The following is a 57,671-nucleotide window of genomic DNA, read 5'->3' on the forward strand; positions in this document are numbered from 1 at the left end:
TCGGCGTAGGAGTCGAACTCCATGGAGTACGACGCCTGCCCCGACGTCTTCGACCGGAGGTCTCCGACGTATCCGAACATCTCAGAGAGCGGAACGAGTGCCTCGACGACCCGGTCACCGGACCGTTCCGTCATCTGCTGGATCTGTCCACGGCGAGAGTTGATGTCGCCGATGACGTCGCCCAGATAGGACTCAGGGGTGGTGACCTCGACCTTGAACATCGGCTCGAGGAGCACCGGGTCTGCCTTGCGTGCCGCCTCCTTGAACGCCATCGAACCGGCGATCTTGAAGGCGAGCTCGGACGAGTCGACGTCGTGGTACTGACCGTCGGTCAGCGACACCTTGACGTCGACCATGGGATATCCGGCGAGAACGCCGAACTCCATGGCTTCCTGCGCGCCCTCGTCGACGGCGGGAATGTACTCCCGCGGGACGCGTCCACCGGTGATCTCGTTGACGAACTCGTAGCCGCCCTCGCCACCAACGACCGGGCCCGTGGGCTCGATGCTGATGAGGACCTTGGCGAACTGGCCCGAACCACCGGTCTGCTTCTTGTGGGTGTACGAGACCTTGTCGACCTTGCGCTTGATGGTCTCGCGGTACGCGACCTGCGGCTTGCCGACGTTGGCCTCGACGCGGAACTCGCGCTTCATGCGGTCCACGAGGATGTCCAGGTGCAGCTCGCCCATACCGGCGATGATGGTCTGCCCGGTCTCCTCGTCGGTGTGGACCGTGAACGTCGGGTCCTCCTCGGCGAGACGCTGGATCGCGATGCCGAGCTTCTCCTGGTCGCTCTTGGTCTTGGGCTCAATGGCGACCTGGATCACCGGAGCCGGGAAGGTCATCGACTCGAGCACCACCGGGTTGCTCGGATCGGCCAGCGTCTCACCCGTGGTGGTGTCCTTGAGACCCATCACGGCGACGATCTGGCCGGCGCCGACCGACGCGATCTCCTCACGCTTGTTGGCGTGCATCTGGTAGATCTTGCCGATCCGCTCCTTGCGGCCCTTGACGGAGTTCAGGACCTGGGTCCCGGCCTCCAGGCGGCCCGAGTAGAGACGGACGTAGGTCAGCTTGCCGAGGTGCGGGTCGGCCGCGATCTTGAACGCCAGGGCGGAGAAGGGCTCCTCCTCGCTGGGCTCACGCATGATCTCGGTGTCCTCGTCGCCGACCTTGTGACCGGCGACCGAGCCGACGTCCATCGGCGAGGGGAGGTAGTCGACGACCGCGTCAAGCAGGGGCTGGACGCCCTTGTTCTTGAACGCGGTGCCGCACAGGACCGGGACGATCTTGTCGGCCAGCGTGGCGCGACGGATCGCGGCCTTCAGCGTGTCGACATCGATGTCCTCGCCCTCGAGGTAGAGCTCCATGAGGTCGTCGTCAGCGGTCGCGACGGTCTCGATGAGCTTCTCGCGGTACTCGGCGGCCTGGTCGGCGAGCTCGGCCGGGATCTCCTCGACCGTGTAGTCCTCACCGATCTCGGTCTCGCCGCGCCACGTGAGCGCGCGCATGCCGACGAGGTCGACGACACCGAGGAAGTCCGACTCCGCACCGATCGGGATCTGCAGGACCGCCGGGTTGGCGTTCAGGCGCTCGACGATCGTGTCGACGCAGTAGAAGAAGTCGGCACCGGTGCGGTCGAGCTTGTTGACGAAGCACATCCGCGGCACGCGGTACTTGTTGGCCTGGCGCCAGACGGTCTGCGACTGCGGCTCGACACCGGCGACGCCGTCGAACACGGCGACCGCGCCGTCGAGCACGCGCAGCGAGCGCTCCACCTCGACGGTGAAGTCGACGTGACCAGGCGTGTCGATGATGTTGATCTGGTGGTTCTTCCACCAGCAGGTCGTCGCGGCGGACGTGATCGTGATGCCGCGCTCCTGCTCCTGCTCCATCCAGTCCATCGTGGCTGCGCCCTCGTGGACTTCACCGATTTTGTAGGTGATGCCGGTGTAGAACAGGATGCGCTCGGTCGTCGTCGTCTTGCCCGCATCGATGTGCGCCATGATGCCGATGTTGCGCACCGTGGCGAGGTTGGTGGTGATGTCTACGGCCACCTTGGCTGACTTCCCTTGCTGTCGTGAGTCGAATCAGGCGATGAGTGCCGCAGGCCCGCGGACGGGCCGGCGGCACCTCGTCACCAGCGGTAGTGGGCGAAGGCCTTGTTGGCCTCGGCCATCTTGTGCGTGTCCTCACGCTTCTTGACGGCGCCGCCGAGGCCGTTGCTGGCATCGAGCAGCTCGTTCATCAGGCGCTCCGCCATGGTCTTCTCGCGACGCTCGCTGGAGAACCGGACGAGCCAGCGAAGGGCGAGGGTGTTCGCGCGGACGGCGCGGACCTCGATCGGAACCTGGTAGGTCGCACCGCCGACGCGGCGGGACTTGACCTCGAGGGTCGGCTTGACGTTGTCGAGTGCACGCTTGAGCGTGATGACCGGGTCGGTGCCGGTCTTCTCGCGGGTGCCCTCGAGCGCGGAGTAGACGATGCGCTGCGCGACCTGCTTCTTGCCGTCCTCAAGCACCTTGTTGATCAGCTGCGTGACCAGAGGGCTCGAGTAGACGGGGTCGGCCTCGATCGGGCGCTTCGGCGCGGGTCCCTTGCGCGGCATCAGCTCTTCTCCTTCTTCGTCCCGTAGCGGCTGCGAGCCTGCTTGCGGCTCTTGACACCCTGGGTGTCCAGCGCGCCGCGGATGATCTTGTAGCGGACACCCGGGAGGTCCTTCACACGACCGCCGCGCACGAGCACGATGGAGTGCTCCTGCAGGTTGTGGCCCTCACCGGGGATGTAGGCCGTGACCTCGATCCCGCTGCTCAGACGAACACGAGCAACCTTCCGCAGCGCGGAGTTCGGCTTCTTCGGCGTCGTCGTGTACACGCGGGTGCACACTCCACGGCGCTGCGGCGAACCCTTCAGGGCGGGCGTCTTGGTCTTCGCCACCTTGTCCTGACGGCCCTTTCGGACCAACTGCTGGATCGTTGGCACTACATGCTTCTTTCTGCTGTCCGGCTCTTGAGTCGTGCGGTTTTCGTGCGGCCTCCCCCGCAGGCGTCGCCCTGGGCGTCGCGCCTCAGGCGCGACGCCACCGCGACGTGCGATGGTAGGTGGTGCTTCTCGTGGCCCTGCACCCGTCCGTACCCCGGCTCCGGAGAACCAGTCGTACGAATCGACCGACGGTGTGGTGACACACGAATCGGTGCACGCGGACAGTGAGTCCACGGCACAATGTCCAAGACTACCGGGTGGCCGGTGAGGGGTCAAAACGGGTCCGACCTGCCCTGTGTACAGCCGAGCATCAGCCTCACCACAGGGTGAGGGAACGCTCGAAGATGCCCGTCACGTCTTCGGGCCCGACGGGCTTGGGCGCGGTCGCGAGGAGCCTCTGCTGCTTCATCGTTCCTTCGACGAGCGCACCGATATCGGCCTTGTCGAAGCCGACGGCGCCGACGCCCGCCGGGATGCCGATGTCGCGCATCAGGCGCACGAGGACGCTCGGCAGGAAGTCGGCGAGGTCAGCGGGCCGCTCGGCCGCCGGGTCGAGCAGCTCGGCGGCGCGGACGTGACGTTCGGGCGCTGCGTCGAAGGTGAAGCGGAAGGCCTCGGGGGCCGTCAGCGAGACCGCCATCCCGTGGGGCACCATCGCCTCGTCCTGCGGGTATCCCTCCGGACGGAAGTCGCGCACCTGTCCGGCGATCGGATAGGCGTTCGCGTGCGGGATGTGGACGCCGGCGTTGCCGAACCCCATCCCCGCGAACGTCGCCGCCAACGCCATCTCCTCTCGCGCCGGGACGTTGCTGCCCTCGCGGACCGCCGTACGGAACGACGATGCGAGGAGGCTCAGCGACTTCTCGGCCCACATGTCAGAGATCGGGTTGGCGCCGCAGTACGGGACCCGCTGCTCGGGACGCTTGCGCTCGTACGAGCTGAACGGTCGCGCGGTAAAGCTCTCGAGCGCGTGGCACAGGATGTCCATGCCGCTGGCCGCGGTGACGCCCGCCGGCTGGCTCAGCGTGAGCTCGGGGTCGATGATCGCCAGCTCGGGTCGCAGCCTCGGGTGGCTGATGCCGGTCTTGACGTGCTGGGCGAGGACGTCGAGCACACAGATGGTGGTGCTCTCGCTGCCCGTCCCTGTCGTGGTCGGGAGCGCGATCAGCGGCAGCAGCGCCTTGGCCGGGGCGCGGCCGGCACCGACCGGGACGTTGAGGTAGTCCATGAGGTCGCCGTCGTTGGTCGTGAGCAGGTTCACCGCCTTCGCGGTGTCGATGCTGGATCCACCGCCAAGGGCCACCACGGCGTCGAACGGGCCGTGGGCGCGGGCGAAGTCGATCGCGTCGTTGAGGCTGGCGTCGGTCGGCTCCACGTGCGTGTCGGCGTACACGACGAGCTCGACGGACTCGGCCGCCACCTGCTCCGCCACGCGTGCGGGGATGCCCGTCGCGTCCAGGCCGCGGTCGGTGACGAGAAGGGCCCGCCGCACGCCCAGCGACGCGAGCTCGTAGCCCAGCTCGGCGCTCGCACCGGCACCGAATTTCAGCCGTGGCGATCCGTACGTGAAGATGCTCTCGGGTGTCGTGGGGGCAGAGAACGACATCGGCGCTCCTCAGGAGTGTGCGGACACGGCAGCGGCGGCGGTGTTGCGTACCTGACAATACGGCGCCACGGGCACTTGTTCGACACACGACGTCGTTGCCCTAGGGTGATCGGGGTTCTGACTCGGAGGTGAACGGGATGTATCGGTCGGTCGTTGTCGCGGCTCTCGCGACGGCCGTGGCTGTTGGTCTGTCGGGGTGCAGTCCCCTCACACCCTCACCACCGGACCCCACCGAGAGCACCCACGCCGGCTTGAAGGTCGACGTCGGCCAGCACGAGACCTTCGCAGGCACTCCCATCGCGTTCTCGCTCACCGTCCCGGAGGGCACGACCCAGCTGGGACCTCTCGTACGCCGCCGCAGCACGACGCTGCTCGCCGCCTACGCGCCGGTGCTCGTCGAGGCGCAGCGTCGGGCGGCGATCGAGGCCGCCGCCGAGGCCGCCGAGCATCCCGAGGAGACGACGCCGACCCCGACCGAGCCTCCGAACCCGCTTCCGACGGACGACACCTTCTCGCTTCTCGAGGAGGCGCCCGAGCCTGACACGACGACGTCGCTGCTGCGCGTCGACGGCGACCCCGGCGAGGCCTTCTCGGAGGTGATCGGCCAGGTCGCCACCCTCGTCCCGGAGCTTCAGCTGGACCCGGAGGAGTGGTCACGCTTCTGCACGGTCACGAACGACCTCTACAGCGGTTGCGACCTCGACGTGACTGGTCGTACGACCGAGGACCTGGGCGTCCGCGTGATCGCGACGGTCGACCCAGGCAACATGCGGACCAAGCAGTCCCCCGCCGGCTCGCAGGGCAAGCCTGTGATGACGGTGACCGTCATCCAGACCGACCCGCCCGACATGCGTCCGGTGTGGGAGGCCCTCGACGAGAGCACCGACACGCCGGGCGAGGGCGAGCGCCCGGAGGTCCCCGAGCCCACCCCGGTCCCCGCCACCACGACTCCCCTGCCCGCCGCTCCCGCGGTCGAGGCGAAGTGGCCGGAGTTCCCGGTGTCGCGTCCGGTCACGACCGGCGGCACCCTGGGGACGGATCGCTGGACGCTGCGCGAGGACTCGGCGCTCCTGCTCTCCGGCGACCACCCGTTGTTCGACAGCCTGCTGGTCGAGCGAGGCGTCAACGCCGACGCGGTCGCCCGAAGCTACGTGCTCGCCTACAGCACGGCCGGCGCCCCCACCCAGGATGTCATCGAGGACCGCACCGAGATCAGCACCACCTACCGGGCCGTGACGCCCAAGGGTGGTCCGACCGTCTCGGCGACGTTCACGCAGGCAGGGCGCGGCAACTACATCGCGCTGTTCTTCACGCCGCCCGCGCGCTGATCCCTGAACGCCCATCGCAGTTGAGGGGTCACCACGGGGCTGACCAACCGCGCGACCGGCGCTGACATCAGCGCCGTGCCGAGGAGCACCGAGCCCACGAGGACGACGGGCACGGACAGCGCGCCCCAGGTGGCCAGCGCGCTGAACACGCCCAGGTGGGCCAGCAGGATCAGCACGAACCCGTGCAGGACGTACGCATTCATCGTGTGGCGTCCGAGGTCGCTGGTACGGTCGCGCCGAGCCGGCACGACAGAGAGCACCGCCGCGCTCAGCGCGAACCCGGTCACCAGCAGGCCTGCGCGCGTCGCCAGCCCGCCGAAGGCGTCCGCATCCAGCGGCGCGTCCGCGTAGGCGTCGCGCCAGTACAGCCACGAGACGTACCAACCCTCGTGGCGCAGCAGGCACCAGCCGAGCGTCCCGGCGATGGCGACCACCGACGCGACCCGCACCGCGGGACGGCGCAGCAGCGCGAAGTGCTCGGGGCGCAGGTACATCCCCGCGACGTAGAACGGCAGCAGGCCGAGGATGCGGTGGATCGACAGCACGTCACCGACCTCCCACAGCCCGGCGACCAGGCTCACCACGACGGAGACGAGCACCGGAGCGCGGACGACGCGCCACACCGGCGAGGACAACCGCCACACGAACAGCGCGATCAGGAACCACGTCGACCATGCCGGATCAAGCAGGTTGACCGCCAGCGGCTCATCGTCGAGCAGGGCGCGGAACCCGTCGAGCGCCACGTTGAGTCCCACGTACGGCAGCACGAGGCTCGTGAGCATCGCGCGTACCTGCTTGGGAGACCCTTCGTACCGGCGGGCGACGTAGCCGGAGATCAGCACGAAGGCCGGCATGTGGAACGCGTAGATCCACGTGTAGGTGCCGCGGGCGTCCGGAACGTCGAGCAGGTACTGGAGGCCGTGGCCGGCCACCACGAGGAGCATCACCCAGTAGCGGGCGTTGTCGAGGAGAGGGTCGCGGGCCTTGCGGCGCTCCACCGGGGTGCTCGAGTCGGCGGTCGCCGCAGCGGGGGGCTGGATCAGCGTCGTAGACATCGCCCCGACGTAACCAGCCGATCCTGAGCATGCCCTGAGAGCACCTGAGAAGTGTCCTGTGGGAACGCACGAGGGCCCCGGGAGCGGAAAGATCCGCTCCCGGGGCCCTCGTCAGACCTCGTACGTCAGCCCGAGAAGCTGCCGAAGTCGAAGTCGTCGAGCGCGACCGACTGGCCTCCGGTGTTGCCGAAGTCGTAGTCGTACGTCTCGTAGCCGGTGACCGCGTACGCGGCCTGGCGTGCCTCTTCGGTGGGCTCCACCCGGACGTTGCGGTACCGCTCGAGGCCGGTGCCCGCCGGGATCAGCTTGCCGATGATGATGTTCTCCTTGAGGCCACGGAGCTGGTCCGACTTGCCCTGGATCGCCGCCTCCGTGAGGACGCGGGTCGTCTCCTGGAAGGACGCCGCACTCAGCCACGACTCGACCGCGAGCGAGGCCTTGGTGATGCCCATCAGCACCGGACGGCCGGAAGCCGGTTGCCCGCCCTCGGCGACGACGCGGCGGTTCGCCTCCTCGAACGTCGCACGATCGTGCAGGTCGCCCGGCAGCAGCGTGGTCTCGCCCTGGTCGATGACCGTGACGCGACGCAGCATCTGCCGCACGATGATCTCGATGTGCTTGTCGTGGATCGCCACGCCCTGGCTGCGGTAGACCTCCTGGACCTCGTCCACGAGGTGCTCCTGCGCCCGACGGACGCCGAGGATGCGCAGGACCTCCTGCGGATCGGGCGTACCGTGCGTGAGCTGCTGTCCGACCTCGACCTCCTCGCCGTCCGCGATCAGCAGACGCGAACGCTTGGAGACTGGGTACTCGTGCGGCTCGGACCCGTCGTGCGGCACGACGACGATCTTGCGCGCCTTGTCGCTGTCGTCGATCTGGACCCGACCGGCGGCATCCGAGATCGGCGCGCGGCCCTTGGGCTGGCGGGCCTCGAAGAGCTCGACGACACGCGGCAGACCGTGCGTGATGTCGTCACCGGCCACACCACCGGTGTGGAAGGTACGCATCGTCAGCTGGGTGCCGGGCTCACCGATCGACTGGGCCGCGATGGTGCCGACGGCCTCACCGATGTCGACGAGCTTGCCGGTCGCCAGCGAACGGCCGTAGCACTTCGCGCAGGTGCCGGTCTTGGCGTCGCAGGTCAGGACCGTACGGACCTTGATCTCGTCGATGCCCGCCTCGACGAGCGCCGCGATCTCGGGGTCACCGAGGTCGCCGCCGGCCTCGACGAGCACCTCACCCGTCTTGGGGTGGGTGATCTCCGTGGCGGCGTTGCGCGCGTAGGCGGAGGTCTCGACGTTCTCGGCGAGGATCAGGCGTCCGTCGTCGAGGCGCTCGGCGATCCGCTTGGGCAGACCACGCTCGGTGCCGCAGTCCTCCTCACGGATGATGACGTCCTGGCTGACGTCGACCAGGCGACGCGTCAGGTAGCCCGAGTCGGCCGTACGCAGAGCGGTGTCGGCCAGGCCCTTACGAGCGCCGTGGGTCGCGATGAAGTACTCGACGACCGACAGGCCCTCACGGTAGTTGGCCTTGATCGGGCGCGGGATGATCTCGCCCTTCGGGTTGGCCACCAGGCCTCGCATCGCGGCGATCTGACGCATCTGCATCATGTTGCCGCGGGCACCGGACTGGATCATCATCCAGATCGGGTTGTCCTCGGTGAAGGTCTTCTCCATCTCGGCGGAGACCTCGTTGGTCGCCTGAGTCCAGATCTCGATGAGCTCGCTACGACGCTCGTCATCGGTGATCAGTCCGCGCTCGAACTGCTTCTGGACCTTGGCTGCCTGGTCCTCGTACGTGGCGAGGATCTCCTGCTTGCGCTCCGGGGTGACGACGTCCTCGATCGAGATCGTGACGCCGGACCGGGTCGCCCAGTGGAAGCCTGTGTCCTTCAGCGCGTCGAGGGACGCAGCGACCTCGACCTTGCTGTAGCGCTCGGCGAGGTCGTTGACGATCACGCCGAGCTGCTTCTTGCCGACCTGGTAGTTCACGTACGCGTAGTCGACCGGGAGCGCCTCGTTGAAGAGCACGCGACCCAGCGTCGTGTCGAGCGTGAGCGGCTGGCCGACGCTCCACCCCTCGGGGACCTCGACGTCCTCGGGCGGGACGACCTCCGGGAAGCGGATCTTGACCTTGCTCTGCAGCGTGATGTCGCCGCGGTCGAACGCCATCCGTGCCTCGGCGGCCGACGAGAAGGCACGCCCCTCGCCCGGATGTCCGTCACGCTCGAGCGTGAGGAAGTACAGCCCGATGACCATGTCCTGCGTGGGCATGGTGACCGGACGGCCGTCAGCCGGCTTGAGGATGTTGTTGGTCGACAGCATGAGGATGCGGGCCTCGGCCTGCGCCTCGGCCGACAGCGGCAGGTGCACGGCCATCTGGTCACCGTCGAAATCGGCGTTGAACGCCGAGCACACGAGCGGGTGGATCTGGATGGCCTTGCCCTCGATCAGCTGCGGCTCGAACGCCTGGATGCCCAGTCGGTGCAGGGTGGGCGCACGGTTGAGCAGCACCGGGTGCTCGGCGATGACCTCTTCGAGGACGTCCCACACCTCGGCGCGCGCACCGCGCTCCACCATGCGCTTGGCCGACTTGATGTTCTGGGCGTGGTTGAGGTCGACCAGACGCTTCATGACGAACGGCTTGAACAGCTCGATCGCCATCTGCTTCGGTAGGCCGCACTGGTGCAGCTTGAGCTGCGGGCCTACGACGATGACCGAACGGCCCGAGTAGTCGACGCGCTTGCCGAGGAGGTTCTGGCGGAATCGACCCTGCTTGCCCTTGAGCATGTCGGAGATCGACTTCAGCGGGCGGTTGCCCGGTCCGGTGACCGGGCGACCACGACGGCCGTTGTCGAACAGCGAGTCGACGGCCTCCTGGAGCATCCGCTTCTCGTTGTTGACGATGATCTCCGGCGCACCGAGGTCGAGCAGTCGCTTGAGCCGGTTGTTGCGGTTGATCACGCGGCGGTAGAGGTCGTTCAGGTCGCTGGTCGCGAAACGTCCACCGTCGAGCTGGACCATCGGGCGCAGCTCCGGCGGGATCACCGGGACCGCGTCGAGCACCATGCCGGCGGGGTTGTTGTCGCCGGTCATGAACGCCGAGACGACCTTGAGCCGCTTGAGGGCACGCGTCTTGCGCTGGCCCTTGCCGGTCGCGATCGTCACCTTGAGGCTCTCGGCCTCTGCCGGGAGGTCGAAGTCCTGGAGGCGCTTCTGGATCGCTGCCGCGCCCATGTAGCCCTCGAAGTACTTGCCGAAGCGGTACGTCATCTCGCGGTAGAGCAGCTCGTCGCCCTCGAGGTCCTGGACCTTGAGGTTCTTGAAGCGGCTCCAGACCTCGTCGAGACGGTCGATCTCACGCTGCGCGCGGTCGCGGATCTGCTTGACCTCGCGCTCGGCAGCGTCCTTGACCTTGCGCTTGGCGTCGGCCTTGGCGCCCTCTGCCTCCAGCGCGCCGAGGTCCTCCTCGAACTTCTTCATGCGCTGCTCGATGTTGTTGTCGCGACGCGACTCGAGGTTCTTGCGCTCGACGTCGATCTTGGCCTCGAGCGAGGGCAGGTCGCGGTGGCGAGCATCCTCGTCGACGCGCGTGATCATGTACGCAGCGAAGTAGATGACCTTCTCGAGGTCCTTCGGGGCGAGGTCGAGCAGGTAGCCGAGGCGGCTGGGCACACCCTTGAAGTACCAGATGTGGGTGACCGGAGCGGCGAGCTCGATGTGGCCCATGCGCTCACGACGCACCTTGGAGCGGGTCACCTCGACGCCGCAGCGCTCGCAGATAATGCCCTTGAAGCGGACACGCTTGTACTTGCCGCAGTAGCACTCCCAGTCCCGGGTGGGACCGAAGATCTTCTCGCAGAACAGACCGTCGCGCTCGGGCTTGAGCGTGCGGTAGTTGATCGTCTCGGGCTTCTTCACCTCACCGTGCGACCACGCACGGATCTGGTCGGCGGTGGCAAGGCCGATCTTGAGCTGATCGAAGAAGTTCACGTCGAGCACGTTGTCTTCTTTCCTTCGTGATGAAAAATCTGTAGACGAGGTCGGAGGCGGGGCGCGGACTCAAGAGAGTGCCGCGCCCCCGCGGCTCAGACCTCCTCGACGCTGGCGGGCTCGCGACGGGAGAGATCGATCCCGAGCTCTTCAGCGGCCCTGAACACGTCTTCCTCGGCGTCGCGCATCTCCACCGCGGTGCCGTCGCTCGACAGCACCTCGACGTTCAGGCAGAGCGACTGCATCTCCTTGACGAGAACCTTGAACGACTCCGGGATACCCGGCTCGGGGACGTTCTCGCCCTTGACGATGGCCTCGTAGACCTTGACGCGTCCGAGGATGTCGTCGGACTTGATGGTGAGGAGCTCCTGCAGTGCGTACGCGGCACCGTACGCCTCGAGGGCCCACACCTCCATCTCACCGAATCGCTGTCCACCGAACTGCGCCTTACCACCCAGCGGCTGCTGCGTGATCATCGAGTACGGACCGGTCGAACGGGCGTGGATCTTGTCGTCGACCAGGTGGTGCAGCTTCAGGATGTACATGTAGCCGACCGAGACCGGGTCCGGGAACGGCTCGCCCGTACGTCCGTCGAACAGACGCGCCTTGCCGTCGCGACCGACCATGCGCTCGCCGTCACGGTTGGGGAGCGTCCACTCCAGGAGGCCCTGGATCTCGTCCTCGCGCGCACCGTCGAAGACCGGGGTGGCGACGTTGGAGTCCATCGGGGAACGGTCGGCGCCGATCCCGCGCAGGCGCTCGGCCCACTCGTCCTTGGCGTCGCCGATGTCCCAGCCGGCCTTCGCGACCCACCCGAGGTGGGTCTCGAGGACCTGACCGACGTTCATACGGCCCGGCACGCCGAGCGGGTTCAGGATGATGTCGACCGCGGTGCCGTCGGACATGAACGGCATGTCCTCGACCGGCAGGATCTTGGAGATGACGCCCTTGTTGCCGTGACGGCCGGCAAGCTTGTCACCATCGGAGATCTTGCGCTTCTGCGCGACGTACACGCGCACCAGCTGGTTGACGCCCGGCGGCAGCTCGTCGCCCTCCTCGCGGTCGAAGACCCGGACACCGATGACCGTGCCGGACTCGCCGTGGGGAACCTTGAGCGAGGTGTCGCGGACCTCGCGCGCCTTCTCGCCGAAGATCGCGCGGAGCAGACGCTCCTCGGGGGTCAGCTCGGTCTCGCCCTTCGGCGTGACCTTGCCGACGAGGATGTCGCCGTTGGAGACCTCGGCGCCGATGCGGATGATGCCGCGCTCGTCGAGGTCAGCGAGCATCTCGTCGCTGACGTTCGGGATGTCGCGGGTGATCTCTTCTGGGCCCAGCTTGGTGTCGCGGGCGTCGACCTCGTGCTCCTCGATGTGGATCGAGGTCAGCAGGTCGTCCTGGACGACACGCTGGGAGAGGATGATCGCGTCCTCGTAGTTGTGGCCCTGCCACGGCATGAACGCGACCAGGAGGTTGGACCCGAGAGCCATCTCGCCCTCGTCGGTGCAGGGACCGTCGGCGATCGGCGACCCCTTCACGAGACGGTCGCCCTCACGCACCAGCGGACGCTGGTTGATGCACGTGCCCTGGTTGGAGCGCGTGAACTTCGACATGCGGTAGGTCTTGTAGGTGCCGTCGTCCTGCATGACCTCGACGTAGTCGGCGCAGACCTCGGTCACGACGCCCGGGGCCTTGGCCACGGTGACGTCACCGGCGTCGACGGCGGCACGGAACTCCATGCCGGTGCCGACCAGCGGCGCGTCGTTGCGGATCAGCGGGACGGACTGACGCTGCATGTTGGAGCCCATGAGCGCGCGGTTGGCGTCGTCGTGCTCCAGGAACGGGATCAGCGCGGTCGCGACCGACACCATCTGGCGCGGCGAGACGTCCATGTAGTCGACCTCGGCGGCCGGGACCAGCTCGGCCTCGCCGCCGCGCTGGCGGACCAGGACGCGGTCCTCCGCGAAGGTGCCGTCCTCCTCGAGGCGCGAGTTGGCCTGCGCGATGACGTAACGGTCCTCGTCACTCGCGGTCAGGTAGTCGATCTGCTCGGTGACCCGGATGCCGTCGACCCTGCGGTAGGGAGTCTCGACGAAGCCGAACGGGTTGATGCGACCGTACGACGCCAGCGAGCCGATCAGACCGATGTTGGGACCCTCGGGGGTCTCGATCGGGCACATGCGGCCGTAGTGCGACGGGTGGACGTCACGGACCTCGTAGCCGGCGCGCTCGCGCGAGAGACCACCCGGGCCGAGGGCCGAGAGACGACGCTTGTGCGTCAGGCCCGCGAGCGGGTTGTTCTGGTCCATGAACTGCGACAGCTGCGAGGTGCCGAAGAACTCCTTCAGCGCCGCCACGACGGGGCGGATGTTGATCAGGGTCTGCGGCGTGATCGCCTCGACGTCCTGGGTCGTCATCCGCTCGCGGACGACCCGCTCCATGCGGGCCAGACCCGTACGGAGCTGGTTCTGGATGAGCTCGCCGACGCTGCGCAGGCGACGGTTGCCGAAGTGGTCGATGTCGTCGGCCTCGACGAAGGCCGTCCCGGCCGGCATCTCGAGCTCGGTCTCGCCAGCGTGCAGCGCGACGATGTACTTGATCGTCGAGACGATGTCCTCGATGGTCAGCGTCTGCTGGTCGAAGGCCTCGTCCGTGCCGAGCTTCTTGTTGATCTTGTAGCGGCCGACCTTGGCGAGGTCGTAACGCTTGGGGTTGAAGTAGTAGTTGTCGAGGAGCTGCTGGGCGGCCTCGGTCGTCGGCGGCTCACCCGGACGCAGCTTGCGGTAGATATCGAGCAGCGCCTCGTCCTGGCCGGACGTGTGGTCCTTCTCCAGGGTCGCGCGGATCGAGTCGTACTGGCCGAACTCCTCGAGGATCTGCGCCTCGGTCCAGCCGAGCGCCTTGAGGAGCACCGTGACGCTCTGCTTGCGCTTGCGGTCGAGCCGGACGCCGACCTGGTCACGCTTGTCGATCTCGAACTCGAGCCAGGCGCCGCGCGAAGGGATGACCTTCGCGGTGTAGATGTCCTTGTCGCTCGTCTTGTCCGGCGTGCGCTCGAAGTAGACGCCCGGCGAACGGACGAGCTGCGAGACGACGACACGCTCGGTCCCGTTGATGATGAAGGTGCCCTTGTCCGTCATCAGGGGGAAGTCCCCCATGAAGACGGTCTGGCTCTTGATCTCACCGGTCTCGTTGTTCATGAACTCGGCGGTGACGAACAGGGGCGCGGCGTAGGTGACGTCGCGGTCCTTGCAGTCTTCGACCGAGTTCTTGGGCGGCTCGAAACGGTGGTCGCGGAACGACAGCGACATGGTCTCGGAGAAGTCCTCGATCGGAGAGATCTCTTCGAAGATCTCCTCCAGACCGGACTTCGTCGAAACGTCCGTACGCCCGGCGGCCAGCTGCTGCTCGACGGACGCCTTCCAGATCTCGTCCCCGATCAGCCACGAGAAGCTGTCTGTCTGGAGCGACAGAAGCTCGGGCACCTCGAGGGGCTCAGAGATCTTGGCGAAGGAGACACGACGGGGGTTGATGGTGGCAGAGGCGGCGGCAGTGCGCGAGGAAGCCAAGAGGGGTCCTTCCAGAAGGCTCGCAGTTCCCGGGTTGCGGCACCGACCGAACCCATGCCAAATCACCCAGGTCAAGGGGTGAGTGGGCAGAGTGCAGGCAGCGCAAAGAATGAGTCTAGACGTCAACCCGGGCAGATTTCAACCCAGGGAGTCAAGCCTTCGCCGTCGATGATGAACGCATCTGGGGCTCAGGTCAAGCAGCCGGGCGGTTCGGACGGGGGTGTCGTGCCGGAACCTCCCGGGAACACAGGGCGGGGAACGGGCGTTGCGGCGCCCGTGTCACCCTGGATGTGACATTCGTTACCCCGCGCCGACGGGGCGTGGCTACCGAGGAGGGATCGTGCCGACGCAGACCACTCCACCGCGCCGCGACCGCCCCGACCTCAAGCCCACACCCCACCTGCGGCCGACCCGGATGCTCGCCACGCTGCTGACGCTGGTCCTCGTCGTGGGTGCCGGCTGGTTCGCCTGGAAGTACATCGGCACCAACATCGTCGCGAAGCAGCGTCAGGGCGAGATGGCCGTCGCCCTCGCGGACGGCTGGCGCGACAACCGTCAGGGCGACGCGACCGAGGACGACCTGGAGATCGGCGAGGCGATGGCCGTCCTCCGGATCCCACGGTTCGGCAAGGACTTCGAGGTGCCGGTGGTCGAGGGCGTCGACGACTCCGCACTCACCTCCGGCGTCGGCCACTTCCCGGACACCCAGCGCCCTGGCCAGCTCGGCAACTTCGCCGTGGCGGGGCACCGCATCACCAACGGACAGCCGTTCAAGGACTTCCCTGACCTACGGGCCGGCGACACGGTCCATGTGGAGACCCGTACGCATGTCTACACGTACGAGCTGCGCGGCTCCGGGACGGACACGATCGTCGACTTCTCCGACATCTGGGTGATCGCCCCGGTCCCCGAGAAGGCCAAGGACAGGCCCGGAGGGCGCTCCAAGGCCAAGCCCCGCGAAGCCCTCCTCACCCTGACGACGTGCTCGGAGATCTTCCACACCGACAACCGCTCGGTCGTCTTCGGGGAGCTCGTCTCCGCCGAGCACGTCTGACGTCAGGTCGTCGTCAGCTCCGCGACCAGCCAGCGGCCGTCGACCTTCTCCATCCGCACGATCGCCGAGAGCGCGGCCGGCGAGCCTGCCTTGCCGGCGACCGTACGGTGCTGGTCGACGAAGGCGAGGAGACGCACGCTCGACGTCGAGCACTCCTGTCCGCACCCGAGCGGCGCCACGGCGCGTACGGAGGCCGTGACGTCGATCTTGCGCTGCTCGGCCGCCGAGGCGACCTGGGGCGCGAGCTGCTCGTACTCCGCCGCGAAGTCGTCGGTCATCAGCTCTGTCGCCGCGGCGAGGTCGTCGGCGACGCTCGCATACCCATAGCTGAGCATCGTGACGAGGGCGGTCGACGCCTGCTCTGTCCCCGCGTCCTCCGCGTCGATCTGCCGCTGGGCGTCGCCCTCCACCTGCCGGACGGAGACCACGGCGATGACGGCGAACGCCACTGCAGCCACGGCCGCCAGACCGAGCCCGCTGAGGACGAGACGCGCGCGGCCCGACAACGTCGGTCGAGGCTCCTTGGAGGGCTTGGTCGGCCGAGGAGGCCTGGCGCTCTCGGCCTGGGGGCCGGGCTCGGCGGGCGGCGGAGCCGTGCTCTCGGCCGCATCTGTCGCCTCTGCCGCCTCGGCCGTCTCGGACGATCGCCGCTTCTCTCCCGCGATCCGGGGTCGTCGGTTGCTCACGAGCCGTCCTCCTCGCCCTGCTCCGGAGCCTCGGACTCCACCGGGATGTTGGCGAAGCTGTCGACGAGCCATTCGTCGCCGTCACGGACGAGCGCGATGCGCCAGCGCAGCCGGGGCTGGCCGACCTGCACGTCGGCGGGCTCGGTCGCGACGTCGATCGCCGCGAGCACCTCAGCACTGTCGTCGTCGAGGCTGTCGACGGCGACCTGCTTGACCGTGCCCTTGGAGACAATGCCCGCCTCCTCGAACTTCGAGAGGAGGTCCTTGGTCGAGGCCTCGAACTGCGTCGCGAGGTCGTCGGTGAGCAGCGGACGCACGCGCGCGATGTACGGGTCGAGGTCCTTGACGTCGTAGGTGTTCACGCTGGTCGCGAACTTCTCCGCGGCCGCGCGCACGTCCGCCTGCGTGGCGGTGTCGGCGTACGCCGGGATCTGAGGCCCTCGTACGAGCGCGAGCACGCCGACCGCCACACCGGCCACAGCAACGAGGGCAAGGGCGAGAGCGAGCAGGCGCGTGCGGCTCAGCGCGCGACCGCCGGTCCGAGCAGCATCCACTTCCACGTCTCCTTCCCGAGATCAGGCGCGTCCGGGATCGTCGCGCCCGTCGCTGACACCTGCTTCGTCGCCACATCGTACGTTCCGAGCGTGACGCCCCCGTCCGTCCCGGCGTCGGAGGCCGGTGCGACGGTCGAGCCACCGGCGGCCGAGGCACTCCGTGGCTGCGCCTCGAGGCATCGGCGTGCCCTGTCCCACTTCTCCGGCGTACGGTCGAACGGTGTCCGCTGCTTGGCGCCTGACGCGTATCCCTTGAGGCACGGCGCGTTGTCGGGCTGCAGCGTCAGGCTGAGTCGCGCCGCGTACTGGCCGGTGCGCGAGTCCTGGGCGATGATCGAGAATGCGCTCTCGACGCCGTACGGGGCGATCACGAGCACGCCGCGCACCCCGTCGAGGTGCGAGACGACCACCTTGTTGAGCGTGATGGCGTGGTCGAGCAGCGAGGCGAAGTCGTCGGCGTTCTCGGCGATGACGGACCGCAGCGTCGCCGCGGTCGGGGCTCCGACGTCGAGGACCGTGCGCAGGTCGGCGTCGGACGTCCGCATCGCGGTGCTGAGGTCGCGGAGGTTCGTGGCGAACTCCGCGATGTCGTCCTGGGAGTCGACCTGAGTCTGCAGGACCTTGCGCGAGTCACGGATCAGCGCGGCCGTCACCTCGTACTTCTGGTCGGCGGTCGTGATGAACGAGCTGGTCGTGTCGATCAGCGTACGAAGATCGCCGGCCGAGCCCTCGAAGGCGTCACCCAGCTCAGTGATGACGGTGCTGAGGTCGTCGGCGTCGACCGAGGTGAGGAACGCGTTGACGTCGGTGAGCAGCGTGCGGGTGTCGATCGGCACCTGCGTGCGGTCGCGGGCGATGACGTCGTCGGCCTCGAGGAACGGGGCGGCGTCGGAGTCCGGCTGGAAGTCGAGATACTGCTCGCCCACGGCCGACTTGTTGGCGACGACGACCTTCGTGTCGGCCGGGATGTCGGGCGAGGAGTGGTCGATGAGCACCTCGACGTCGACGCCGTCGCGGGTCAGCCACATGTCCTTGACCCGTCCCACGCTGACGCCCCGGTAGGTGACGTCGGCCCCGGTGAAGATGCCTCCGGACTCGGCCATCTCGACGACCACCGAGTAGCCGCCCCCTCCGAACAGGCGGTCGACGCGGGCGTACTTCGCCCCGACGAACGAGACACCGACGAGGGTCAGCACGAGGAACATGACCAGCTGGATGCGCATCCGACGGGTGATCACGGAGTCACCACGCTCTCTGCCATGACCGCGCCGACACCGTCTCCGCGCAGCGCCTCCTTGAGGGACTTCAGCTCAGCCTCGGACATCAGCCCGATCGTCTTGGTGAAGTCGGTCCTGAAGTCGAGCGACACGTTGGTGTAGTCCCCCATCTGGTAGGCCGCTGCCTCACCCGGGCCGTCCCCGAGCAGGGAGTCGGGGAAGGGGAACGTCGGGAGCACCTCGAGCGACGAGATCAGCGCGTCACCGGCGGAGGCGAGGTTGTCGAGCACCGGCTCGAGCGCGTCGAGGTCGGCGGCGACCGCGTCCTTGGCGCGGACGATCACGTCGGTGCCGACGCTGCCGAGGTCGGTGAGCGCCTCGAGCATGCGGACGAGGTTGGCGCGCTGAGCGTTCACGGTGCGCAGTGCCTCGGGCATATCGTCGAGGGCGCCTTCGATCGCCTTGCGCTGCGACCTCGTCGCCTTCGCGAGCTGGTCGACCTGCTCGATCGCCGTCACGATCTCGGCCCTGGACTCCTCGGCCGTCCCGACGAACTCGTCGAGGCGCCGCACCAGCGTGCGCATGTTGGCCTCACGGCCCGACATCGCGTTGTTGAGCTCGCGCGCGATGACCTGCACCTTGTCGACCGCTCCCCCGTTGAGCACGAGGGAGAGCGCGCCGAGCACCTGCTCGACCTCGGGCGTGTGGCCGGTACGGGCGAGGGGGATCCGGTCGCCGTCCGACAGCTGCCCGGTCGACCCGGTCGCCGGCGGCGCCAGCGAGACGAACTTCTCGCCGAGGATGCTGGTCTGCCGGATGGACGCCAAAGCGTTGTCGGGCAGCTCCACCGAGTCGTTGACCTCGAGCTCCACCTTGGCCTGCCAGCCGTCGAGCTCCACTCGGGTGACGCGTCCGACGGAGACGTCGTTGACCTTGACGGCGCTCTGCGGCACCAGGTCCATCACGTCGTCGAACTCGACGACGACCGTGAACGGGGCGTCGCCGAGGTCGGCACCGCCAGGGAGCGGGAGGTCACCGACGTTGCCGCTCCCGCACCCGGTCACGAGCGCGAGACCGGTGAGAGCGGCCGCCGCCGCGGTCCAGCGGTTCCTGGCTCGCGTCATGACGCCACTCCCATCAGTGCGGCGAGCCCGTCGGTCGACGCCGTCGAGGAACCCTTGGCCTGCTTCTCCATCCACGAGACGACCTCGCCGAGCGCATAGCAGGCCTCGCGGTACTTCGGGTTCTGGTTGGCCGCGAGACCGCAGTACGCCGAGACGTACGCCGCATCGGTGAGCGTACGGAACCGGCCGTCGCGCTTGCCCTTGATGGTGGCGCGGGTGTCGATGGCTCCCGTCGTGGGGTTGTACGCGGTGGCGAGGTTGGCGAGCGCATGCGGGCCCTTGTCAAGGATCCGCGCGAGGTTCTTGCGCTCCTTCGCCAGCGACTCCGTCACGTCGGCGAGCCCGTCGACGTTCTTGCGCAGGCTCGTCCGGTTCTCGGCGACATAGCTCTGCACCGAACCCAGGGCACCCGCGAGCTCGCGCAGCGCGGCCTGAAGGTCGTCGCTCTCTCCGGCGAGCACGTCCGAGACGGCCGCCAGACTGCTGTTGAACGTACGGACGGAGGCGTCGTTCTGCTCCAGCGCCTCGACGAAGGTCGCGATCTTCTCCATCGACGAGAACAGCTCGTCCTTTGACCCGTCGACGGTCGTCGTCAGCTTCGCGAGGGCGTCGATGCTGCGCCTGATCTCGACGCCCTTGCCGTCGAGGTTCTCCGCGCTCGTCGCCAGCAGGTCACCGAGCGCGCCGTTCGCGTTGGCGCCGTCCGGGCCGAGCGCGGTCGCGACCCGATCGAGGGCCTCGAACGTCTCGTCGAGCTCGGTGGGGGTCGCCGAGCGCGTCTGGTCGAGGTGCGTGCCGTCGGCGAGCTTCGCGCCACCGGAGTAGGCGGGCGTGAGCTGCACGAAGCGGTCGCCGACCACCGAGGGCGACACGATCACGGCAGACACGTCGGCGGGCACGGCGTACTCGGCGTCCCAGGAGAGCCGGACACGGACCTTCGTACCGCGCGGGGTGATCGTGTCGACGGTGCCGACGTCGACCCCGAGGATGCGGACCTTCGAGCCTTCGTAGAGCGACACCGTACGGTCGAAGTCGACGGTCAGCGTGTGCTTCTGCGAGCGCGGGATCAGCACCACGACCAGCGCGGCGACGAGGCCGAGGACGAGGAGGCCGACCACGACCTCGACCGCGCGGCGCGAGGCCCTCGGGCCACGCTCGACAGTGGCCGTCACAGTCCCTCCTCCAGTCCGAGGATGCTCAGCAGGTTGTAGACGAAGCCCTCGAGCCACGGACCGTTGCCGCTGTTGCTGGCGACCATCGCGTAGTAGGCGGGGAGCTGCTCCATCGCCGCGCTGATGTTCTTCTCGTTGCGCTGCAGCACCTTGACGACGCCGGCCAGCCGGTCGAGCGCGGGCTTGAGGTCGTCGCGCGTGTCGGCGACGAGCTTCTCGATCTCGTCGGACATGCGGGTGACGCCCACGAGGACATCGTGGATCGCTTCGCGCCGGGCCGTGAGCGCGTCGAAGAGCACACCGCCGTCCTCGAACAGGGACACGACCTCGGTGTTGCGGTCGGCGAGCACGCCGGAGATGCCGTCGATATTCTTGAGGAGCGTCTTGATCTCCGCGTCGCGGGCCGCGAGGTTCTCGGAGAGCTCGGTGACCCCCTTGACCGCCTTCTGGAACTCCTCGGGCGTCTTGGCAGTGACCTCGCCGAAGGTCTTCATCGCGTGCGCGAGCTGGTCGGTGTCGATCTCCTGCGTCGTCTCGCTGAGCCCGGAGAACGCCTGCACGATGTCGTACGGCGGTGTCGTCCGCGAGGCGGGGATCAGCGCCCCTTCCTCCAGCGTGCCGGACCCAGCGGGCTCGAGGCTGACGTACATCGCCCCGAGCAGGGTCTTGATGCGCACCGACGCGCCCGTCTCCTTGCCGAGGCGCTCGCGCTCGTCCTTCACACGGAAGACAACGCGCACCTTGTCGCCCCGGAGCTCGAGGTCGTCGACCTTGCCGACGAGGACGCCGGACATCCGGACGTCGTCGCCCTTCTTGAGCCCGCCGACCTCGGTGAACTCAGCGGCGTACGTCGGGCCGCTGCCGACCAGCGGCAGCGAGCCGGCCTGGCTGGCCAGGACGAGGACGAGGGCGATGAGCAGCACGCCGACCGCGCCGACGGCGACGGGGTTGCGCTCGCGGAACGGCTTCATCCTGCGCATCGGCTCACTCCTGACCCTGTGACGGTGACGCGCTTCGTCGTCTTGAACGGTCGGGCCTTCTCCCACCCGGGCACGCCGCTGAGCGACGGCAGCCTGCCGTCGATGCCGACGTCGCACACATAGAAGTTGAAGAACGAGCCGTACTCCGTCGTACGCCCGATCCGGTCGATCTTGATCGGCAGGATCTTGAGGGTGCTGTCGAGCGCCTTGCGTGCCTTCTTGGTGCCGATCGCGTCGGTGAGATCGCGCAGGTGCGCGATGTCGGACGTCAGGTCGGGCCGGATCTCGGTGAGCAGACCGGCGGTCTCGGTGCTCAGCGCGGCGATGTCGTCGAGCGACCCGGTGAGCACGCCGCGGTCGTCCTTGAGACCCGACACGAGCTGCTGCAGCGTCGAGATCGTCGACGACAGCTCGGTGTCGCGCGCGTTGAACGAGGTGAGGACCGCGGTGAGGTTGGAGATGACCGAGCCGATCAGGTCGTCGCGGTCCGCGAGCGTCTGCGTGAGCGAGGCGGTGTGCCCGAGCAGCGACTCGACCGTGCCGCTCTCCCCCTGGAAGACCTGGATCAGCTCGTACGCGAGCTGGTTGGTGTCGTCCGGCGACAGCGCCTGGAAGAGCGGCTTGAACCCCGCGAACAGGACGGTCAGGTCGAGGGCGGGCTGGGTCCGCGCGAGCGGGATGGTCGAGCCCGGCTCGAGGCGCGCTGACGAACCCTCCGGTCCCTCGGACAACGAGAGGTAGCGCTGCCCGATCATGTTGCGGTAGCGCAGCGACGCCAGCGTGCTGTGGGTCAGCGTCACCCCCTCGTCGACGGTGAACGTCACCTCGGCGGTGGAGTCGGAGTCGACCCGCACCTCCGAGACGTTGCCGACCCGGACGCCGGCGATGCGGACGTCGTCGCCCTTGACGAGGCTCGTCACGTCGGCGAAGACCGCCTTGTAGGTCTTCGTCGACAGGAACGAGACGTTGCCGATGATCACCGCGAGCATCGCCGTGAGGATGCCGGTCACCACCAGGAAGAGGAGCAGTCGCCCGAGCGCGCCCGCCGTACGGCGGTCGAGCCTGGGGTCGCGCCTGCGTCGACGCTTGGTCATCCGATCGTCACCTCCGCTCCGCGAAGCACGGGGCCGGCCAGGGCCTGCGCCACCGACGGCACCTCGTCGGGCTCGACACCGAGGGCCCCGGCCATCAGCGCCTCGATCTGTGCACGCTCGGACGGCGAGCCGGCCGGGGTCGACCCGCTGGGCGCGACCAGCGGCCGGTCCTTGCCGAGCGGGCCCCCGATGCCGAGCTGGCGCAGAAGCGCGTTGCTCATGCCGGGCGCGGGAGTCGTCGCGTCGTACGACGTCTTAGGGAGGGTCGCGCAGGTCGGGTCGAGCGCACTGCTGCCCCCGCTGGCCGGCGGGAGGCTCGCAGCATCACCCTTGTCGTACGCCCGCGGCGAGCGCGCCGCGAACTCCACCATGACGTGGGCACGGTTGTCCCGGAACGCCGAGTCGATGCGCGGCATGAGCCGGTCGACGCCCTTGAGAACGCAGCCGATCGTCGGCGCGTAGTCGGCGAGCAGCTCCAGCGTCGGCCGCGACTGCTTGGACAAGGTGATGAAGTCCTCGCCGGTCTTGTCGAAGAACGCGTCCGCAGTCGTCGCGAACGCGGCCGTCTCGGTGAAGAGCGCCTGCAGCTGGGCCTTGCGGCCGGTCAGCGTGTTGCCGGTGACCACGGCGTTGCGCAGCGTCTCGCCGATCTCCGGCATCACGTCGGCGTACGTCTGCGCGGTCTCGCCGAGCAGCGTGATGTCCTCGACGATGCGGGGCGCCAGCGGGGTGATCTTCTGGAGGTAGCCCTCGAGCGTCTCGAGGCTCTCGCCCAGCGCCTCGCCCTGTCCGTCGAGCGCCTCGGACAGCGCCGTGAGGGTGTATGAGAGGTCGACAGGGTTCAGCGCGGTGAGGATCGGGTCGAGATCAATGAGGAGGTTCTCGACGTCGGTCGGCAGGTCGGCCTGTGTGAGGACGTCGCCGGCCTCGATCGGCGTCCCCGCAGATCCGGCGACCGGCTGCAGGTCGACGAACTTCTCGCCGAAGAGCGTCTTGGGCACGATCAGGGCTTCCACGTCCGAGGGGATGAGCCTCTGGTAGTCGGGGTCGATCCGCAGGTGGATCGTCGCGCGGCCCGCGTCGGAGGTGATCTCCTGGACCCGGCCGACGATCACGCCGCGCAGCTTCACGTCGGAGTTGCGGTTGAGCTGGAGACCGGCGCTCTCGCTGCGGATCGTGACCGGGAGGTCTCCGGAGAACTTCTTGGTGAACACCGCGTAGGTCAGGTAGACCGCGGAGAGCATCAGCACGAGCATCAGCACGCCGAGCGTGCGGACGGTGCCCGTCTTGTCGAGGGTGGACGTGCGTGCCATCAGCCGGCCAACCTCACCGTCGTCGTCGTGCCCCAGATCGCCATCGACATCAGCAGGTCGACCACGTTGATCATGACGATCGACGTCCGCACCGCACGGCCGACGGCGACGCCGACGCCGACGGGGCCGCCCGAGGCGAAGTAGCCGTAGTAGCAGTGGATGAGGATGACGACGACGGCGAAGACCATCACCTTCACGAACGACCACAGCACGTCCTCCGGCGGGAGGAACAGCGTGAAGTAGTGGTCGTACGTGCCGGTGCTCTGGCCGAAGACCCAGGTGACCGTCAGCCGCGTCGCGAAGTACGAGGCCAGCAGGCCGACGACGTACAGGGGGATGATCGCGGCGAGTCCGGCGATCACACGGGTCGTCACGAGGTATGGCAGCGACGGGATCGCCATCACCTCGAGGGCGTCGACCTCCTCGGAGATGCGCATCGCGCCCAGCTGCGCGGTGAAGCCGCAGCCGACCGTCGCCGCGAGGGCGATGCCTGCGACGAGCGGCGCGATCTCGCGGGTGTTGAAGTACGCCGAGAAGAAGCCGGCGAACGCGCTGGTGTCCAGCTGCTCGAGCGCGGTGAAGCCCTGCAGGCCGACCTCGGTGCCGGTGAAGAACGACATCGCCGTGATCACGCCGACGGTGCCGCCGATGACGGCGAGCGCCCCTTGACCGAAGGTCACTTCCGCGAGCAGGCGCAAGACCTCACGCGGATAGTGGACAAGCGTGCGCGGGACCCAGGCCAGGACCCGCAGGTAGAACGCGAGGTGGCGTCCGAGCGCGTCGATCCCGCCGAGCGGACGGCGAGAGAGCTCCCTCACGTCGGCCACGTCACAACGCCTTCGCCGGGACGAGCTGGATGTAGAGCGCGCTCATCACGAAGTTGGCCAGGAACAGCAGCAGGAAAGTGATGACGACCGACTCGTTGACCGCCTGACCGACGCCGCGCGGACCACCGTCGGCGTGCATGCCCTTGTACGAGGCCACGATCGCGGCGATGAAGCCGAACACCAGCGCCTTGGCCATGCCCTGCCAGAGGTCCGGCAGCTGGGCCAGGGCGGTGAAAGAGGCCAGGTAGGCGCCCGGCGTGCCGCCCTGGAGGATGACGTTGAAGAAGTAGCCGCCGAGCACGCCGACGACGCTGACCAGGCCGTTGAGGAAGACCGCGACGAGCATGCACGCCAGCACCCGCGGGACGACGAGGCGCTGGATCGGGTCGATGCCCAGCACCATCATGGCGTCGAGCTCCTCGCGGATCTTGCGCGCGCCGAGGTCAGCGGCGATCGCCGAGCCGCCGGCCCCGGCGACCAGCAGCGCCGTCGCGATCGGACCCGCCTCACGGACGACCGCGAGCACAGCCGCCGAACCCGTGAAGGACTGCGCGCCGAACTGCTGGATCAGGCTGCCCGCCTGCAGGGCGATGACCGCTCCGAACGGGATCGCGACCAGCGCGGTCGGGATGATCGTCACCGACGCGATGAACCACGCCTGCTGGATGAACTCGCGCAGCTGGAAGGGTCGCCGGAACACGCCCACGACGACGTCCGCGCCGAAGGCGAACAGCTTGCCGAAGATCGCGAGAGGCGTCGTGAGGACGGTGACCGCACTCACGCAGCACCCCCGGACGAGACCGGGTCGTGGACGCGCAGCGGGTGGGGCGACAGCGGATCGTCCAGGAAGGAGCCGGGAGGAGGGGTCACACCGTTGGCGGCACACCACGCGCCCGGCGGCGCCTGCGTCGGGCGCGGGCGCCCGTCGGTCGGCAGCAGCTGGAGCGGGATCGGCGGCAGCGCGGGCAGGGTGCTGTGGTCCTCCAGCGCCAGCTCGTCGGCGTCCTTCTCTTCGCTCATGCCGATCGGGCCGACCGTCTGCGCGTTGAGGAACTGCCGGACGGCAGGCTCCTCGCTCGACAGCAGCATCTCGCGGGGCCCGAACATCGCCAGGTGGCGGTGGAAGAGCAACCCGATGTTGTCCGGGACCGTCCGCGCGGTGTTGATGTCGTGCGTGACGATGAGGAAGGTCGCCTCGATCTGGGCGTTGAGGTCGACGATCAGTTGGTTGATGAAAGCCGTACGCACCGGGTCGAGGCCGGAGTCGGGCTCGTCGAAGAGCACGATCTCCGGCTCCAGCACGAGGGCGCGGGCAAGTCCTGCGCGCTTGCGCATGCCGCCGGAGATCTCTGCGGGCAGCTTGCCCTCGGCACCGACGAGACCGACCATCGTCATCTTCTCCATGACGATCTCGCGGATCTCGGTCTCGGACTTGCGGGTGTGCTCGCGCAGCGGGAAGGCGACGTTGTCGAACAGCGTCATGGAGCCGAACATCGCGCCGTCCTGGAAGAGGACCCCGAACAGCTTGCGGATCTCGTACAGATCACGCTCGCTGCACGTCGCGATGTCGGTGCCCTCGATGAAGACGTGCCCCTCGTCGGGCTTCAGCAGGCCGATGAGGGCCTTGAGGAACACGGACTTTCCGGTGCCGGACGGTCCGAGCATGACGCTGATCTCCCCTGCGGGCAGGGTGAGCGACACGTCACGCCAGATCGTCTGCTTGCCGAAGGACTTCGTCAGACCTTCGACGCGTACCTCGACTCCCATGTGCGGGACTCCTTCGGGGGGACGAGCACCTCGGCCAGCGGGGTGCCACGGAAGGGCGTGGTGACCGCGTCAGGCGGTCTTGGCCCGGCGACGTGTCCGGACGGCGAGCGCGATGCGTGCGGCGGCTACGAGGCCGAGCAGCCCCACGAGCCCGACGCCGACCGGAGAACCGGTCGCCGGCAGCGAGGTCGTCGTGTACGGCGCGACGCCCCCGTCGTCGTCATCGTCGTCGTCATCATCGGAACCACCGTTGCCCCCCGGCGAGGTGGAGTCGGTGTTCTTGGGCGGGTCGATCACCGGCGGATCCTCACCGCCGCCGCCGCCACCCCCGTTGCCGTCGCCGTCCCCTCCGCCGGGGGAACCTCCGACGGTGGGCAGCGGGCACTCCGACTCCTCGCACCCGTCGCCGACAGGGATGGTGCCGATCACGCGCGCGGCGCGGGTGTCGAGGTTGCGGACGCAGTTGAGCTCGGTCTCGGCGATGGCACCCAGCACCGGCGGGTCGAGCTTTGCCTGGATCTTGAACGTCTTCGGCATCTGGACGTAGATCAGGCCACCGGTGACACCGTCGGGCAGCTCAGGGACGGTGACCGCGTCGACAGTGCCCTTGGCAGGGATGAGGAGCGAGCCCGAAGCAGGCACCGGGACCATAGGAGAGCTGAGGCCGCGGACCTGCGGCTCGAGGGTGGCGGCGACATCGCCACCGGGCACCACGCCCTGCAGGAGCACGGTGGAGGTCGCACCGCCGCCGACCTTGGTCACCAGCATGATGTCGCGAATCCGTGTGACCAACTTCGCCGGCAGGATGAGGTCGAGCTCGGCCGGAGTCTCAGCGATCGCGTCGCCCGCCACCACAGTGTCGGGCAGCGAGGTCCGCGCGTTCACGAGGAACTGCTGCGGACCGCCCAGCGAGGTGTTGATGATCTCGTTGTCCGACTCGCAGGTGTAGCCGACCTGGTTGAGCGAGACAGACTGCGCGGCACCGGCGACAGGCGCTAGCCCGACCTGCATGCCTCCCACGACCAGTCCCGCGGCGGCCATCAGACCTGCACCTCGATGCCATCCGACCTGACGACGTGCGACAGCGCTCACGCGCATGCGGTTCTCCCTCCCAAGCGAACCTCAGCGTCCGGAAGCGCAGCAGCGTGCTACTCCCAGGTAACAAACGTGACTGTAACCCACATTTTCACTGTGACACAACCCACAGAAGGTCCCAAACGGGTCACAGCCGCCTCGATGCCAGGTGACCCTCATCACAGCGCATTCGCGGCGCCGTCACTGTACAGCCAGGCCCAGGAGAAAAGACAGACGGGCACCCCTCCCGAAGGAGGGGTGCCCGTCTGTGCAGTGCGTCAGAGCGCGGAGTGCATCACTTGAGGGTGATGGTGGCGCCGGCGGCCTCGAGGGCCTCCTTGGCCTTGTCCGCGGCCTCCTTGTTGACGCCCTCGAGGATCGCCTTGGGGGCGCCCTCGACGAGGTCCTTGGCCTCCTTCAGGCCGAGGCTCGTCAGAGCGCGCACCTCCTTGATGACCTGGATCTTCTTGTCGCCGGCCGACTCGAGGACGACGTCGAACTCGTCCTTCTCCTCGACAGCGGCGTCAGCCGCGCCGCCACCAGCGGCGGGAGCGGCGGCAACCGCGACCGGAGCGGCGGCGGTGACGTCGAAGGTGTCCTCGAACTGCTTGACGAACTCGCTGAGCTCCAGGAGGGTCATCTCCTTGAAAGCGTCGAGCAGGTCCTCGGTGCTGAGCTTCGCCATGTTGGCGTCCTTCCTATCTGGGGACCCCGAGGGGGGGTCGGATACGTGATCGGGCCCTAGCCCTCGGAGCCCTCGGCCGCAGCCGGGGCTTCTTCGGTCTCGGCGGGAGCCGAGGTTGCGGGAGTCTCCTGCTCGACCTTGGCCTGCAGGGCACCCACGGCACGTGCTGCCTGAGCAAGCGGTGCCTGGAACAGAGCGGCGGCCTTCGAGAGGTTCGCCTTCATGCCGCCCGCGAGCTTGGCGAGGAGGACCTCGCGCGACTCGAGGTCAGCAAGCTTCGTGATCTCGGCAGCATCGAGCGCCTTCCCCTCGAGGAAGCCACCCTTGATGACGAGCTTGTCGTTCGCCTTGGCGAAGTCACGCAGACCCTTGGCGACCTCGACCGGATCGCCCTTGATGAAGGCGATGGCGGTCGGGCCGTTGAGGAGGTCGTCGACGCCGTCGACGCCGGCCTCGCGGGCCGCGATCTTGGTCAGCGTGTTCTTGGCCACGGCGTAGTTGACGTTCTCACCGAGCGAGCGGCGCAGGTCCTGCAGCTGCTTCACGGTGAGACCGCGGTACTCGGTCAGCACAGCGCCGTTGGAGCTGCGGAACTCGTCCGTCAGCTCGGCAACCGCTGCGGCCTTGTCCGGTCGCGCCATGGTTCTCCTTCGTGTCGTACCCGCCGCACGGCGAGCACCTGGTACGTACGAAGGCCACCGGCGCAACAGGCCCGGGAACGACGAACGCCCCGGCGCAGGAGCACGGGGCGCGACACACGGGAGAGTGCGTGAACTCGGTGAACCTGCGCGGGCCGCCCGCTGTGTGCGGGACCTTCGATCCGAGGCGCTCCCTGGGGAGTGCCGCGGACGACCGGCGGTCTTCGGCATCGTCCAGACTACGTGACCGGCCCGCGCAGATCCAAATCGGGTCGATCAGCCGCCCATCATCGACGAGCCGTCGACGACCTGGCCGGCCGGGGGCGCGGTGATCTCGACGTCCTCGCCCCACTTGGTGAAGGTCATCTCCATCGGGATCTGGGCCACATCCATGACGACCTTGCGCGGGAGGTCATCAGGGCCGACCCAGTATTCGTAGGTGATCTCGGCGGGCAGCTGCGCTGCTGCAGCCGCCTCCATGCCGGCGATCTTGGACGTGTCGACGACGACGTCGTAACGGCTGGCCTCGACGCCGTCGATGGTCTCGGTCTGTCCGGTCGCCGTCACGGACTTGAGCGCGTCCTTGAGGTTCTCGATGCTCTTGGTCGGATCCATCGAGTCGCGCAGCTGGCCGAACGACTCGCCTGCGGCACCCGCGGCGGCGTCGAGGGAGAGCTTCATCCACTTGCCCTCGGGCATGCCCGGCGCCTTCATGTAGAGCGCGCCGTCGACAAGCGTCATCTCGATGCTCTGTCCGCTCGCGTCCATCGTCATGCGCATCGCCGTCTTGCTCGGGTCGCTGTCGGTGATGACATCGGCCTCGGCGTCGATCTTCTGGCCTGCCGCCTCCATCGAGATCGTCATGTGCGCCGACCTCGCGTCCGTCTGGGCGCCGCCGAGCGTGTCGGCGAAGTTGGCCGAGGTGAGCTCGGTCGCTCCCTCGTCCGACGACCCGCCCTGCGACGAGGTCGAGGGGGTGGCGCCGGCGCCGCCGTCGCCGCCGTCGGCGACGTCCGCGCTGCTCCCGCAGCCGGCGGTGAGTGCGAGGGCGAGAGCCGCGACAGCGGCCGAGATCGTTCGGGTACGCATGACGACCACGCTACCTCGTGCATGGTTCGTCAGACGCACAGACGCCGCATCCCCTGTGGGGAGGCGGCGTCTGTGTCAGCTCACGTCACGCGTACAGGCGTGCGTGAGGGTCACTCGTCGTCGGAGGCGACGTTGCGGGTGCGGTTCGGGTCGATCGGCACACCCGGGCCCATCGTCGTCGAGACGGTGATCTTCTTGATGTAGCGGCCCTTGGAGCTGGCCGGCTTCAGTCGGAGGACCTCCTCGAGCGCGGCGGCGTAGTTCTCGGCCAGCGCCGTGGCGCTGAACGAGGCCTTGCCGATCACGAAGTGGAGGTTGGCGTGGCGATCGATACGAAACTCGATCTTGCCGCCCTTGATGTCCTTCACGGCCTTCGCGACGTCCGGGGTCACCGTGCCGGTCTTGGGGTTCGGCATGAGGTTGCGGGGGCCGAGGACACGACCCAGGCGACCCACCTTGCCCATCATGTCCGGCGTGGCGACGACGGCGTCGAAGTCGAGCCATCCGCCCGAGATTTTCTCGACGAGGTCGTCGGCACCCACGTAGTCGGCGCCGGCCTCGCGAGCGGCTTCGGCGTTCGCACCGGTCGCGAACACGAGGACGCGAGCGGTCTTGCCGGTGCCGTTCGGCAGGCTGACGGTGCCGCGGACCATCTGGTCGGCCTTGCGCGGGTCGACACCCAGGCGCATGGAGACGTCGACGGTCGAGTCGAAGTTCTTCGAACCCGACTCCTTGACGAGCTCCATCGCCTGCAGCGGCGTGTAGAGCGCGTCCTTGTCGATCTTCTGAGCGGCGTTGCGGTACGCCTTGCTGTGCTGAGGCATTCTGGTTCTTCTCTCTCTACCAGTCGTGGTCGTCGGGCCCAGCTGGCCCTGCCACAGTGCGGTCGGTCGGGTTGCTCCGCCGTCAGTCGACGGTGACGCCCATGGAGCGAGCGGTGCCGGCGATGATCTCCATCGCGGCGTCGATGTCGTTCGCGTTGAGGTCGGGGAGCTTGGTCTGGGCGATCTCGCGGACCTGGTCCTTGCTGATCGAGCCGACCTTGTCCTTGTGCGGGACGGCCGAGCCCTTCTGCAGACCTGCAGCCTTCTTGATCATCTCCGCAGCCGGGGGCGTCTTGGTGACGAAGGTGAACGACCGGTCCTCGTAGATCGTGATCTCGACCGGGACGATGTTGCCACGCATGGACTCCGTCGCAGCGTTGTACGCCTTGCAGAACTCCATGATGTTGACGCCGTGCGGACCGAGGGCGGTACCGACGGGCGGGGCCGGCGTGGCCGCTCCGGCCTGCAGCTGCACCTTGACGAGGGCAGCGATCTTCTTCTTCGGAGGCATATCTCTTTTCCTTCTCGTGGTCTCGGTGGGCCTGCCTCGGCCCTCCCACTGGTGTTGCGCGGAAGCCCTCTCGAGCGTACCTGCTGGCTCAGACCCGCTGGATCTGCGCGAAGCTCAGCTCGACGGGGGTCTCCCGACCGAAGATCTCGACGAGCGCCCGGACACGCTGGGCGTCGACGTTGATCTCGGTGATCGTGGCGTGCAGCGTCGCGAACGGACCGTCCACGACCATGACCGAGTCGCCGACGGAGAAGTCGGTGAACTCGACCTTCGGCGCCTGCGACTGCGCCGTCGACGAGGACGCCGTTGCCGGCGCATCGACCGCAGCCTGAGCCTCGACGGCGGGAGCGAGCATGCTCTCCACCTCGGCCAGGGTCAGCGGCACGGGCTGGTGGGCGTTGCCCACGAAGCCGGTGACCGACGGCGTGTTGCGCACCGTCGACCAGGACTCGTCGGTGAGGTCCATCCGGACGAGGACGTAGCCGGGGAGCACGGTGCGCTTGACGAGCTTGCGCTGACCGTTCTTGATCTCGGCCACCTCTTCGGTCGGGACGACGACCTCGAAGATGTAGTCCTCCATGTGCATGGAGGTGATGCGGTTCTCCAGGTTGGACTTGACCCTGTTCTCCATGCCGGAGTAGGTGTGCACGACATACCAGTCGCCGAACTGGTTGTGGAGCTGCTCGCGGAACGCCGCGAGCGGATCGAGCTCGGTGGCGACGGCTTCGAGGACGTCCTCGGTGGTCGCGGCGGCGTCGGCGATCTCCTGCGCCTCCTCGACGACCTCGTCGGCGAGGTCCTCGATCTCGTCCTCGGCGTCCGCGGCCTCGATCTCGGCACGCTCTTCGTCGGCCTCGGAGAGCTCCTCGAACGGCGTCAGCGGCTCAGGATCGACCTGCTCGGTCTCGTCTTCGGCGAGGTCGAGGCCTTCCTCGACCTCCTCGACCTCGAGCTCCTGCTCGTCGTCGTCCAACGGCGCACGGTTGCTCGTAGGAGCGACGGCGTCGCGCGGGGCGTCGTCGAACTCGTCATACGGCTGGGACACAGCGCCTCTTTCCTCGTCTCGTCTTGACCCGCGGGTCGCGGGTCAGGCGAAGACCCAGAACATCAGCTTTCCGAAGCCGTAGTCCAGGCCTGCCACGATGGCCATCATGACCAGCACGAAGAAGAGCACGACCACGAAGTAGTTGGCGACCTGCGAACGGGTCGGCCACACCACCTTGCGGAGCTCCGCGACGACCTGACGGTAGAAGGTCATCGGAGACGTACGCCCGGAGCGTGTGCTCTCGGTCGGAGCACTTGACGTCTCGCTCATGCTGACCGTTCCCTTCGATCGTGGTGCCTGTCATCGGTCCGCCGTCGGGACGGACCAGGCCTTTGCAGGGCAGGAGGGACTTGAACCCCCAACCTTCGGTTTTGGAGACCGATGCTCTGCCAGTTGAGCTACTGCCCTTCGTCGATGGCCGCTCCGCTGCCTCGTCACCACGGCCGTTGGGGAGGCGCGCGGGCATGACGACACAGTGGAAACATCCACCGGTCGTCAAGTGTACGGGGTGCCCCGGCACGGAGTCGAACCGGCTGGCACGATGACCGCATGGCCGTAGCGATGCGCTCGATCGACCGTCTCCCGAAGGCCCATCTTCACCTCCACTTCACGGGGTCGATGCGGCACACCACGCTGGTCGAGCTGGCCGAGCGCGACGGGGTCCGGCTCCCGCCCGCGCTGGTCGAGGAGTGGCCCCCGCTGCTGCGCGCGACCGACGAGAAGGGTTGGTTCCGCTTCCAGCGCCTGTACGACACCGCGCGCTCGGTCCTGCGTACCCCCGGCGACGTCCGGCGCCTCGTGCACGAGGTCGCCGAGGACGACGCGTCCGAAGGCTCGGTGTGGACGGAGATCCAGGTGGACCCCTCCGGCTATGCAGCGAAGTTCGGCGGGATCACGGCGTTCACCGACCTCGTCCTGGACTGCGTGCGCGACGCCAGCGCCACGTACGGGATCGGGATGGCGGTCGTCATCGCCTCGAACCGCACCCGCCATCCCCTCGACGCCCGTACGCTCGCTCGGCTCGCCACGCAATACGCCGGACGCGGCGTCGTGGGGTTCGGGCTGTCCAACGACGAGCGGCGCGGCGAGACCGCGTCGTTCGCGCCCGCGTTCGCGATCGCGCGCCGCGCGGGCCTGCGCAGCATGCCCCACGGAGGCGAGCTGCGCGGCCCGCAGAGCGTCGCCGCCGTCCTGCAGCACCTCGAGCCGGACCGGATCGGCCACGGCGTGCGCTGCGTCGAGGATCCCGCGGTGCTCGACGCCGTCGCGCGTGCCGGCATCACGCTGGAGGTGTGCCCCTCGTCCAACGTTGCGCTCGGCGTCTACGACACGTTCGAGGAGGTGCCCGTCCGGACGCTGATGGAGGCCGGGGTCGGGGTCGCGCTCGGCGCGGACGACCCGCTGCTGTTCGGCGCGCGCCTGTCTGGCCAGTACGCCGCGCTGCGGGCGGCTCAGGACTTCAGCGATGCCGAGCTGGCCGAGCTCGCCCGCATGTCGCTGCGTGGTTCGTACGCTCCGGACGAGCTTCGCGACACCGCGCTCGCCGCGATCGACGCCTGGCTCGCCGCCGACCCCGACTGACGCGACGGGCCAGTCGACGACGGTGTGACCCGCTCGACGTCCTGGACGAACCGACGCCGAGGGTGCCGGAACAGCGCTCCCCGACGCGTGGAGCGGGCCGCCCTCTGTTGTCCACAGGGGTCTCTGCAGAGAGTGCCGCCGGTAGACCACAGTTCTCGGGTGGAACGGTTGCAGCGGATCGCACGACAGCAGGGCGGGAGCTCGCGCTCGTCGACGGCCGTCGGGCAGAGGTCGACTTCCTGTGGCCGGTGCAGCGCCTGGTGGTCGAGTTCGACGGGCGGGTCACGTACGACGACGATGACGAGGACGAGGCCAGGACGACCGTCTGGGCCCAGAAGAAGCGTGAGCTGAAGGTCCGAGATCTCGGATACCACGTTGTCCGGCTGACGTGGGCCGACCTGGCCCCCGAGAACGCCGAGCGCACGGCAGCGCGACTGCGTCGTGAGCTCGCGCGAGCACAGCGCCTGTACGGCCACCTCAGCGTCGGTTCGTCCAGGACGCCGTGAGGGTCAAGACGTCGCTGAGCGAGCGGGAGCCGGTCGGGCTCAGAGCTCGGTGCCGACGAGGACCGGCTCGTTCTCCAGGCGTACGCCGAACTTCGCCTCGACCCCGTCGCGGATCTCGCGAGCCAGTGCGAGGAGCTCGTAGCCGGTGGCGCCGCCACGGTTGGTGAGCGCGAGGCTGTGCTTGGTGGAGACGCGGGCCGCCGTCTCGCCGTACCCCTTGCCGAAGCCGGCGTGTTCGATCAGCCACGCGGCGCTGGTCTTGACACGCCCGTCGGGCTGCCCGAAGCGCGGCGCGTCAGCAGGCAGCGCACCTGCGGCGTCGGCCGACAGGACCGGGTTGGTGAAGAACGACCCCGCGCTCCACGTGTCGTGGTCGTCCGGATCGAGCACCATGCCCTTGCCGGCACGCAGGTCGAGGACGGCGTCGCGGACGTCCGCGAGCGGCGCACGGTCGCCGACCGCGATGCCGAGGGTCTTGGCCAGCTCGGCGTACCGGACCGGGGCGCCGAGCGAGCCGAGCTCGAGCTGGAAGGTGACCTCGAGCACGACGTGGCGTCCGGGCTCGGCCTTGAAGCGGCTCGTGCGGTAGCCGAAGCCGCAGTCGACCGCGGAGTACGTGACCACACGCCGGTCGCGGCGGTCGTAGGTACGGACCCGGGCGATGGTTTGGGCGACGTCCTGGCCGTAGGCACCGACGTTCTGGATCGGCGTGGCTCCGACCCGTCCGGGGATGCCGGAGAGGGTCTCGATGCCGACCCACTCCTGCTCGACGGCGTGAGCGACGAAGTCGTCCCACACCTCCCCCGCGGCGACCGTCAGGGTGGCACCGCTGCAGCGGTCGACGTCGGCGACCAGGCCCTGGGTACGGATGAGGACGACGGTGCCGTCGAAGCCCTCGTCGGCGACGACGACGTTGCTGCCGCCCCCGAGCAGGAGGACCCGCTCACCGGCCTCGTCGAGCGCGCGGACGGTGTCGACAAGATCGTCGGCGTCTGTCACCTCGACGATCTCACGGGCGGGTCCACCGATCCGCAGCGTCGTGAGCGGGGCGAGGACGGTCAGGTCACGCATCGAGAAGGCTCCCAACATGACACCAGGGTCCGCGCCTGTTCGGCGGGACCCTGGTGAACGGTGTGTACGTGGGAAGTCGTACGAGGTGGGTCAGCGGGTCTCGCGGTGGACCGTGTGACGACGCTCGTGCGGGCAGAACTTCTTGAGGTCGAGGCGATCGGGATCGTTGCGACGGTTCTTCTTGGTGATGTAGTTGCGTCGCTTGCACTCGGTGCACGCCAAGGTGATCTTGGGGCGGATGTCAGAGCTCTTGCTGGCCACGAGTCTGCCTCTTCTTCGCTGGAACTGCTTCTGTCGTCTTTTGTAGCGGGGGCGGGACTCGAACCCGCGACACCACGATTATGAGCCGTGTGCTCTAACCACCTGAGCTACCCCGCCATGCGTCATCCCGCCGCCCTTCGCACCGGGCGGAGGGAGCGGGTGAGACTCAGAGCCCCTTTACGGAATCGAACCGTAGACCTTCTCCTTACCATGGAGACGCTCTGCCGACTGAGCTAAAGGGGCGATCGGCGAACCGAGAAGCAAAGATACACGGCCGCTGCGACGAACCGAAATCGGGGGTCTCCCCCATGATTCCGGTCACATAATACGACCATGCCCACCTGTCGTACGGCGCTCGCGGCCGCAGCCCTGCTGCTCGTCAGCGCCTGCAGCTCCGGCGGCAGCGGATCGATGTCCGGTGACCCGACGGCAGCCCCGACGACGAGCCCGACGAGCGCCGCGCCGACCGACGTCGTGCCCGGTGACGACTGGGCGACGATCGACCCGGTGACCGCCGGCTTCGACCCCGCGGCGCTGCGTGCGCTCGACCGCGACCAGGCCGCCGCCGGGTCCTCTTGCGTCGTCGTGACCCGCGACGGCGCGCTCGTCCACGAGGCGACCTTCGGCGACGCGGACCGCGACTCGACGGGCCCCGCGTTCTCGGTCACGAAGTCGTTCACGTCCGTCCTGGTGGGCATTGCCGCCGACGAGGGCCTCCTCGAGCTCGACGACCGGGCGTCCGCGTACGTCCGCGCCTGGCGGGGCACGCCGGCGGCGCGGGTCACGATCCGCGACCTCCTCGCGAACGTGTCCGGCCGGCACTGGGACTTCGCCACCGACTACCAGCAGATGGCGATCGCCGCGCGTGACAAGACCGCCTTCTCGATCGCGCTCGCGCAGGACGCCCGGCCGGGCACGGTCTGGCGCTACAACAACGCCGCGATCCAGACCCTCGACGAGGTGCTCCAGGTCGCCACCGGGAAGAACCCTCGCGAGTACGCCCAGGAGAAGCTCCTCGGCCCGCTCGGGATGTCGCGCACGTCCTGGAGCGAGGACGCGGCGGGCAACACCCTGATGTTCTCGGGCGTCGACGCGTCGTGCCTCGACCTGGCGCGGCTCGGGCTGCTCATGATGCGCGACGGACGCTGGGACGAACGCCAGGTCGTCTCCTCCGCGTACGTGGAGCAGGCCACCGGACGGTCCTCGTCCCCGCTCAACGCCGCGTACGGGCTGCTGTGGTGGGTCAACCGCAAGGGGCCCGTCCACGGGGCGCGTACGGCCTCCGGAGCCGGTGCGGACGCCGGGGAGGCTCCCACCCGCAGCCGGCTCGCACCACACGCGCCGAAGGACGCGTTCTGGGCGCTCGGTCTGGGCAGCCAGATCGTCGCCGTGGTGCCCTCGGACGGGATCGTGGCCGTACGGATGGGCGCGGCCCCGCAGGACCCGCAGGCCCTGTCGGCGGACGCCTTCACCGCCGACGTCCTCGACGCGATGCGATGAGGCGCCCGCACGGTCCGCATAAGCGGACGAGCCCGGCCCCGCACGTGCGGAACCGGGCTCGTCGACCGTGGCAGGTGCAGGATTCGAACCTGCGAAGGCATTGCCGGCTGATTTACAGTCAGCTCCCATTGGCCGCTCGGGCAACCTGCCAGGGGTTGTTACTCTGCGCGAGCAACAGCACGACTTTAGCGCAGCGCTCCAGCGCACCCGAAATCGGGTGACCAGCTGCCTGACCGAGAGGATCATCATGGCCGCGGACTCGTCGTTCGACATCGTGAGCAAGCTGGACCACGCCGAGATCGACAACGCGATCAACCAGGCCGCGCGCGAGATCTCGACGCGGTACGACTTCAAGAACACCGGGGCCTCGATCGAGAAGAGCGGCTCCACCGACGTCGTCATCAAGGCCAACGCCGACGAGCGGGCCCTCGCCGTGCTCGACGTGCTCAAGGACAAGCTCGTCAAGCGGGGAGTCTCCCTCAAGACGCTGGAGGCGGGCGACCCCAAGCAGTCCGGCAAGGAGTCCGTCATCAACGGCACCTTCTCCGAGGGGATCACTCAGGAGCAGGCCAAGAAGGTCTCCAAGCTGATCCGTGAGGAGGGCCCCAAGGGCGTCAAGGTCCAGATCCAGGGCGACGAGCTGCGGGTCACGGGCAAGAAGCGCGACGAGCTGCAGGAGGTCATCGCCCTGGTCAAGGGCGCCGACCTCGACTTCGCGGTGCAGTTCGTCAACTACCGCTAGCGCGCCGCGCCGCCTTTCGCCTCGAGCGCGCCGCGGCCGGCGAGCTCGTCGGCGCGCTCGTTGCCAGGGTCGCCCGCGTGGCCCTTCACCCAGTGCCACCGCACGTCGTGCCGCTGGGCCGCCTCGTCGAGGCGGCGCCAGAGGTCCTCGTTCTTGACCGGCTGCTTGGCGGCGGTACGCCAGCCGTTGGCCTTCCATTTCGTGACCCACGACATGATCCCGTTGCGAACGTAGCTGCTGTCGGTGTGCAGGTCGACGCCCACCGGCCGGGTGAGGGTCTCGAGCGCCTGGATGGCCGCCATCAGCTCCATCCGGTTGTTGGTCGTTGCCGGGTCGCCCCCGTGGAGCTCTGCGACGTGGTCGCCATAGCGCAGCACGGCACCCCATCCACCCGGTCCTGGGTTGCCCAGGCAGGCGCCGTCGGTATGGATCGTCACTGTCGCTTCGTCGGGCACACCGGAACCCTAGTCACGCCAGGAGTCCCATCGGCGCTCGGGCGGGGGCGCGTCAGGGCAGAGGACCGAGAAGCAGCGTCGGAGCGATCGAGGTCGCGGCGAGAGCGACCGCGCCGACGACGACGACGGCGTACGCGAGCCGGGCCCCGCGCCCCTCGCGCACGCTGGTCACCGGGGGCGCGTCCGCCGCGTCGCCGACCCGGTCCGCAGGCGCGTACGCGACGACGACGAGCCGCAGGTAGTAGACCAGGCCGAGCGCGACGTTGACCGCCATCACGCCCGCCAGCCAGGCGTACCCAGCGACGATGACGGGCTGGAGCACGACGTACTTCGCGACCAGCCCGATCACCGCCGGCGGGAACCCGGCGAGGGTGAGCAGCCCGAGCACGAGGGCGACGCCGAGCACCGGGTCTCGGCGGCCCGCACCAGCGAGGTGGGCGTAGGTGGTCCCCCCGAACCGGCGCAGCGCGACCGCCGCGACGGCGAAGACCGTGAGGTTGGCGATCGCATAGACCGCGAGGTAGCGCAGCGGCGCCGTCAGCACGATGTCGGCGCGGACGGCGAGTGCGACCATCGGGGCCAGGACGAATCCGCCCTGCGCGATCGACGACCACGCCAGCATCCCGACGAGGTCGCGCTGAGCCAGGGCCCCGATGTTGCCGACCGTCATCGAGAGCGCAGCGACGAGGGCGACGAAGAGGTCCCAGCGAGGCTGCAGCGACACCAGCGGGTACGCGAGGACGACGAGGAGCGCGGCGAGCGCGCCGCCCTTGGAGACCACCGACAAGAAGCCGGCGACCGGGATCGGGGCGCCGCGGTAGGCATCGGGGATCCACAGGTGGAACGGCACGGCGCCGACCTTGAAGACCAGGCCCACGAGGAGCAGGACGACGACCGCGGCGGCGACGCGGGCCGGGGCCTCGGACGTCTGCAGGGCCGCGTACACACCGTCGTAGGTCAGGGTGCCGGTCAGCCCGTAGAGCAGCGAGAGCCCCATCAGCGTGACCGCGGTGGCGGTGGCCGACGCGAGGAAGAACGTCCACGCCGAGCTCACCGACTCGCGGCGGTCGCGGCGCATCGCGACCAGGGCGATCGAGGGGAGCGACAACAGCTCGAGGGCGACCACCAAGGTCACGAAGTCCTGCGCGGCGGCAAGGGTCAGAGCTCCAGCGGTGGCCGAGAGGACCAGGAACGTCGACTCCCCCGGCGGCATCGCGGGGTCGTCCTCGAGCGACTGCGTGAGGACCACCACGACCAGCGCCGACACCAGGAGGACCCACGAGAAGCCGGCGACGAGCGGACCGCTCGAGCCCGTGTCGGCGAGCCACGCCCCGGCCGCGAGCAGCGACGCCCCGGCGACGACACCCTGGCGGCGCCACCCGCCCGCGGGCCAGAACGCGTCCACGAGCAGCGCGACGATCGCGCCGACGGCCACCATCAGCGGCACGCCGACCGAGGCCCAGTCGACGGCGTCCGGGGTCATCGTCCGCTCCCGAGGATCGCCGGGATACTCGGCTCGACCACGCCCATCACGAGGCCCGGCGCCAGCCCGAGGAGCAGCACGGCGACGATGAGGACGGCGGCGATGCCCCGCTCGGAGCCCGCGAGGTCGAGGTCGGCGTCATGCGGGGTCGGCACGCCTTGGAGGGTGCGCCGGATCATCCGCAGGAAGTAGGCCGACGTCAGCAGCACACCGACGAGCGCGGCGACGAGCAGGACGCCCGCGAGCACCGGGACGAGCCCCGCTCCGGAGTCCACCGCCGCCTCGTACGCGCTGCGCAGCGCCATCATCTCCCCCCAGAAGCCGGCCAGCCCCGGAAGTCCGAGGCTCGCGAACGCCGCGAAGGCCAGCACCACGGCGAGCGCCGGCATGCGGGCGTACAGGCCCCTCCCGAGCACGGCCATCTCGGCGCTGCCGAAGCGACGCTTGAGCGAACCCGCGTTGAAGAACAGGAGCCCGGTCACCACACCGTGGGCAACGCTGGCGAACACCGCCGCGGCGACGCCGATGTCGGTGAGCGTGGCGATGCCGAGGACGACGAAGCCCATGTGGCCGACGCTCGAGTACGCGATGAGGCGCTTGAGGTCGCTCTGCCGCAGGCACGCGAGCGCAGCCACGACGATGCCGATCACGCCGAGCACCCCCAACCACGGGGCGAGCTCGCGCGCCGGGCCCGGCAGCACCGAGACGAGCACGCGGAGCAGCCCGTACGTGCCGAGCTTGAGGAACACGGCCGCCAGGAGGACCGAGCCCACCGTCGGGGCCTTCGCGTGGGCGTCGGGGAGCCACAGGTGGAACGGCCAGATCGGCGTCTTGACCGCGAGTCCGACCGCGATCATGGACGCCGCGAACAGCGCCCAGCCGCCGTCGAGCACGCCCGAGCGCGCGGCCAGCTCAGGGATCTGGAGCGTGCCGGTCAGCGCCCACACGGTCACGAACCCGACCAGCATGAACGCCGACCCGATGACGGTGTAGAGCAGGAAGCGCGTGGCGGCGACCCGGCGTCCGACCGGGTCGCGCGGGTCTCCCCAGCGCGCGATCACGAACCACATCGGGATCAGCGCCAGCTCGAAGAACACGAAGAAGAGCAGCAGGTCGAGCGACGCGAACACCCCGATCGCCGCCGACAGCACGACCATCACGAGCGCGACCAGGGCGGGCGTCGCGTTGTCGCCTGCCGGCGGATCGTCGACGAGTGCCCAGCACACGAGGGCCGACAGCAGAGTCGTCATCAGCAGCAGCGGGAAGGAGATGCCGTCCATCCCGAGGTGGAGGTGCACTCCGATCGCCCGGACCCACACCACGTCGATCTCGGAGGCGTACCCTCCGCCGTCGTGCACGAGCCACGCCCCGAGGACGAACAGCCCGGAAAGGACCGATGCGGCCACGCCGGCACGCGCGGCGACGCGGTCGGTCACCATCGTGCGGGCGAGCCCCAGAAGGGCCGCTGTCAGCGCAGGAACCACGAGCGCGACGACGAGCCCGTTCATCGGACCACCACCAGGCCCGCGATCACGAGCACTCCGACGGCGAGCACGGTGACGTACACCTGGGCGTTGCCGGACTGGGCACGCGCGAACCCCTTGGAGAGGGACACCGTCACCCACGCGGCCGCCCGCGGGTAGAACCCGAGGATGTCGCGGTCGGTCGCCACCACGGCGTCACCCGCCCCGCGAGCAGCCACGCCCGCACGGTCGTACGCGACGTCCATCGCGAGCTCGCGGTCGAACGCCGGACGGACGGCTCCGAGCAGGTCGGCGGGGTCGCGACCGGCGGCCACCGTGCGCCAGGCAAGCCACCCCGCGGCGACGACCAGGACCGTCGTCACAAGACCGGTCAGCGGTTCGAGCGGCATCGCCAGGCTCAGCAGGAGGCTCACCGCCGCGAGCACGACCAGCGGACCGACCATCAGCGGCGGGGCCTCGTGGAGGGCGGGCGACCGCGATCCCGCCTCAGCCATCGCCGTACGGCCCTCGCCGCCGACGAACGTGACCCACCAGGTGCGGAAGGCGTAGACGACCGTCACGACCGCCGTCACCAGCCCGCACGCGAGCACCAGCGCGGCCACGGCGGGCGCGACGGGCGCCTCGTGCCCGATCCCGTGCCACGCCGCCTCGATCACGGCGTCCTTGCTGAAGAACCCGACCGTCGGCACGACCCCGGCGAGCGCCGCGAACCCGATCGTGGCCGTCACGAACGTCCACGGCATCACCGCGCGCAGACCGCCCAGGTCCGACAGGGCCGTCGAGCCGACGGCGTGCGCGACCGACCCGGCCGCGAGGAACAGCAGCGCCTTGAACGCGCCGTGGGACAGCAGGTGGTCGATGCCCGCGTCGTAGCCGCCGACCGACAGGGCCGCGAACATGTACGCCAGCTGGCTGACGGTCGACCAGGCCAGCACCCGCTTGAGGTCGCGCGACGTCAGCGCGAAGAGCGCGGCCAGCAGCATCGTCACGCATGCGATGACCGCGAGCACCGTCATCGTCACCGCCGAGGCGGCGAGCACGGGATAGAGGCGTGCGACGAGGAAGACGCCCGCCGCGACCATCGTCGCCGCGTGGATGAGGGCGCTGATCGGTGTCGGGCCCGGCATCGCGTCGGCGAGCCAGGTGTGCAGCGGGAACTGCGCCGACTTGCCGACGACCGCGAGGACGAGCAGCAGGCCGATCCAGGTGAGCCCCTCGGGCGCACCCGGCGACGCCATCGCCGTGAGGACCTCGCTGATCTCGTACGTCCCGAACGTGTGGCCGATCCCGAAGATCGCCACCAGCAGGCCGAGGTCGCCGATCCGGGTCAGGAGGAAGGCCTTCACGGCCCCGGCGCGTGCTGGGGAGAGCTCCCAGTGATGGCTGATCAGCAGGTAAGAGCACAGGCCCATGACCTCCCAGCCCACCAGCAGCATCCACAGGTTGTCGGCGGTCACGACGGTGGCCATCGCGATGAGGAAGAGCTGGATGATCGTCGCGTAGGCGCGGTAGCGCGAGTCGCCTGCCATGTACGCGACGGAGTAGATCTGGACGAGCAGTCCGACACCGGCCGCGAGCAGCAGCATCACCGCACTGAGGTGGTCGACGAAGAATGTCACCGAGACGCCGAGGAGATCGCCGCCGTCGACGAGGGTGGTCTGCGCGCCAGCCGGCACGCCGTACGGCCCGGTCCGCTCGCCGAGCTGCGGGAACGCGACGACCGCCGCGCACACGGCGAGCAGCGCGGTGATCGCGACCGTCGACGCGCTGTCACGGCGCCTCACAGCTCGTCACCCCCGTCCGGCATCACCTGAGGGAGGCTCTCCTGGCCGTCGACGTCGGCGTTGCCGACCGTACGGAACAGCACGAGCACGAGCGCGAGGCCCAGGCCGATCTCTGCCGCGGCGAGGGCGATCACGAACAGCGTGAGCGACTGGCCCGTGTGCAGCGTGTCGGCCCACCAGGTGTCGAACGCGACGAGGTTGAGGTTGACGGCGTTGAGCATCAACTCGACACCCAGCAGCACCATCACCGCGTGCCGCCGGGCCAGCACCGCGTACAGGCCGAGACCGAACAGGCCGCACGAGACGGTCAGCGGGAGCATCAGCGGCATCAGCGCTCCCCCCTGCGCGTGAGGGCGATCGCGCCGACCAGCGCCGCCAGGAGCACCACCGAGAGCACCTCGAAGGGCAGCACCCACGTCCGGAAGATCGCGTCGCCGAGCCGCCCGGCGGTGCCGATCCGGATCTCGTCCTCGTCGATCACCTCGCCGCCGAACCCGGCCCACATCACGGCGCCGAGCGCGACCGTCGCCGCAGCGGCGATCACGGCGGCGAGCGGTTGGTTGGCGGTCGCCGTGGCCGAGCCGCTGCCGGTCGGCGCGCGCGTCAGCATCAGCGCGAACAGCAGCAGCACGATCACCGAGCCGACGTAGATGAGCACCTGCACCCACGCCACCAGCTCGGCCGCGAGCAGCACGTACAGCCCTGCCAGGGCGCCCAGGGTGACGACGAGCCACAGCGCGGCGTGGACGATCTGGTCGCTGGTCACGACGAGGAACGCCGACACGAGCGTAATCAGGCCGAGCGCCGCGAAGACCACCGTGACGGCCGTCATGCGCCGGGCTCCGGGGGACGCTGCGCCTTCTCCGCCTCCCGATGAGCCGCCTTCTCCGCCACCCCGATCTCCTTCGGGGGCTCGGCCGCGGGATCGAGCGGCTGGGGCGGCGGCACCGTCCACATCCACTCACGGAGGCGGTCCTTGTCGTGGGTCAGGTCGCGGATGTCCAGCTCGGCGTACTCGAACTCCGGCGACCAGTGGAGCGCGTCGAAGGGGCACACCTCGACGCAGATGCCGCAGTACATGCACAGCGAGTAGTCGATGTCGAAACGGTCCAGCACGTTGAAGGAGCGCTCGCGGCCGCCCTCGGTCACGGGAGGCTCGGTCTCCTTGTGCGAGTCGATGTAGATGCACCACGCCGGGCACTCACGCGCACACAGCATGCAGGACGTGCAGTTCTCCTCCTGCAGGGCGATGACCCCGCGGCTGCGCGGAGGCAGCTCCGGGAGGACGTCTGGGTACTGCTGGGTCACAGCGCGCCGGGTGAGGTTGTGCCACGTCACCTGCAGGCCCTTGAGGAGTCCCTTCATACGAGCACCACCACCGTCGTCAGAGCCAGCTGCCCGAGCGCGACGGGCACCAGCAGCTTCCAGGCCAGAGCGTTGAGCTGGTCCTCGCGCATCCGCGGCCAGGCCACCCGGAACCACACCACGCAGAACGCCACCGCGAACGTCTTGAGCAACGCCCACAGCCAGCCCAGCTCGTCGGACGACGGCCCGCGCCAGCCGCCGAGGAACAGTGTCGTCGTGAGCCCCGCGAGCACGACGATGCCGGCGTACTCGGCGAGGAGGAACATCGCGAACCGCATGCCGCCGTACTCCGTGTAGGGGCCGAGGATCACCTCGGCGTCGGCAATCGGCATGTCGAACGGCGGCCGCTGCAGCTCGGCCAGCCCCGCCACCACGAACACGCACAGCGCTGGGAGCTGCCACACCAGCCACGACCACTCCCACGCCTGCGCGATGCCGACCAGCGACAACGAGCCGGCCATCATCGCCGCCGAGACCGCCGCCAGGACCATCGGGAGCTCGTAGCTCATCAGCTGCGAGGCGGTGCGCAGACCGCCGAGCAGCGAGTACTTGTTGGCGCTCGCCCAGCCGCCCATCAGGGTGCCGAGCACGCCCACGCTCATCACCGCCAGCGCGAAGAACAGACCGAGGTCGAGGTCGGCACCGACGACGCTCGGGCCAAGCGGGATCACGAAGAGCACCACGAGGTAGGGGACCAGCGCGACGGCCGGCGCGAGCGCGAAGACGGGGCGGTCAGCGGCGCGCGGCGTCACGTCCTCCTTCTGGGCGAACTTCACGCCGTCGGCGATCAGCTGTGCCCAGCCGTGGAAGCCACCGGCATACATCGGGCCGACCCGCGACTGCATGTGCGCCATCGTCTTGTGCTCGAGCTGACCGACGACCAGCGGCAGCACCAAGAACGCCACGAGCACGAGCCCGCACCGCAGGAGGAGGTCGAGGAGGTCGATCATGCCGGGTCCTCGGAGGAGGGCTCGGGCGGCGGATCGGCACGGCGGGTACGGCGCGGCCGGGCGGGGCGAGCGGCCGGGCCCGCTGTCGCGTGGGACAGCGGGTCAGGCGCGGACGAGCCCGGCTCGCGCGGCCCCCACTGCTCGGCGTCGGGCACACCTGGCGGCCGCACCCGGCGTCGTCCGGGAGAGGAGTCGGCCGCCGCGACGTCGTGGTCGGACTCGCCCGGCTCCTTCGCACCCGGCCAGGGCTTCACGACGCGCGAGGCCAGCACGAACTCCTTGCGCAGCGGGTGGCCCTCGAAGGCGTCGGGCAGCAGCAGCGTCTCCAGCGGCACGCCGCCCCGGAAGTCGACGCCGAACATCTCGTGCGTTTCCCGCTCGTGCCACGCCGCACCGGCGTACAGATCGACGATCGAGTCGAGGACGGGCTGCGTCCGAGGGACGTGGGTCTGGACGAGCAGGTGGCGCACGGCCGTCCGGCCCACGCCGGGCGAGAGCGCCGCGAGATGGCAGACGATGCGCAGGCCTCCCGTGAGCGAGGGCTCGTCCGGGTATGGGCTCGGGGCGCCGGCCTCGTCGACGGCGCTCAGCCAGTCGAAGAACTGGCAGCCTCCCTGGTCGCGGAGCATCATCACGATCGGTCGCCACCACCCGGCGGGCACCGTGAGGGTCTGCTGCCCAAACTCCTGCGACGCGGTCACCCGGTCACCCGCGACCGCGCGACCGAGGTAGAGGACGTCCTCGGCCCACCCCACGCCGGCTATCCGTCCTGCTCGGGAGTCACGGGTGGTCGCAGGAGCGACGAGAGCGAGCGGCGCAGACCCGTACGGCCGTACCGCTGGGCCAGGTCCTCCCCTGCGATCTTGTCCTGGAGCGTGACGATGCCCTGGAGCAGCGCCTCCGGTCGTGGCGGGCACCCCGGCACGTACACGTCGACGGGGATGATCTGGTCGACGCCCTTGGTCACGCAGTACGAGTCCCAGTAGGGCCCGCCGGAGTTCGCGCACGAGCCGAACGAGATGACGTACTTCGGGTCGGGCATCTGCGCGTACAGGCGCTCGATCGCGGGCGCCATCTTGTCGGTGACCGTGCCCGACACGATCATGAGGTCGGCCTGGCGAGGGCCCGGTGCGAACGGGATGACGCCGAGGCGGATGAAGTCGTGGCGGGCCATCGAGGCGGCCATGAACTCGATGGCGCAGCACGCCAGCCCGAAGTTGAACACCCACAGGGAGTAGCGCCGGCCCCAGTTGAGGAGGTAGCGCACGGGACGCGGCGCGAGCGCCGACCCGACACCGAGCTCGGGCGTGTCCAGGCGCTGGATCGTCGGGACGCCCAAGTTGACCGACGAAGGGGTCACGTCCATGTGAGCACCCCCTTGCGCCACGCGTAGACCAGACCGAGTCCGATGAACCCGAGGAACACCGCCATCTCGACCGCAGCCGGCCAGCCGATCTCCGCGAAGACGACTGCCCACGGGAAGAGGAAGACCGCGTCGACCGCGAAGATCACGTAGAGGAAGGCGTAGACGTAGTAGCGCACGTTGCTCTGCGCCCATCCGGAACCGACCGGATCCACCCCGGACTCGTACGTCAGCAGCTTCGCCGGGTCGGCGACGACCGGCCGGAACAGCCGGTTGGCCCCGAGCATCCCGGCCGCAACGACCACGCCGACGCCGACGATCGCGGCCACCGAGGCGTACGACGCGAGGTAGTCGGCGTAGTCGGACATGCGCCTGAGTCTAGGGGGTGGCACGGACCCCGCGCGGGCCCTGGAGGCCGCGACCCCCGGACCCGACAGACTATGGCCCATGTCACGACTCCCCCGCGTGTGTGCGCTGGTCGCGGGCGCCAGCCTCGTGCTCGCCGCCGTCGCACCGTCCTTTGCCTCCGACGAGCCCCAGACATGGGGCACCACCCCTTCGCCTCTGGCCTCTCCGTCGCCTCGCGCGGCAGGCCTCGTCATCACCTACGAGCCCGGGGCGCGCCCCGCCGTCGCCGCGGCACGCCGCGTCGTCGAGGCCGAGGGCGTCGACACCGCACCGACCACGACCCCCGTCACCGACGACGTGGAGGCGCTGGCCTTCACGGAGACGACGACGCTCGCTGAGGCTGAGAAGGCCGCCGCCGAGCTCGCCGACATGCCCGGTGTCGCCAGTGTCGAGCCCGACCTCGTCATGACGGCGGCAGCTGCGCCGAACGACCCGCAGTGGTCCCGACAGTGGAACATCCACGGCACGTACGGGTCGAAGGCCACCGCCGCGTGGCCGTCGACGACCGGACGGGTCGTCGTGGGCATCGTCGACACTGGCCGGACCGCCCACCCCGACCTCGACAGCAAGACGGTCGCCGGGATGGACTTCATCAGCAGCGCGTCGCGGTCTCGTGACGGCAACGGTCGCGACTCCAACCCGCAGGACCAGGGTGACTGGGTGGCCGCCAACGAGTGCGCGGCCGGGGTTCCGGCGACCAGGAGCAGCTGGCACGGCACCCACGTCGCCGGCATCGTCGGTGCGCGCACGAACGACGGCTACGGGATCGCCGGCAATGCGCCGGGCGTCCGTGTCCAGCACCTGCGCGTGCTCGGCCGCTGCGGCGGCACGATGTCGGACATCGCCACCGCGATCCTCTGGGGCTCAGGCGCGAAGGTCCGCGGCCTGGCCCGCAACAAGACGCCCGCACGCGTCCTCAACCTCTCCATCGCCGGCGCCTCCAGCTACTGCCCCGCGGTCCTTCGCAACGCGATCAACGCCGCCCGTGCGCGGGGAACCGCCGTGGTCGTGGCCGCCGGCAACGAATTCCGGGACGCGGCCTCCTACTCGCCGGCCAACTGCCCCGGCGTGATCACGGTCGGCTCCACCAACAAGGTCGGGCAGATCGCGGGCAGCAGCGGAGGCACCCAGTGGTTCCCTTACTCCAACTACGGGCGCGTCGTCGATCTGTCCGCCGCGGGCGGTGACGCCGTCGCCGGCAACCAGGTCTACTCGACGCTGAACACCGGGACCTCGACCCCCGGCGGCCCCACGTGGGGCGAGATGGCCGGGACGAGCATGGCCGCGCCGGCCGTGGCCGCGGCCGCCGCGCTCATCTCCTCCCATGGCGCCTACAGCCCGGCGACGGTCGAGCACGCGCTGCGCTGGGCCGTCAAGCCCTTCCCGCAGCTGTCCAACGGTCGTCACAACTGCAACACCACGGCGTGCGGCACCGGCGTCCTGGACGTCTCGAAGCTGTCGTTCTCGACCAAGCCCCCGGTCCTGGGCGGCACCAACCGTCGCGGGAGCGTGCTCACCACGACCGCAGGCACGTGGACCGGCGGCCCCACCTCGTACTCCTTCCGCTGGATGCGCAACGGCAAGCCGATCCCGGGCGCCACCGGCACCTCGTACCGCATCACCGCCGCTGATGGCGGTGCCGTCGTCCAGGCCCAGGTCGCCGGCCGCAAGGGCGCTGGCTCGCCGGGACTGTGGCGGGGCACCGCGGGCGTCCGCGTCGCGAAGGTAGGGACGAGCGTCCGCCTGAAGGTCTCACCCAAGAGGACCAGCTACGGCAGGTCGGGCGCCAAGCTGGTCGCGCGGGTGCGCGTGGCGGCCGGCCCGATCAAGGGCAAGGTGGTCTTCCGTGACGGCAAGAAGAAGATCAAGACCGTCAAGGTGAAGAAGGGCAAGGCCGTGCTCAAGCTGTCGTCGACCAAGCTCAAGCGCGGCAAGCACAAGATCACGGCGAGGTACGTGGCCAAGCACCCCGCGTTCAAGAGCTCGGTGTCCCGGCCGGTCAGGCTGCTGGTCCGCTGAGGGTGACCACAGCGAGTACGCCGCGATGACGGCGCGAGAGGGCGAGGACGCGAATCGTGTCCTCGCCCTCTCGTACGCTCGGGGCCATGACTGACGCGTCCCCCGCCCCCGCCCCCGACCCCGTCATGCAGCGCGTCACCGAGGCAGTGGCGTTCGGCCACCAGGATGACCGCGAGGCGACCCGATCCGCCCTCCTCGCGCTCTGGGCGGAGGTGGGGGACGACGGCGACGCCTTCCACCGGTGCGTGATCGCCCACTACCTCGCCGACGTCACGCCCGACGCCGAGGAGGAGCTCGCCTGGGACCAGCGTGCTCTCGCAGCGGCGCACGAGACGACCGACGAGCGCGCCCGGTCCTACCACGCGTCGCTGGCGATCGCCGGGTTCTTCCCGTCGCTGCACCTCAACCTCGCCGACGTGCTGCGGCGGCTCGGCCGCTTCGAGGAGGCGAGCGCCCACGTCGAGCACACGGCCGCACGCGTCGACGTCCTCCCCCACGACGGTTACGGGACCACGATCCGCGAGTCGCTCGAGGGCGTCCGCGCGATGATCGCCGCCGGCGACACGAGCGCCCGCGACTCGTCACCCAGCTCCTGAGGAGCTGCCAACGAACGGCGGCGCGGCCGCGTACGCCCTACGCTCGTGCCGTTCGGCGGTCTCGGGCAAGGGCCGAGCACTTCACAGGAAGGGCTCGTTCACGTGACACGTACGTCCATGACGACCATCTGCGCGGGGTTTGCGATCGCCACCCTCGTCGCCGCCGGTGCTGCGCCGGCAAGCGCCGGGTCTCGCGACCACGACGACCGGTCGACCAAGAAGATCACCCAGGCCGTCAAGCTCAAGGCGGTGCTCGACCACCTCGAGGAGCTCCAGGAGGTCTCCGACGAGCACGGCGACCGCGCTGCCGGGCGCCCCGGCTATGCCGCCTCCGTGCAGTACGTCGTCACGCAGCTGCGGCGCGCGGGGTACGACCCGCAGGTGCAGGAGTTCCCGTTTGACTACGTCGAGGAGAACTCGGAGCTGATCCGGGTGAGCCCGGAGGCGCGCACGTTCGAACAGGGCACGGACTTCCTCCGCAACGCCTTCGACACCGGGAGCCCCGAGGGCACGGTCACCGGCCCCCTCACCCCGATCGACCTGGTCGTCCCGGCGGCCGGTCTCCCTCCGAACAGCAACACCAGCGGCTGCGAGGCGGCGGACTTCGCCGACCTCGAGCCCGGCGGCATCGCCCTCATGCAGCGCGGCACGTGCGGGTTCGCGGTCAAGGCGCTCAACGCCCAGGCCGCAGGCGCGGGCGGCGTGGTGATCATGAACGAGGGTCAGACCGACCGTACGGGCCTGATCAACATGATCGGCGACGCGACCGGTCTGGCGATCCCCACCGTGTTCGCCACGTCGGCGACCGGTGAGGACCTCGCCCGCGTCGCCGGCTCCACGGTGACGGTCACGGTCGACTACGTGGCCGAGACCCGGTCGGCCTACAACGTCGTCGCCGAGACCCGCAAGGGCGACGACTCCAACGTGGTCATGGCCGGAGCGCACCTCGACGGTGTGCAGGACGGCGCGGGCATCAACGACAACGGCACCGGCAGCGCCGCGCTGCTCGAGACCGCGATCCAGATGCGCCACGCCAAGCCGAACAACACCGTGCGCTTCGCGTGGTGGGGTGCGGAGGAGTCCGGTCTTCTCGGGTCCGAGCACTACGTCGCAGCGTTGAGCCCCGACGAGCTCGACGACATCGCGCTCTACCTGAACTTCGACATGGTCGGCTCCCCGAACTACATGTTCGGCGTCTACGACGGCGACAACTCCAGCGGGACCGCCGACCCCGAAACCATCCCCCCGGGGTCGGACGCGATCGAGGACGTCTTCGAGAAGTTCTACGCCGACCGGGGCGAACCGTTCCAGGACACGGAGTTCTCGGGGCGCTCGGACTACGGGCCGTTCATCGCGGTCGGCGTCCCGGCCGGTGGCCTCTTCACCGGGGCCGAAGGTGAGAAGACCGCCGAGGAGGCGGCCCTCTACGGCGGAGTCGCCGGCGCGGCGTACGACCCGTGCTACCACGCGTTCTGCGACAACCTGCGTGGAGACGGTCAGGAGGTGGCGCTGTACGACCAGCTGCGCGAGCACTATCGGCTCGTGGGCAACGTCAACAAGCACGCCCTCGACGTGAACTCAGACGCGATCGCCGCGGCGACGTGGACCTTCGCGTACGACACGTCGACCGTCAACGGCGTCGAGCCGCCGCGCCGTCCGCACCGCGGCCACGGCAAGGGTCTCGGCCACGGCGGTCCGCTCCACCGGGCGAGCCGCTAGCACCGAGGGTCCGCACGACATCGCCCGGGATTCTCCACGGTCCCGGGCGATGTCGAGGACAATACGAGGACTATGACGCCCCACAAGAAGGCCTGGCTCGGTGCCGCGACGGGCTTCGCCACCGTCAGCCTGGTCGCCGCAAGTCTCGCGATCGGCTCCGCGTCGGTCGAGGACGTCCCTGCGTACGCGGTGTCGACCTCGACGTCCTCGCTCACCCTCGGCGACACCGTGACGGTCACCGTCGCCGCCGACGGGCTGCGCGACGTCCACGCGTACGAGCTCGCGCTCGCCTACGACCCGGAGACGCTCGCGTACGTCGAGGACAGCGCGTCCACGGACACGGGGGGAAGGACTTTCGGGATCGCGAGCGAAGGTGCGCTCCACGTCGTCCACACCGGGCTGGGCAGCTCGGGCGTCTCTGGTGCCGCCACCCTCGCGACCGCCACGTTCCGGACGCTCAAGCCCGGCAAGGCGTCGGTCGAGGCGTCGACGTTCGAGGCGGTCAGTGCCGACAACGGCTCGACGATCGAGTCGGATCTGGGCGCGACCACCGTCGAGGTCGCCGCCAGGCCTGCCCCGGTCGCGACGCGGGCCCCCCAGGTCAGCGGGACTGCCCGCGTCGGAGCCGTTCTGACGGCCATCCCCGCGCCCTGGGACGTCGCCGGCACCACCGCGTCGTACGAGTGGCGGCGTGACGGGACCCCGGTCGCCGGCGCGCGCGGCGCGTCGTACCGGCTCTCACCGGCCGACGCCGGCAAGAAGGTCACGGTCCACGTCGTCGGCGACAAAGAAGGCCACCTCCAAGGTGCCGTGACGTCCGCCCCGACCCTCGCCGTCGCGCCCGCCGCCAGCCGCGTCGCGGCCAAGGTGAGGCGCTCGGTCAAGCGCGGCGCGAAGGTGACCGTCAAGCTGCGCGTCAGCGCGGCGGGCGTGACGCCGACCGGCGCCGCGGCCGTCACATACCGGGGCAAGACCCGGCACGTGACGTTGAAGCGGACCGGGATCACCACCGTCACGCTCAAGGCGACCAAGCGTGGATCGTCCAAGATCCGGGTGACCTATCGGCCTGCCCCCGGGTTCACGGCGAGTGCCAGGACCCTGCGGCTCCGGGTGCGCTGAGCGCCGGACGGGGGCCGCCAGCGGACTTCTTTGCGTCCAAATCTCGGAGTCGCAACGGCATTCCAAAATCATCGCCTAGGCTGGTTTCAACGCACCAACGCACAGAAGGGCCCCAAGCCTTGGCGATCGACGGCAAGCAGGTCGAACAGCTGGATCGGGTGGTCATCCGGTTCGCGGGCGACTCGGGCGACGGCATGCAGCTGACGGGTGACCGCTTCACCCAGGAGACCGCAGCTTTCGGCAACGATCTCTCGACCCTCCCCAACTTCCCGGCCGAGATCCGCGCCCCCCAGGGCACGCTTCCCGGAGTCTCGTCGTTCCAGGTGCACTTCGCCGACCACGACATCCTCACCCCCGGTGACCGTCCCGACGTGCTCGTCGCGATGAACCCCGCTGCGCTCGCCGCGAACATCGACGCGCTGCGCCCCGGCGGGATCGTGATCGTCGACAGCCACGACTTCACCAGCCGCAACCTCGTGAAGGCCGGATACACCTCCTCGCCGCTCGACGACGACTCCCTGGCCGACTACCAGGTGCACCCCGTCGACCTCACCGGCATGGCGGTCGAGGCGGTCTCGGAGTTCGGGCTCGGACGCAAGGACGCCGCCCGCGCGAAGAACATGTTCGCGCTGGGCCTCCTCTCGTGGATGTACGGCCGCCCGACCGAGGGCACGACCACCTACCTCGAGAAGAAGTTCGCCAGCAAGCCTGCGATCCGCGACGCCAACCTGGCCGCGTTCAAGGCCGGCTGGAACTTCGGCGAGACCACCGAGGCCTTCGCCGTCTCGTACGAGATCAAGCCCGCGCCGATGCCGCAGGGCCGTTACCGCAACATCACGGGCAACACCGCCCTGTCGTACGGGATCGTGGCCGCGGGCCAGCAGTCCGGGCTACCGGTGTTCCTCGGCGCGTACCCGATCACGCCGGCCAGCGACATCTTGCACGAACTGTCCAAGCACAAGGCGTTCGGTGTCACGACGTTCCAGGCCGAGGACGAGATCGCCGGCATCGGCGCCGCCCTCGGCGCATCGTTCGGCGGAGCGCTCGGTGTCACCACGACCTCCGGCCCCGGCATCTCGCTGAAGTCGGAGACCATCGGCCTCGCCGTCATGATCGAGCTGCCGCTGCTGGTCGTCGACGTCCAGCGTGGCGGCCCCTCGACGGGCCTGCCGACCAAGACCGAGCAGTCCGACCTGCTGCAGGCGATGTTCGGCCGCAACGGCGAGGCTCCCCTGCCGGTGATCGCTCCGCAGTCCCCTGCCGACTGCTTCGACGCTGCGCTGGAGGCGGCCCGGATCGCCGTCACCTACCGCACACCGGTGATCCTGCTCTCCGACGGCTACCTGGCCAACGGCTCCGAGCCGTGGCAGATCCCCGACGCCTCGACGCTCCCCCGCATCGAGCCCGGCTTCGCCACCGCACCCGGCGAGGGCGAGACCTTCATGCCGTACGCGCGCGACCCGGAGACCCACGCCCCCGCATGGGCACCGCCCGGGGTCGCGGGCCTCGAGCACCGCATCGGCGGCATCGAGAAGGCCGACGGCACCGGCAACATCTCGTACGACCCGGCCAACCACGACCGCATGGTCCGGCACCGCGCCGCCAAGGTGGCGCGCGTGGCCGACTCCATCCCCGACCTCGTCGTCGACGACCCGACGGGAGACGCACGCGTCCTCGTCCTCGGGTGGGGCTCCACGTACGGGCCGATCGGTGCCGGAGTCCGCTCCGCGCGGGCGCAGGGCATCGACGTCGCCCACACCCACCTGCGCCACCTCAACCCGTTCCCCCGCAACCTCGGCGAGGTGCTCCGCGCGTACGACCAGGTGATCGTGCCGGAGATGAACCTCGGCCAGCTCGCGCTGCTGTTGCGCGCGCAGTACCTGGTCGACATCCAGGGGTACGACAAGGTGACCGGCATGCCGTTCGGCTCGGAGGAGCTCGCCGAGGTCATCGCGCAAGCCGTCAAGTCGCTCGACACGCCGAGCCTGGACCGTCCCAGCCAGGAGAACCACCGATGAGCATCGACCTGCCTCCCCCCACCCTCGCCCGCGAGGGCCTCGCCGGGATCCCGACGACGGACCTGAAGCAGACCGGCAAGGAGTTCACCAGCGATCAGGAGGTCCGCTGGTGCCCCGGGTGCGGCGACTACGCCGTGCTCAAGGCCGTCCAGGGGTTCCTGCCCGATCTGGGTCTCAAGCGCGAGAACATCGTCTTCGTCTCGGGCATCGGCTGCTCGTCGCGCTTCCCGTACTACCTCGACACGTACGGCATGCACTCGATCCACGGCCGTGCGCCGGCGATCGCGACGGGCCTGGCGACGTCGCGCGACGACCTGTCGGTGTGGGTCGTCACCGGTGACGGCGACGCGCTGTCGATCGGCGGCAACCACCTGATCCACGCACTGCGCCGCAATGTCAACATGACGATCCTGCTGTTCAACAACCGGATCTACGGCCTCACCAAGGGTCAGTACTCCCCGACCTCGGAGCCGGGCAAGGTCACGAAGTCGACGCCGATGGGCTCGCTCGACACCCCGTTCAACCCGATCAGCCTGGCGCTCGGCGCCGAGGCGTCGTTCGTGGCGCGGACCATCGACACCGACCGCAACCACCTCACCGGTGTGCTGCGCGAGGCAGCCGCCCACCGCGGGACGGCGCTGGTCGAGATCTACCAGAACTGCCCGATCTTCAACGACGGCGCGTTCGACGCGATCAAGGACCCGGCGACCAAGGACCACGCGGTCATCCGGCTCGAGCACGGCAAGGCGATCACGTTCGGTCCCGAGGGCGAGCACGGCCTGGTCCGCGACCCTGCCTCGGGCGCGGTCTCGGTGGTCGAGGTCGACGAGACCACCCGCGACAGCCTGCTGGTCCACGACGCGCACGCCGAGGACCCCTCGCTGGCCTTCGCGATCAGCCGTCTCACCGACGGGGGCTACCTCGACCGCGCACCGGTCGGGATCTTCCGCCAGGTCGAGCGCCCGACGTACGACGACCAGGCGCGCGCGCAGCTCGCGGCGGCCGCCGAGGCCCAGGGCCCGGGCGACCTCCAGAAGCTCCTCACCGGCAGCGACACCTGGACCATCGCCTGACAGAAATGCAGACGGGCCCCCGACCGCGGTCGGGGGCCCGTCCGCATGTCCGGGTGCTTGGCACGGCCTGGTAGCAAGAGCCGGAACGACGCCTTGGCGTAGCCCGGTCCAACACGCTTGCACTGCAGCACAAAAAGCGTCGTGTCCCAACAAACGACTATTTCTTCAAAAAGCCTTGATTTCTCTCCCTGACATCTCCACAGTGTGATCCAGGACACAGCGGCGAGGTGCTCGTACACGACCTTCCCCCCGTACGACAGAGAAGAGGGTCTCGTGGCGCCACTAGTCGGAAGTCCGGTTCGACGGTCAGAAGACCTGCCGTTGCTGACGGGGAGTGGTCGGTTCGTCGACGACATCGTGTTGCCGGGGATGACCACGATGGTCTACGTCCGCAGCCAGGCCGCCCACGCCACGATCCTCGCCATCGACACCACCGAGGCGCGGGCGATGCCGGGGGTGCTCGGGGTGTGGACGGCCGCTGATCTCGCCGACCTCCCCGCCATCCGCTCCGTGCCGACGATGGAGCGGTACCCGCTCGCGAAGGATGCCGTCAGGTTCGTCGGCGAGCCGGTCGCGGTGGTCGTGGCAACCGATCGCGCCCGAGCGGTCGATGCCGCCGAGAAGGTCCAGATCGACTACGACCCGCTGCCGGTCCTGACCACGATCGGGGAGGCGATGTCCTCGGGCGCAGCCCCGATCGTTCCGGGACAGGCCAGCAACGTGGTGATCGAGATGGCGTTGACCGAGGACGACGCGCAGGCCGAGATCGACGCCGCTCCCCACGTGTCCCGGCTCCACCTCGTCAACCAGCGCGTCGCTCCGGTGCCGATCGAGCCGATCGGTTGCGTCGCCGACTGGTCAGCGCGAGGGGCGACCCTGTGGGCGACCGTCCAGGCGCCGCACCCGATCCGCAACGAGCTGTGCGAGATGTTCGGGCTGTCCCAGCAGCAGATGCGCGTGGTCGCGCCGGACGTCGGCGGCGCCTTCGGGTCGAAGGCCTCGTTCTATCCCGAGTACCTCTTGACCCTCGAGCTGTCACGACGGCTGGGACGACCGGTGAAGTACGTCGAGACGCGCAGCGAGAACATGGTCGCGATGACCCACGGTCGTGCGCAGACCCACGATCTTTGCCTCGCCTACGACGACGAGGGCAAGATCCTGGCGCTGCAGGTCAAGATCATCCAGGACTGCGGGGCGTGGCCCGACGTCACCGGGAGCGGGCTCCCCACCTTGACCTCGTTCATGGCCGGCGGCTGCTACAAGATCCCGAAGATCGGCGCGTCCTTCCGCAGCGTCACCACAAACACGACGCCCGTCGCCGCCTATCGAGGGGCCGGCCGACCTGAGGCGGCCTACCTCATCGAACGCCTCGTCGACGTCGCCGCCGGCGATCTGGGGATCGACCCGGCGGAGTTCCGCCGCCGCAACCTCATCCAGCCCGAGGAGATGCCCTATCCCACGCAGTTCCCGATCGTGGTCTACGACGAGAGCGACTACCCACGCCTCCTCGAGATGCTCCTCGAGAAGCTGGACTACGAAGGCGTCCGCCGCGAGCAGGAGGTACGGCGCCAGGACCCCGAAGCCCCGCTGCTGGGCGTGGGGCTCTCGGTCTTCGTCGAGATGGCCGGCTTCGGGCCGTCGGCGTTCTTCGAGCAGTTCGGATACGTCGGCGGCTGGGAGTCGGCGAAGGTCCGGATGAACCCGGACGGCTCGGTGCTCCTCGGCGTCGGCACCAGCCCGCACGGCCAGGGCCACGAGACGGTGTTCGCCCAGATCGCCGCCGACGAGCTCGGAGGGCTCGCGTTCGACCGGATCGTCGTCGAGCACGGGGACACCGCCGCGATCCAGGAGAGCATCGGCACCATGGGCAGCCGCGCGGTTCCGGTGGCCGGCCCGGCCGTGCAGATGGCGAGCCGCAAGCTGAGAGAGCGCCTGGTCGAGGTCGCGGCGCACATGCTCGAGGCCTCGGTCGACGACATCGAGCTTCA

51 protein-coding genes, 4 tRNA genes and 1 pseudogene (2 of these 56 only partly in view) are annotated in these 57,671 nt (G+C 69.2%); 13 read left to right on the plus strand and 43 right to left on the minus strand.

Going from position 1 to position 57,671, the window contains the following annotated elements; all coding sequences use genetic code 11:
• The 4 genes from fusA to HCT63_RS13590 form a co-directional block, all read right to left on the minus strand.
• Positions 1-2,057, minus strand: partial view of an elongation factor G gene (gene fusA / locus HCT63_RS13575; RefSeq protein ID WP_167005711.1) — the 5' portion only. It extends 52 nt beyond the left edge of the window; 2,057 of the gene's 2,109 nt are visible here — the first part of the coding sequence; it begins with the start codon at positions 2,055-2,057; its stop codon lies beyond the left edge, outside the window.
• A gap of 80 nt (positions 2,058-2,137) precedes the next feature.
• A complete protein-coding gene (gene rpsG, locus HCT63_RS13580) occupies positions 2,138-2,608 on the minus strand; it encodes a 30S ribosomal protein S7 (RefSeq protein WP_167005713.1) in 471 nt (156 codons plus the stop codon).
• The gene (gene rpsL / locus HCT63_RS13585; protein ID WP_167005716.1) at positions 2,608-2,982 is read right to left on the minus strand and encodes a 30S ribosomal protein S12; all 375 of its coding nucleotides are present in this window, start codon (positions 2,980-2,982) and stop codon (positions 2,608-2,610) included. The genes rpsG and rpsL overlap by 1 nt, the downstream gene beginning before the upstream one ends.
• A 316-nt stretch (positions 2,983-3,298) precedes the next feature.
• Entirely contained in the window at positions 3,299-4,588 is a 1,290-nt protein-coding gene (locus HCT63_RS13590) for a hydroxyacid-oxoacid transhydrogenase (RefSeq protein ID WP_167005719.1), read from the minus strand.
• Positions 4,589-4,839: 251 nt separating this feature from the next.
• Between HCT63_RS13590 and HCT63_RS13595 the strand changes: the two genes are divergently transcribed.
• Positions 4,840-5,916, plus strand: coding sequence for a hypothetical protein (locus HCT63_RS13595; RefSeq protein WP_167005722.1), 1,077 nt, complete (start codon positions 4,840-4,842; stop codon positions 5,914-5,916).
• On the opposite strand, the gene HCT63_RS13600 is transcribed toward HCT63_RS13595, so the two are convergent.
• From HCT63_RS13600 to rpoB, 3 genes are all read right to left on the minus strand, one after another.
• On the minus strand, positions 5,880-6,971 hold the full coding sequence (locus HCT63_RS13600) for an acyltransferase family protein (RefSeq protein ID WP_167005725.1): 1,092 nt from the start codon (positions 6,969-6,971) through the stop codon (positions 5,880-5,882). The two genes, HCT63_RS13595 and HCT63_RS13600, sit on opposite strands and share 37 nt — an antisense overlap.
• A gap of 125 nt (positions 6,972-7,096) precedes the next feature.
• Complete coding sequence (locus tag HCT63_RS13605; RefSeq protein ID WP_167005728.1) at positions 7,097-10,975, minus strand: DNA-directed RNA polymerase subunit beta'; 3,879 nt, start codon at positions 10,973-10,975, stop codon at positions 7,097-7,099.
• Positions 10,976-11,061: 86 nt separating this feature from the next.
• A complete protein-coding gene (gene rpoB / locus HCT63_RS13610; RefSeq protein ID WP_167005731.1) occupies positions 11,062-14,532 on the minus strand; it encodes a DNA-directed RNA polymerase subunit beta in 3,471 nt (1,156 codons plus the stop codon).
• Positions 14,533-14,872: 340 nt separating this feature from the next.
• Between rpoB and HCT63_RS13615 the strand changes: the two genes are divergently transcribed.
• A complete protein-coding gene (locus tag HCT63_RS13615) occupies positions 14,873-15,586 on the plus strand; it encodes a class E sortase (RefSeq protein WP_167005734.1) in 714 nt (237 codons plus the stop codon).
• A 2-nt stretch (positions 15,587-15,588) separates the two neighbouring features.
• Here the strand turns inward: HCT63_RS13615 and HCT63_RS13620 are convergent, their stop codons facing one another.
• The 20 genes from HCT63_RS13620 to HCT63_RS13715 form a co-directional block, all read right to left on the minus strand.
• Positions 15,589-16,272, minus strand: a complete 684-nt coding sequence (locus HCT63_RS13620; protein ID WP_167005737.1) for a hypothetical protein — start codon at positions 16,270-16,272, stop codon at positions 15,589-15,591.
• Complete coding sequence (locus HCT63_RS13625; protein WP_167005740.1) at positions 16,269-16,826, minus strand: hypothetical protein; 558 nt, start codon at positions 16,824-16,826, stop codon at positions 16,269-16,271. The genes HCT63_RS13620 and HCT63_RS13625 overlap by 4 nt, the downstream gene beginning before the upstream one ends.
• A complete protein-coding gene (locus HCT63_RS13630; RefSeq protein ID WP_167005743.1) occupies positions 16,793-18,064 on the minus strand; it encodes an MlaD family protein in 1,272 nt (423 codons plus the stop codon). Before HCT63_RS13630 ends, HCT63_RS13625 begins: the two co-directional genes overlap by 34 nt.
• The gene (locus HCT63_RS13635) at positions 18,061-19,167 is read right to left on the minus strand and encodes an MCE family protein (RefSeq protein ID WP_167005746.1); all 1,107 of its coding nucleotides are present in this window, start codon (positions 19,165-19,167) and stop codon (positions 18,061-18,063) included. Before HCT63_RS13635 ends, HCT63_RS13630 begins: the two co-directional genes overlap by 4 nt.
• On the minus strand, positions 19,164-20,339 hold the full coding sequence (locus HCT63_RS13640; RefSeq protein WP_167005749.1) for an MCE family protein: 1,176 nt from the start codon (positions 20,337-20,339) through the stop codon (positions 19,164-19,166). Before HCT63_RS13640 ends, HCT63_RS13635 begins: the two co-directional genes overlap by 4 nt.
• Positions 20,336-21,319, minus strand: coding sequence for an MCE family protein (locus HCT63_RS13645; RefSeq protein WP_167005751.1), 984 nt, complete (start codon positions 21,317-21,319; stop codon positions 20,336-20,338). The genes HCT63_RS13640 and HCT63_RS13645 overlap by 4 nt, the downstream gene beginning before the upstream one ends.
• Complete coding sequence (locus HCT63_RS13650) at positions 21,307-22,413, minus strand: MlaD family protein (RefSeq protein WP_167005753.1); 1,107 nt, start codon at positions 22,411-22,413, stop codon at positions 21,307-21,309. The genes HCT63_RS13645 and HCT63_RS13650 overlap by 13 nt, the downstream gene beginning before the upstream one ends.
• Positions 22,410-23,726, minus strand: a complete 1,317-nt coding sequence (locus tag HCT63_RS13655) for an MCE family protein (protein ID WP_167005756.1) — start codon at positions 23,724-23,726, stop codon at positions 22,410-22,412. Before HCT63_RS13655 ends, HCT63_RS13650 begins: the two co-directional genes overlap by 4 nt.
• Complete coding sequence (locus HCT63_RS13660; RefSeq protein WP_167005759.1) at positions 23,726-24,553, minus strand: ABC transporter permease; 828 nt, start codon at positions 24,551-24,553, stop codon at positions 23,726-23,728. The genes HCT63_RS13655 and HCT63_RS13660 overlap by 1 nt, the downstream gene beginning before the upstream one ends.
• 1 nt (position 24,554) lies before the next feature.
• On the minus strand, positions 24,555-25,334 hold the full coding sequence (locus HCT63_RS13665) for an ABC transporter permease (protein ID WP_167005761.1): 780 nt from the start codon (positions 25,332-25,334) through the stop codon (positions 24,555-24,557).
• Positions 25,331-26,320 (minus strand): ABC transporter ATP-binding protein, encoded by a 990-nt coding sequence (locus HCT63_RS13670; protein ID WP_167005764.1) that lies wholly within the window; start codon positions 26,318-26,320, stop codon positions 25,331-25,333. Before HCT63_RS13670 ends, HCT63_RS13665 begins: the two co-directional genes overlap by 4 nt.
• 69 nt (positions 26,321-26,389) lie before the next feature.
• Positions 26,390-27,361, minus strand: a complete 972-nt coding sequence (locus tag HCT63_RS13675) for a DUF6801 domain-containing protein (RefSeq protein ID WP_167005767.1) — start codon at positions 27,359-27,361, stop codon at positions 26,390-26,392.
• A gap of 328 nt (positions 27,362-27,689) precedes the next feature.
• Positions 27,690-28,079, minus strand: a complete 390-nt coding sequence (gene rplL / locus HCT63_RS13680; protein WP_167005769.1) for a 50S ribosomal protein L7/L12 — start codon at positions 28,077-28,079, stop codon at positions 27,690-27,692.
• A 56-nt stretch (positions 28,080-28,135) separates the two neighbouring features.
• The gene (gene rplJ / locus HCT63_RS13685; RefSeq protein WP_167005771.1) at positions 28,136-28,720 is read right to left on the minus strand and encodes a 50S ribosomal protein L10; all 585 of its coding nucleotides are present in this window, start codon (positions 28,718-28,720) and stop codon (positions 28,136-28,138) included.
• A gap of 273 nt (positions 28,721-28,993) precedes the next feature.
• Entirely contained in the window at positions 28,994-29,806 is an 813-nt protein-coding gene (locus tag HCT63_RS13690; protein ID WP_167005774.1) for a DUF6612 family protein, read from the minus strand.
• A gap of 110 nt (positions 29,807-29,916) precedes the next feature.
• On the minus strand, positions 29,917-30,630 hold the full coding sequence (gene rplA, locus HCT63_RS13695) for a 50S ribosomal protein L1 (protein ID WP_167005776.1): 714 nt from the start codon (positions 30,628-30,630) through the stop codon (positions 29,917-29,919).
• Between the two features lie 82 nt (positions 30,631-30,712).
• Positions 30,713-31,141 carry a 50S ribosomal protein L11 gene (gene rplK / locus HCT63_RS13700; protein ID WP_167005779.1) on the minus strand — a complete coding sequence of 143 codons (429 nt, stop codon included), beginning with the start codon at positions 31,139-31,141 and terminating at the stop codon, positions 30,713-30,715.
• Between the two features lie 88 nt (positions 31,142-31,229).
• A complete protein-coding gene (nusG, locus tag HCT63_RS13705) occupies positions 31,230-32,186 on the minus strand; it encodes a transcription termination/antitermination protein NusG (RefSeq protein WP_243843030.1) in 957 nt (318 codons plus the stop codon).
• 42 nt (positions 32,187-32,228) lie between these two features.
• On the minus strand, positions 32,229-32,456 hold the full coding sequence (gene secE / locus HCT63_RS13710; RefSeq protein ID WP_167005782.1) for a preprotein translocase subunit SecE: 228 nt from the start codon (positions 32,454-32,456) through the stop codon (positions 32,229-32,231).
• 65 nt (positions 32,457-32,521) lie between these two features.
• Positions 32,522-32,594 (minus strand) — tRNA-Trp (locus tag HCT63_RS13715).
• 141 nt (positions 32,595-32,735) lie between these two features.
• Here HCT63_RS13715 and HCT63_RS13720 point away from each other — a divergent pair.
• Together HCT63_RS13720 and HCT63_RS13725 are read left to right on the plus strand one after the other, a co-directional pair.
• The gene (locus HCT63_RS13720) at positions 32,736-33,767 is read left to right on the plus strand and encodes an adenosine deaminase (RefSeq protein WP_243843031.1); all 1,032 of its coding nucleotides are present in this window, start codon (positions 32,736-32,738) and stop codon (positions 33,765-33,767) included.
• A 248-nt stretch (positions 33,768-34,015) separates the two neighbouring features.
• The gene (locus HCT63_RS13725; RefSeq protein ID WP_167005784.1) at positions 34,016-34,273 is read left to right on the plus strand and encodes a hypothetical protein; all 258 of its coding nucleotides are present in this window, start codon (positions 34,016-34,018) and stop codon (positions 34,271-34,273) included.
• 39 nt (positions 34,274-34,312) lie between these two features.
• Here the strand turns inward: HCT63_RS13725 and HCT63_RS13730 are convergent, their stop codons facing one another.
• The 4 genes from HCT63_RS13730 to HCT63_RS13745 form a co-directional block, all read right to left on the minus strand.
• The gene (locus HCT63_RS13730; RefSeq protein WP_208322438.1) at positions 34,313-35,362 is read right to left on the minus strand and encodes a UDP-N-acetylmuramate dehydrogenase; all 1,050 of its coding nucleotides are present in this window, start codon (positions 35,360-35,362) and stop codon (positions 34,313-34,315) included.
• Positions 35,363-35,434: 72 nt separating this feature from the next.
• Entirely contained in the window at positions 35,435-35,605 is a 171-nt protein-coding gene (gene rpmG, locus HCT63_RS13735; protein ID WP_139088538.1) for a 50S ribosomal protein L33, read from the minus strand.
• 43 nt (positions 35,606-35,648) lie between these two features.
• A tRNA-Met gene (locus HCT63_RS13740) sits at positions 35,649-35,722 on the minus strand.
• A gap of 53 nt (positions 35,723-35,775) precedes the next feature.
• Positions 35,776-35,848 (minus strand) — tRNA-Thr (locus tag HCT63_RS13745).
• A gap of 90 nt (positions 35,849-35,938) precedes the next feature.
• Between HCT63_RS13745 and HCT63_RS13750 the strand changes: the two genes are divergently transcribed.
• Positions 35,939-37,105: a serine hydrolase domain-containing protein gene (locus HCT63_RS13750; RefSeq protein ID WP_167005787.1), complete on the plus strand. Its 1,167-nt coding sequence runs from the start codon at positions 35,939-35,941 to the stop codon at positions 37,103-37,105.
• Between the two features lie 68 nt (positions 37,106-37,173).
• Here HCT63_RS13750 and HCT63_RS13755 read toward each other — a convergent pair.
• Positions 37,174-37,255, minus strand: a tRNA-Tyr gene (locus HCT63_RS13755).
• Positions 37,256-37,352: 97 nt separating this feature from the next.
• Between HCT63_RS13755 and HCT63_RS13760 the strand changes: the two genes are divergently transcribed.
• The gene (locus HCT63_RS13760; protein WP_167005790.1) at positions 37,353-37,847 is read left to right on the plus strand and encodes a YajQ family cyclic di-GMP-binding protein; all 495 of its coding nucleotides are present in this window, start codon (positions 37,353-37,355) and stop codon (positions 37,845-37,847) included.
• Here the strand turns inward: HCT63_RS13760 and rnhA are convergent.
• The 11 genes and pseudogenes from rnhA to HCT63_RS13815 form a co-directional block, all read right to left on the minus strand.
• Complete coding sequence (gene rnhA, locus HCT63_RS13765) at positions 37,844-38,302, minus strand: ribonuclease HI (RefSeq protein ID WP_167005793.1); 459 nt, start codon at positions 38,300-38,302, stop codon at positions 37,844-37,846. The genes HCT63_RS13760 and rnhA overlap by 4 nt on opposite strands.
• A gap of 52 nt (positions 38,303-38,354) precedes the next feature.
• Positions 38,355-39,785: a proton-conducting transporter membrane subunit gene (locus tag HCT63_RS13770; protein ID WP_167005795.1), complete on the minus strand. Its 1,431-nt coding sequence runs from the start codon at positions 39,783-39,785 to the stop codon at positions 38,355-38,357.
• On the minus strand, positions 39,782-41,293 hold the full coding sequence (locus HCT63_RS13775; protein ID WP_167005798.1) for an NADH-quinone oxidoreductase subunit M: 1,512 nt from the start codon (positions 41,291-41,293) through the stop codon (positions 39,782-39,784). Before HCT63_RS13775 ends, HCT63_RS13770 begins: the two co-directional genes overlap by 4 nt.
• On the minus strand, positions 41,290-43,053 hold the full coding sequence (locus HCT63_RS13780; RefSeq protein WP_167005801.1) for an NADH-quinone oxidoreductase subunit L: 1,764 nt from the start codon (positions 43,051-43,053) through the stop codon (positions 41,290-41,292). The genes HCT63_RS13775 and HCT63_RS13780 overlap by 4 nt, the downstream gene beginning before the upstream one ends.
• Entirely contained in the window at positions 43,050-43,382 is a 333-nt protein-coding gene (gene nuoK, locus HCT63_RS13785) for an NADH-quinone oxidoreductase subunit NuoK (RefSeq protein WP_167005804.1), read from the minus strand. The genes HCT63_RS13780 and nuoK overlap by 4 nt, the downstream gene beginning before the upstream one ends.
• Positions 43,382-43,885, minus strand: coding sequence for an NADH-quinone oxidoreductase subunit J (locus tag HCT63_RS13790; protein WP_167005807.1), 504 nt, complete (start codon positions 43,883-43,885; stop codon positions 43,382-43,384). Before HCT63_RS13790 ends, nuoK begins: the two co-directional genes overlap by 1 nt.
• Positions 43,886-44,073: 188 nt before the next feature.
• Positions 44,074-44,304: pseudogene (locus tag HCT63_RS20500) on the minus strand (4Fe-4S binding protein); the annotation flags it as partial.
• A gap of 110 nt (positions 44,305-44,414) precedes the next feature.
• Positions 44,415-45,368, minus strand: a complete 954-nt coding sequence (locus HCT63_RS13800; protein ID WP_167005813.1) for a complex I subunit 1 family protein — start codon at positions 45,366-45,368, stop codon at positions 44,415-44,417.
• Positions 45,365-46,123 (minus strand): NADH-quinone oxidoreductase subunit C, encoded by a 759-nt coding sequence (locus HCT63_RS13805; RefSeq protein ID WP_243843032.1) that lies wholly within the window; start codon positions 46,121-46,123, stop codon positions 45,365-45,367. Before HCT63_RS13805 ends, HCT63_RS13800 begins: the two co-directional genes overlap by 4 nt.
• A gap of 5 nt (positions 46,124-46,128) precedes the next feature.
• Complete coding sequence (locus HCT63_RS13810; protein WP_167005816.1) at positions 46,129-46,734, minus strand: NADH-quinone oxidoreductase subunit B; 606 nt, start codon at positions 46,732-46,734, stop codon at positions 46,129-46,131.
• Positions 46,725-47,099 (minus strand): NADH-quinone oxidoreductase subunit A, encoded by a 375-nt coding sequence (locus tag HCT63_RS13815; protein WP_167005819.1) that lies wholly within the window; start codon positions 47,097-47,099, stop codon positions 46,725-46,727. Before HCT63_RS13815 ends, HCT63_RS13810 begins: the two co-directional genes overlap by 10 nt.
• Positions 47,100-47,178: 79 nt before the next feature.
• Between HCT63_RS13815 and HCT63_RS13820 the strand changes: the two genes are divergently transcribed.
• From HCT63_RS13820 to HCT63_RS13850, 7 genes are all read left to right on the plus strand, one after another.
• Positions 47,179-49,158, plus strand: coding sequence for a S8 family serine peptidase (locus tag HCT63_RS13820; RefSeq protein ID WP_167005822.1), 1,980 nt, complete (start codon positions 47,179-47,181; stop codon positions 49,156-49,158).
• An 86-nt stretch (positions 49,159-49,244) separates the two neighbouring features.
• The gene (locus tag HCT63_RS13825; RefSeq protein WP_167005825.1) at positions 49,245-49,754 is read left to right on the plus strand and encodes a hypothetical protein; all 510 of its coding nucleotides are present in this window, start codon (positions 49,245-49,247) and stop codon (positions 49,752-49,754) included.
• 117 nt (positions 49,755-49,871) lie between these two features.
• Entirely contained in the window at positions 49,872-51,473 is a 1,602-nt protein-coding gene (locus tag HCT63_RS13830; RefSeq protein ID WP_167005828.1) for a M20/M25/M40 family metallo-hydrolase, read from the plus strand.
• Positions 51,474-51,545: 72 nt separating this feature from the next.
• Positions 51,546-52,592: a cohesin domain-containing protein gene (locus HCT63_RS13835; protein ID WP_167005830.1), complete on the plus strand. Its 1,047-nt coding sequence runs from the start codon at positions 51,546-51,548 to the stop codon at positions 52,590-52,592.
• A gap of 119 nt (positions 52,593-52,711) precedes the next feature.
• A complete protein-coding gene (locus HCT63_RS13840; protein ID WP_167005833.1) occupies positions 52,712-54,610 on the plus strand; it encodes a 2-oxoacid:acceptor oxidoreductase subunit alpha in 1,899 nt (632 codons plus the stop codon).
• The gene (locus HCT63_RS13845) at positions 54,607-55,683 is read left to right on the plus strand and encodes a 2-oxoacid:ferredoxin oxidoreductase subunit beta (protein WP_167005836.1); all 1,077 of its coding nucleotides are present in this window, start codon (positions 54,607-54,609) and stop codon (positions 55,681-55,683) included. The genes HCT63_RS13840 and HCT63_RS13845 overlap by 4 nt, the downstream gene beginning before the upstream one ends.
• Before the next feature lie 273 nt (positions 55,684-55,956).
• A protein-coding gene (locus tag HCT63_RS13850) for a xanthine dehydrogenase family protein molybdopterin-binding subunit (protein ID WP_167005839.1) crosses the window boundary here: on the plus strand, positions 55,957-57,671 show its 5' portion. 613 nt of this gene lie beyond the right edge of the window; the window shows 1,715 of its 2,328 coding nt (coding positions 1-1,715); the start codon lies at positions 55,957-55,959; its stop codon lies beyond the right edge, outside the window.

The sequence above is a fragment of the Mumia sp. ZJ430 genome, assembly GCF_011751845.1.
Classification (GTDB): domain Bacteria; phylum Actinomycetota; class Actinomycetes; order Propionibacteriales; family Nocardioidaceae; genus Mumia.

Coding starts and splice junctions, on each gene's coding strand:
- HCT63_RS13670 (WP_167005764.1), bottom strand. CDS start 26,320: ATGGGAGTCGAGGTACGCGTCGAAGGTCTGACGAAGTCCTTCGGCAAG.
- HCT63_RS13815 (WP_167005819.1), bottom strand. CDS start 47,099: ATGTCCGACTACGCCGACTACCTCGCGTCGTACGCCTCGGTGGCCGCG.
- nuoK (WP_167005804.1), bottom strand. CDS start 43,382: ATGCCGCTGATGCTCCCGCTGACCGTCTCGTGCGGCCTGTTCGGTCTC.
- HCT63_RS13675 (WP_167005767.1), bottom strand. CDS start 27,361: ATGGCCGCCGCGGGACTGGTCGTGGGAGGCATGCAGGTCGGGCTAGCG.
- HCT63_RS13845 (WP_167005836.1), top strand. CDS start 54,607: ATGAGCATCGACCTGCCTCCCCCCACCCTCGCCCGCGAGGGCCTCGCC.
- HCT63_RS13600 (WP_167005725.1), bottom strand. CDS start 6,971: ATGTCTACGACGCTGATCCAGCCCCCCGCTGCGGCGACCGCCGACTCG.
- rplJ (WP_167005771.1), bottom strand. CDS start 28,720: ATGGCGCGACCGGACAAGGCCGCAGCGGTTGCCGAGCTGACGGACGAG.
- HCT63_RS13835 (WP_167005830.1), top strand. CDS start 51,546: ATGACGCCCCACAAGAAGGCCTGGCTCGGTGCCGCGACGGGCTTCGCC.
- secE (WP_167005782.1), bottom strand. CDS start 32,456: ATGAGCGAGACGTCAAGTGCTCCGACCGAGAGCACACGCTCCGGGCGT.
- rplL (WP_167005769.1), bottom strand. CDS start 28,079: ATGGCGAAGCTCAGCACCGAGGACCTGCTCGACGCTTTCAAGGAGATG.
- HCT63_RS13720 (WP_243843031.1), top strand. CDS start 32,736: ATGGCCGTAGCGATGCGCTCGATCGACCGTCTCCCGAAGGCCCATCTT.
- rplA (WP_167005776.1), bottom strand. CDS start 30,630: ATGCCTCAGCACAGCAAGGCGTACCGCAACGCCGCTCAGAAGATCGAC.
- HCT63_RS13750 (WP_167005787.1), top strand. CDS start 35,939: ATGCCCACCTGTCGTACGGCGCTCGCGGCCGCAGCCCTGCTGCTCGTC.
- HCT63_RS13650 (WP_167005753.1), bottom strand. CDS start 22,413: ATGACCAAGCGTCGACGCAGGCGCGACCCCAGGCTCGACCGCCGTACG.
- HCT63_RS13730 (WP_208322438.1), bottom strand. CDS start 35,362: ATGTTGGGAGCCTTCTCGATGCGTGACCTGACCGTCCTCGCCCCGCTC.
- HCT63_RS13635 (WP_167005746.1), bottom strand. CDS start 19,167: ATGACGCGAGCCAGGAACCGCTGGACCGCGGCGGCGGCCGCTCTCACC.
- HCT63_RS13690 (WP_167005774.1), bottom strand. CDS start 29,806: ATGCGTACCCGAACGATCTCGGCCGCTGTCGCGGCTCTCGCCCTCGCA.
- HCT63_RS13790 (WP_167005807.1), bottom strand. CDS start 43,885: ATGACGGCCGTCACGGTGGTCTTCGCGGCGCTCGGCCTGATTACGCTC.
- HCT63_RS13760 (WP_167005790.1), top strand. CDS start 37,353: ATGGCCGCGGACTCGTCGTTCGACATCGTGAGCAAGCTGGACCACGCC.
- HCT63_RS13775 (WP_167005798.1), bottom strand. CDS start 41,293: ATGAACGGGCTCGTCGTCGCGCTCGTGGTTCCTGCGCTGACAGCGGCC.
- HCT63_RS13655 (WP_167005756.1), bottom strand. CDS start 23,726: ATGGCACGCACGTCCACCCTCGACAAGACGGGCACCGTCCGCACGCTC.
- HCT63_RS13825 (WP_167005825.1), top strand. CDS start 49,245: ATGACTGACGCGTCCCCCGCCCCCGCCCCCGACCCCGTCATGCAGCGC.
- HCT63_RS13800 (WP_167005813.1), bottom strand. CDS start 45,368: ATGATCGACCTCCTCGACCTCCTCCTGCGGTGCGGGCTCGTGCTCGTG.
- HCT63_RS13590 (WP_167005719.1), bottom strand. CDS start 4,588: ATGTCGTTCTCTGCCCCCACGACACCCGAGAGCATCTTCACGTACGGA.
- HCT63_RS13820 (WP_167005822.1), top strand. CDS start 47,179: ATGTCACGACTCCCCCGCGTGTGTGCGCTGGTCGCGGGCGCCAGCCTC.
- HCT63_RS13830 (WP_167005828.1), top strand. CDS start 49,872: ATGACGACCATCTGCGCGGGGTTTGCGATCGCCACCCTCGTCGCCGCC.
- HCT63_RS13645 (WP_167005751.1), bottom strand. CDS start 21,319: ATGCGCAGGATGAAGCCGTTCCGCGAGCGCAACCCCGTCGCCGTCGGC.
- HCT63_RS13810 (WP_167005816.1), bottom strand. CDS start 46,734: ATGGACGTGACCCCTTCGTCGGTCAACTTGGGCGTCCCGACGATCCAG.
- rplK (WP_167005779.1), bottom strand. CDS start 31,141: ATGCCTCCGAAGAAGAAGATCGCTGCCCTCGTCAAGGTGCAGCTGCAG.
- HCT63_RS13770 (WP_167005795.1), bottom strand. CDS start 39,785: ATGACCCCGGACGCCGTCGACTGGGCCTCGGTCGGCGTGCCGCTGATG.
- rpsG (WP_167005713.1), bottom strand. CDS start 2,608: ATGCCGCGCAAGGGACCCGCGCCGAAGCGCCCGATCGAGGCCGACCCC.